Consider the following 57,524-nt stretch of genomic DNA (forward strand, 5'->3'; position numbering starts at 1 on the left):
AGTCGCCCGTGCTGAGTTCGATCACCAGCAAGTGTGGCGGTCCGTGCGATACTTACCCGGTATCCTTCGTCGCCTCGTCGCGGTGATCTCGCAGCGTACCGAAAGTTCCAATGTCCGCAACCGACCACAATCCGTCCGGAGCAAATCCACATATGCCCACCACCGTCACCTCGCCGCAGGTAGCCGTCAACGACATCGGCTCCGCCGAGGATTTCCTCGCCGCCATCGACGCCACGATCAAGTACTTCAACGATGGCGACATCGTCGAGGGAACCATCGTCAAGGTCGATCGTGACGAGGTCCTGCTCGACATCGGTTACAAGACCGAAGGCGTCATCCCCTCCCGTGAACTCTCCATCAAGCACGATGTCGACCCCAACGAGGTCGTTTCCGTGGGCGATGAGGTCGAGGCCCTGGTTCTCACCAAGGAGGACAAGGAAGGCCGCCTGATCCTGTCGAAGAAGCGGGCGCAGTACGAGCGCGCGTGGGGCACGATCGAGGAGCTCAAGGAGAAGGACGAGGCCGTCAAGGGCACCGTCATCGAGGTCGTCAAGGGCGGCCTGATCCTCGACATCGGCCTCCGTGGCTTCCTGCCCGCCTCGCTCGTCGAGATGCGTCGTGTCCGCGACCTCCAGCCGTACGTCGGCAAGGAGATCGAGGCCAAGATCATCGAGCTCGACAAGAACCGCAACAACGTGGTTCTGTCGCGTCGCGCCTGGCTCGAGCAGACCCAGTCCGAGGTCCGCTCCGAGTTCCTGCACCAGCTGCAGAAGGGCCAGGTCCGCAAGGGTGTGGTCTCCTCGATCGTCAACTTCGGTGCCTTCGTGGACCTGGGTGGCGTCGACGGCCTGGTGCACGTCTCCGAGCTGTCCTGGAAGCACATCGACCACCCGTCCGAGGTCGTCGAGGTCGGCAACGAGGTCACCGTCGAGGTTCTCGACGTCGATCTGGACCGCGAGCGCGTCTCCCTGTCGCTCAAGGCGACCCAGGAAGACCCATGGCGTCAGTTCGCCCGGACCCACGCCATCGGCCAGATCGTGCCCGGCAAGGTCACCAAGCTGGTTCCGTTCGGTGCGTTCGTGCGCGTCGAAGAGGGCATCGAGGGCCTGGTCCACATCTCCGAGCTGGCCGAGCGCCACGTCGAGGTCCCGGACCAGGTTGTCGCCGTCGGCGACGACGCGATGGTCAAGGTCATCGACATCGACCTGGAGCGTCGCCGGATCTCGCTGTCGCTGAAGCAGGCGAACGAGGACTACCACGCCGAGTTCGACCCGTCGAAGTACGGCATGGCCGACAGCTACGACGATGCGGGCAACTACATCTTCCCCGAGGGCTTCGATCCCGAGACCAACGAATGGCTCGAGGGCTTCGACAAGCAGCGTGAAGAGTGGGAAGGCCGCTACGCCGAGGCCGAGCGTCGCCACAAGATGCACACCGCTCAGATGGAGAAGATGGCAGCCGACGCTGCCGCCGAGGCCGCCAACGGCGGTCCCGCCTCGGGCAACTACTCCTCCGAGAGTGGCAGCTCGCAGGCCTCCTCCGGCCCGGCCGAGTCCGCCGGCGGTTCGCTCGCCAGCGACGCGCAGCTCGCGGCTCTGCGGGAGAAGCTCTCCGGCAACGCCTGATTCGGGTAGAGCAGTACCGAAGGCCCTGGTCCACACGGACCGGGGCCTTCGGCCTTTTCCCGGGTCCGGTGGAGTAGTGTCGGCGCCGATCGCTCCGTCCCCTCCTCGGGAAAGGCGCTCCATCGACATGAGTTCTGGTCCCTTCTCCGGCCTCAACCGGCGACAGTTCCTGGCCAAGGCGATGGCCGCCGGCGCCGTGGGAACGCTTGCCTCCTGGGCGAATCCGATCATCGACCGTGCCTTCGCCGCCGACCCCGCCGGGCTGGGCGGGCTCGGCGACATCGAGCACTTCGTGCTGCTCATGCAGGAAAACCGGTCCTTCGACCACTATTTCGGCACCCTGTCGGGGGTGCGGGGATTCGGTGAGGCCTCGGCGTCGTGGCGCCAGTACGGCTGGTCGCCCGGAATCGGGCCCACCGCAGACGGTTTCGTCGAACCGTTCCGGCTCGACACCACCCGTGGCGCTACCCTCGACGGCGAATGCATCAACGACCCCGACCACACCTGGCCGGGTATGCACCAAGCGTTCAACCACGGCCGCAACGACGGCTGGATGCCGATGTCGGTGGCTTCGGTCGGCCCGGCCAACGCCCCCGCGGCGATGGGTTACTACCTGCCCGAAGACATTCCGATCCACACCGAGCTGGCGCAGGCGTTCACCCTCTGCGACAACTACCACTGCTCGGTGCTCGGCCCGACCGACCCCAACCGGCTGTACTGGGTCAGCGCCACCATCGATCCCGACGGGCTGGCCGGTGGCCCGCTGGTGGAGACGCCGACGCTCATCCCCAAGAACGTCTACAGCTGGCGCACCTACCCGGAGAACCTGTCCGAGGCGGGCGTGAGCTGGAAGATCTACAGCAACCGCGATGTCGGGCCGGCCTCGTCGATGATCTTGGACGGCATGATGGGCTGCTTCACCCAGGCCGCCGACCCGAACTCCGAGCCGGCCCGGCGTGGCATCGCGCCGGTGTACCCCAACGACTTCCAGGCCGACGTCGCCGATAACACCCTGCCCGCGGTGTCGTGGGTGGTGCCCTCGGTGCTGCACTGTGAGCACCCGGCCCTGCCCGCCGCGTTCGGCGCGCTCGGGATCGTGCAGCTGCTCGACATCCTGACGTCGAATCCGGCGGTGTGGGAGAAGACCGCGCTGATCATCAGCTACGACGAGAACGGCGGCTTCTTCGATCACGTCGTCCCGCCGACGCCGCCCCCGGGCACGGCCGGGGAGTTCCTGACCGTGCCGCTGGACCGGGTGCCCGCCGCCGGGGGTATCGCCGGGCCGATCGGCCTCGGTTACCGAGTACCGTGCCTGGTGGTCTCGCCCTACAGCCGCGGCGGGCTGGTCGCGTCGCAGACCTTCGACCACACCTCGCAACTGCGGCTGCTGGAAACCCGGTTCGGGGTCGACGTGCCGAACCTGACCGCGTGGCGGCGCGGCGTCACCGGGGACATGACCTCGACCTTCGACTTCGCGGCCGCGCCGAACGCGACGAAGCCGGTGCTGCCCGACCCGCGGCCCAAGGCGGACGCGGCGGTCGCGCAGTGCGGGCCGAACATCGCGGCGGGCACCCTCGGTCAGGGCGCGCCCTATCCGGTGCCGCCGAACACGATGCCGACCCAGCAGCCGGGCAGCAGGCGTGCGCCGAGCGGACTGGTCGGAGTGTGACACGGCGCGGGCCCGGCGATGATCGCCGGGCCCGGTGCGCGCTGTCGCGGGAGAGTCAGCTCGCGGCGGCGGGGACCCAGTAGCCGGCGGCGGCCGCCATGCTGGGCCGTTTGCGCATCGCGGCGAAGCTGTGCCGGGCGGGGGAGATCAGGGCGGTGAACCAGGATCGGCGGTATTCGGCGAGAGTCGCTGCGACAGCGGGGTGTTCGATGCAATGCACACCGCCGGGCATTCCCAGGCGGTGGCGAGCCGTCCGGTGGTCTGTGGTGCCCATGATCATCCTTCGGTAGCTGGAGCTGGCCTTCTCGCCAGCGCGAACATTAATCCACGCGACTCGCCCGACCTCGGATTTGCGCCGGTCGGCGCCTGGGCGTGTCGGAAAGAATCCGAGGCCGGGGACCACACGGCGCGGCGTCTGCGAGACTGGGCCCCATGTTGCGGATCGGCCTCACCGGAGGCATGGGAGCGGGTAAATCCACAGTGGCGCGGACCCTGGTCGAGTGCGGGGCGGTGCTGATCGACTCCGACGCGATCGCCCGCGAGGTCGTCGCGCCCGGCACGCCGGGCCTGGCCGCGCTGGTCGAGGCGTTCGGATCGGGCATTCTCGCCGCCGACGGCAGTCTCGACCGGCCCGCGCTGGCCGCGGTCGCCTTCGCCGACGACGAGTCCCGGGGCAAACTCAACGCGATCACGCATCCGCTGGTCGGCGCGCGCACCGCCGAGCTGATCGGCGCGGCGCCGGAGCAGGCCATCGTCGTGCAGGACATTCCGCTGCTCGTCGAGAACGGGCTGGCCCCGCTCATGCAGCTGGTCCTGGTGGTCGGCGCCGAGATCGAGACCCGGCTGCGCAGGCTGGTGGAGCAGCGCGGGGTGGCCGAGGCCGACGCGCGCACCCGGATCGCCGCGCAGGCCACCGACGAGCAGCGGCACGCGGTCGCCGACGTGTGGCTGGACAACAACGGCGCCCCCGAGATCGTCGAGGCCCAGGTGCGCGCGCTGTGGACCGAGCGACTGGTGCCGTTCGAACGCAATCAGCGCGAGGGCGTCCGCGCCGGCGCCCCCTACCGGCTGGTGCCCGCCGATCCGGACTGGGCCGCCCAGGCCCGCCGGATCATCGCCCGGCTGCACCTGGCGTGTGGCGCGTCGGCGGTGCGGATCGACCACATCGGCTCGACCGCGGTGCACGGTCTGCCCGCCAAGGACATCATCGACATCCAGGTGACGGTGGCCGACCTGGCCACCGCCGAGTCGCTGGCCGACGCGCTGGCCGGGGCCGGGTTCCCACTCGCGCCGTCGGTCACCCACGACAACCCGAAGCCCACCCCCGGCGACCCCGATGGCACCGACCTGGCTCGCTGGGGCAAGCGCCTGCACGGCAATGCCGATCCGGCCCGTCCGGCGAATATCCATCTGCGCGTGCAGGATTCGCCCGGCCAGCAGTTCGCGCTCGCGTTGCGGGACTGGCTGCGCCAGGACGAGGACGCGCGTGCGGCGTATCTGGTGATCAAGCGCGAGGCCGAGCAGGCGGCGGCGGGCAAGACCGGGGAGGCGGCGGCGCAGGCGTACTACGCGGTGAAGGAACCGTGGTTCGACGCGGTCTATCCGGTGGTCACCGAGTGGGCTGGGGCGCGCGTCTGACCCGAGACCAATCTGTTAAACATCAATGTTTCAAAAAGTGGCCGAACGGCGTCGCGCGCTGGGTACATTGTGCCGAGTCACCAGCCGGTGACTCGGTTCACAGGGAAGTTGTAGCGCGTATGACAACACATCACCGTCAGTTCGGCCGTGCGGGCTTCGGCATCACCGCACTCGGCGCCGTCGCCGCCAGCGTCGTGCTGGCCGCACCGCAGGCCTCGGCGTGGGTCGGCAACCTCACCGTGGCTGGGTCCGACCACAAAGTCGGATGCAGCTACAAGCTGACCGCCAGCGTCGAGGTCGATCGGCTGACCTCGGTGAAGTTCACCGACAACGGCGTCGACATCCCGGGCAGCCCGGTGTCGCCGTCGCTGCTCTCGGGCACGGTGAGCATCACCTGGAAGCCCACCACGGCGGGACAGCACAAGCTCGAGGCGCGGCAGCTGCTGATCAGCGACTCGATCACCGTCACCGTGGGCGAGGCGGCCGCGACCGGCAGCGCGGGCTGCGGCGGCGGCCTGGCGGATCTGTTCCCGAGCCTGTCGGCCGGCTGATCCTCCCCGAGCGGAAACCGCCCCGATCTCACTACCGGAGGTCGGGGCGGTTTCGTCGTTTCAGCGCCAGGTCAGGGTCATGCCACGGGTGGCCAGCCAGGCCTCGAGCGAGTGCCCGTGCGCGGCCATCCCGTCGATCGCGGCGGTCGCGTGCTCGATCGCGGCCTGGCAGTCCGCCGCGTCGAGCAGGCCGTCGGCGTGCGCGGCCAGCAGCTCGTCGACATCGACCAGCTCGACCTCGCGGCCCGTGCGCACCAGCAGATCCAGGTAGTGATCGACCGACTTCCACAGCGTGGCCGACTCGCGGGTGAACGCCCCGACATCGACGTAGACGTCCTGCCAGCGCTCCACCCCCGGATTGTGGTGGAACTTCGTCGCCCGCAGCGAGAGCTCGGGCAGCACCCACGATTCCAGGTAGTGGAAATTCGGATGGTCGGAGTGCCTGCCCATGTACAGGCCCCACGGTTGCTCCCGGTAGACCTCCACCGGCCGGACGAACCCCTTCGGATCGGTGTTCGTCCGCGCCGCGACGTCGAAGTACTCGATCTTGGGCGGATGCACGTGCACGGTGGAAGCCTGCGTCATGACCGGAAAATCTACCGGTGGCCGGCCGGGCCCGCTCACATCCAGGTCAGGGTGATCTCCCGCGAGCGCAACCACTGCTCGACATCGTGGTCGTTGGCGGCGAGGCCGTCCAGGACGGCCGCGGCCCGGGCGAAGGCGCGATCGGCCTGGGCGGTGTCGACGTGACCCGCGGCGTGGGCGGCCAGCAGCTCGCCCGCACCGCGCAGGGTCGCCGACCGGCCGCGGCGGACCGCGATGTCGAGGAAGTAGTCGGTGGCCTGCCAGCGTTTGGGCCCGACCTGGACGAACTCGACGATGTCGAGGACGTAGTCGTGACTGCGGTGGTGGCCGGGGCGATCGTGCTCGATGGTGGCGCGCACGGCGGGTCCGGGCAGCAGCCAGGACTCCTCGTAGCGGCCGCGCGGCCGGTCGACGGTGCGGGCGAGGTAGACGCCCCACGGCTGCACCTCGTACCGGTCGACGGGCCGGATGTAGCCCTTGGCGTCGGTGCTGGTGAGTTCTGCCACGTCGAAGTACTCGACGCGGGGGCGGCCCGGCGGCGGCGCGGTGGGGGTGGTGACCGGCGGCGGCTGCGGGCCGCGGATCTCCCGTGCGAAGTATCCCGCGAATCCGGTGACCGCCGGAGCCGCGACGAGCAGAGGAAGCAGTGCGCTCATGGCCTTGTCCTTCACCACGTGCCGATGATCAACTCAGGGTACGCCCGGATGTGCGTCACGCGCCGTGTCTGCTGGACCACATCGCTGTGAATATCCTTGGGACATGGGACTTTTCGGACATCGCTGCCGAATGCTCCGAAGTTGCGGTGGCGCGGCTGGATGATCGCGGGCACGGGTCGGACCAGGCGATGTGCTCGCGCGCCTGGGGTCGCCACGATGCTGCGGGCCGCGCGCGGCCCGGCGTCCGCGCAGGTGAGCGGCTTCGCCGCTGAGCAGAAGTTCATCCGAACGACACCGGGCCCACGAGCGCTGCCTCGGCGTGGCGCACGCGTGTCGCCGGATCGGCGCCGGTGTGCGTGCTGTCCGCGCGACTTGTCGGTGGTCGGGCCTAACCTGGTGGGCATGGCATTCGCAACCGAGATCCCGACGGAAGGGTACGAGGAGCGGGGGCACCCGCTGGCTCATTCCGAGCACCGCCCTGTCGGCACCATCGAGCGTGCGGGCGGGCAGTTCGAGGTGGTCAGCGAGCACAAGCCCGCCGGTGACCAACCCGCCGCCATCGCCGAGCTGGAACGGCGGATCACCGCGGGGGAGAAGGACGTCGTCCTGCTCGGTGCCACCGGCACCGGCAAGTCGGCGACCACCGCGTGGCTGATCGAGAAGCTGCAGCGGCCCACGCTGGTGATGGCGCCCAACAAGACCCTCGCCGCCCAGCTGGCCAACGAGCTGCGGGAGATGTTGCCGCACAACGCGGTCGAGTATTTCGTCTCTTACTACGACTACTACCAGCCCGAGGCGTACATCGCCCAGACCGATACCTACATCGAGAAGGACAGCTCGATCAACGACGACGTCGAGCGCCTGCGACACTCGGCGACCTCGAGCCTGCTCTCGCGCCGTGACGTCGTCGTGGTCGCCTCGGTGTCGTGCATCTACGGCCTCGGCACCCCGCAGTCGTACCTGGACCGCTCCGTGCAGCTCGATGTCGGCGGCGAGATCGACCGTGACGCGCTGCTGCGCCTGCTCGTCGACGTGCAGTACACCCGCAACGACATGGCGTTCACCCGCGGCTCGTTCCGGGTGCGCGGTGACACCGTCGAGATCATCCCGTCCTACGAGGAGCTGGCGGTCCGCATCGAGTTCTTCGGTGACGAGATCGAGGCGCTGTACTACCTGCACCCGCTCACCGGTGACGTCGTCCGCCAGGTCGACTCGCTGCGCATCTTCCCCGCCACCCACTACGTCGCGGGTCCGGAGCGGATGGAGCGCGCGGTCGCCGACATCGAGGCCGAACTGGCCGCGCGGCTGGCCGAATTGGAGAAGCAGGGCAAGCTGCTCGAGGCGCAGCGGTTGCGCATGCGCACCGAATACGACCTCGAGATGATCCGCCAGGTCGGGTTCTGCTCCGGCATCGAGAACTACTCGCGCCACATCGACGGCCGTCCGGCCGGGTCGGCGCCGGCCACCCTGCTGGACTACTTCCCCGACGACTTCCTGCTCGTCATCGACGAGTCGCATGTCACCGTGCCGCAGATCGGCGGCATGTTCGAGGGTGACATGTCGCGCAAGCGCAACCTGGTCGAGTTCGGTTTCCGGTTGCCGTCGGCGGTCGACAACCGCCCGCTGACCTGGGAGGAGTTCGCCGATCGGATCGGTCAGGCGGTCTATCTGTCGGCGACACCGGGCCCGTACGAGCTGGGCCAGGTGGGTGGCGAGGTCGTCGAGCAGGTCATCCGCCCGACCGGCCTGGTCGACCCGCAGGTGGTGGTGAAGCCGACCAAGGGCCAGATCGACGATCTGGTGCACGAGATCCGCCAGCGCACCGAGCGCGACGAGCGCGTGCTGGTCACCACCCTCACCAAGAAGATGGCCGAGGACCTCACCGACTACCTGCTCGGCCTCGGCGTGCGGGTGCGCTACCTGCACTCCGAGATCGATACCCTGCGCCGGGTGGAGCTGCTGCGCCAGCTGCGGCTGGGCGAGTACGACGTGCTCGTCGGCATCAACCTGCTGCGCGAGGGCCTCGACCTGCCCGAGGTGTCGCTGGTGGCGATTCTGGACGCCGACAAGGAAGGCTTCCTGCGGTCGAGCACCAGCCTCATCCAGACCATCGGCCGCGCGGCGCGCAACGTCTCCGGTGAAGTGCACATGTACGCGGACAAGATCACCGATTCGATGCGGCACGCGATCGACGAGACCGATCGCCGCCGCGCCAAGCAGGTCGCCTACAACGAGGCCAACGGCATCGACCCGCAGCCGCTGCGCAAGAAGATCGCCGACATCCTGGATCAGGTGTACCTGGAGGCCGACGACGAGGTCGCCGTCGGCGGATCGGGTCGCAATGTCAGCCGCGGCAGGCGCGCCCAGGGCGAGCCCGGCCGGGCCGTCAGCGCGGGCATCTACGCCGAACGCGACGTGAAGTCCATGCCGCGCGCCGAGCTGGCCGACCTGGTCGCCTCCCTCACCGATCAGATGATGAACGCCGCCCGCGAACTGCAATTCGAGCTCGCGGGCCGCCTGCGCGACGAGATCGCCGACCTGAAGAAGGAACTACGCGGCATGGACGCCGCGGGCCTGAGCTGATCATGCCCACCGCGCCACCCCGGCGACGCCGACCGCTAACTCGATTCCGCCATCCAGGCGGCGATGCGGCGGTCGGCTTCCTCCCGCGTCATCTCCTCGATGCGGGTGATCACCGCCCACCGGTGGCCGAACGGGTCGATGACCACGCCGAACCGCTCGCCGTTGACGAAGGTCTGCGGCTGTTCGGCGGTGCGGGCACCGTGGGCGACCGCGCGGGCGATCACGGCATCGACATCGGGGCAGTAGTGCACGATCGAGGTGTGCACCCAGTCCTCGGGTGCGCGAACGTTGTTGTCGGGCATGGGCATACCCAGTTGCAGCGTGGAATCGCCGATCAGCAGTTCGGCGTGCGCGGGCTGCCCGTCGGGCAGATCGGCCCGGCTGAGCACCTTCGCGCCGAAGACCTCGGTGTAGAAGGCGATGGCGGCGTTGCCGTCGGGCACGGCCAGGAAACAGGTGATGGAGTGGTAGCCCTCCGGAACGGGCGCAACGGGATCGGTCATGTCTTCGATCCTGGTCGGCCGGTGGCCGCCGATCTTGTAAGAAAGCGACAGATCCGATGACGCGGCCGGATCCCGCCGATATGAAGGGCATTCTGCATCCGGGGGAGCAGGCCAGGCATCGATCGCTGGACCGGCTGGCGGTCGGGCCCGCGCTGGCCGGGTTCGCCGACCGGTACTGGATCGTGCGCTGGGATCTGCGGGGTAAGCCCGCGTATCGCGCCGAGGTGTTGTCGTTCCCGTGCGTGAACGTCACCTTCGAGCGCAGCACCACGCGCACGGGCGGCTTCGTCAACGGGGTGAGTACCAGGAAATACGTGCGCGAACTCGACGGCGAGGGGGAGACCTTCGGCCTCCGGTTCCGGCCCGGTGGGTTCGGTGCCTTCACCGGCATGGATGTCGGTGCGCTGCGTGATGATTCGGCCCCCCTGGCCGAGGTGTTGCCCGCCGCGGCGGGACTGGCCGACCTCGTGCTGGCGGAGTCCTCCGACGCGGCGCGGGTGGCGATCGTCGAGGACTTCTTCGCCGGGCGGGGTCTCGCCGACGACCCGCACTACGCGCTGGTGTCGCGGATCGTCGCCGCGATGGCGGCCGATCCCGCGCTCACCCGGGTCGACCAGGTGACCGATCGCTTCGCGGTCCCCATCCGGACGTTGCAGCGGCTGTTCCGCCGGTATGTCGGGGCCGGGCCGAAATGGGTGCTGTGCCGATTCCGGTTGCAGGACGCCGCGGATCTGCTCGCGCGCGGCGACAGACCCGATCTGGCGAGTCTGGCCGCCGACCTCGGCTATTTCGATCAGGCCCATTTCAGTAGGGAATTCACCGCCGAGATCGGGATGTCACCGTGGGAATACGCGCGTAAAGCGCAGGCGAGTGCGGTACCCACGCCGGGCTGACGCGCTGTCGAGACCCCAGAAATCGGGTATCTGAAATATTGTCGTTTCGGCGGGGAACGGCGGTGTCCGTGGATAGTCTCAGCGCATTCGCAGCGGTCGCTGCTGCTGGAGAGTGAGGACATCGACGGTGACAACATCTTTCCGCCCGAGCACCCGGCTGGGTCTGGCCGGCTCCGGTCTCGCCACGGTCCTGGCGACGGCCGCGCTGGTCGCGCCGTTCGCGCACGCCGACTCGACCCAGCGCGTCGCGGTCGAGGGCTCCGATCAGCAAGCCGGCTGCTCGTACACGGTCACCGCGGTCAACGTCGTCGGCTACAGCAGTGGCGACTCCGGTGCCGACGTGACGTTCTACGACAACGGCGCGGTGATCGGCACCGTGGAGGTGCCCGCCATCGGCACCACCGCCACGTCCTGGCGGCCCGCCACCGCCGGGCAGCACGAACTGACCGCGAAAGTCGTCGGCATCAGCACTCGGTGGATCGTGCCGACCACGGTGACCGTCGCGCCCTCGACCGGTACCGGAAGCGCCGCCTGCGGACTGCCCAGTTTTTCCGGCTGATGTGAGCAAAGTCCCAGCCGCGCAGGCGCGTTGATTGTGTTGTGATAGGCCACAGTTTCCGCGAGTCGCGGTCTGGTTGTCGCAGGTGAATCTTCGCGACTGTCGCGAAGAGCACCGGCAGGGTGCCGACCGGTGTCAACACTCCCGATGTGATCTGTTGCGATTTGTCGATAAATCGGCCTGTTTTGGCGTTAGGGTCGACCCAATTGCCGCGCTGACGCTCGATTCCCGGGTTTGGTCGGTGCTGGCACCGACCAAGTTGGAGGAGAGATGACCGCCTACCGGACCATTGTCGTCGGTACTGATGGCTCGGATTCGTCGTACGTCGCCGTGGAGAAGGCCGCAGCGCTCGCCGGCGACGCGGACGCGACTCTCGTGCTGGCCTGTGCCTACTTCCCGACCGACGATCGCGACGTCGCCGCCGCGGCCGACGTGCTCAAGGACGAGGCCTACCAGGTGCGTGGCTCGGCGCCGACCAACGAGATCCTGCATGTAGCCCGGGAGAAGGCGGTGGCCGCCGGGGCGAAGAACATCGTCGAGCGCGCCATCGTCGGCGAGCCGGTCGATTCGCTGCTCGACCTGGTCAACGAGACCAAGGCCGATCTGCTGGTCGTCGGCAACCGGGGCCTGAACACCCTGACCGGCCGCCTGCTGGGCTCGGTGCCCTCGGATGTGGCCCGCAAGTCGCGCTCGGACGTGCTGATCGTGCACACCGTTCGCTGATTTCGTTCGATCACGACCTCGAGGGCGCTGCTTCGGCAGCGCCCTCGAGTGTTTTCCGGCGGAGCGGTCAGCGTTCGACCGGCTCCTGCCTTGTGCCGCCACGCAATCCGATCGACACGATGTCGGACGGTTCGTCGAGTTCGATCCGGTGCCAGCGGTGCCGCGGCACCAGGAACGCGGTGCCGGCCGTCAGCCGCACGGCGGTCTCCGGTGCGCCCGGCGACTCGGGGCGCAGATACAGGCGCAGCGCGCCGCGCAGGCAGCACACCGCCTCGTCGCCGGCGGGATGCATCTCCCAGTGATCGGCGTGGACGTCGGCATCGGAGTCGACGTGGAAGGCGGCCAGCTGCCAGCCGCCGTCGTCGGCGGCCATGCGGCGCTCGCCGGCTTCGACGGTGCCGTCGGGCCGCAATCGCAGGGCGCGGTCGAACAGGTCGATGGGGGACATCGGCTTTCCTTTCACTGTGCTGCCGCGGGAAGGTCCTCGCGGACAGTGGTTTTCGTGCGGTCGGGGCCGGGGAGAACGAGGACGGCGATCGCCGCGGCCGCGACGAAGAGCAGGGCGGCGATCCCGAGCGCGAAGGCGTAGCCGCTGTTGAGTGCCGCCGCGTCGGTGCCCGCGCCGGACCTGGCGGCGGCGAAGGTAGCCAGCGCCGCGACGCCGACGCTGCCACCGAGTTGGCGGGCGCTGTTGAACACCCCGGAGGCCATCCCGGCATCGCCCGGCGCGACGGCGGTGACGGCGGCCGCGGCGACCGGGGCCAGGCACAGGCCGAGTCCGAAACCGCCCACGATCGAGGGGCCGAGCACGTCGGCGAGGAAACTGCCGTCGGGACTGATCGCGGCCAACCAGCCGATCCCGGTGGCGGTCAGCAGCGCGCCGCCGATCAGTAGCGGGCGCGGCGATCGGTGGGCGCCGACCCGGGTCGCGACCAGCGTGCCGACGATGACACACAGCGAGAACGGGACGAAGGCCGCGCCGGTGGCGCCCGCGCTCATCCGCAGGACACGCTGCATGTACAGCGACACGAGGTAGAACGCCGAGAACTGGCCCGCGGCGGCGCACAGGACGAACAGGTTGCCGCCGAGTACCCAGCGGTTGCGCAGCAGTCCGAACCGGAGCAGTGGGTGGCGAACCTGCCTTTCCGCGAGGGCGAAGCCGATCAGCAGGGCCGCGGCCACCGCCAGTGTCGCGCCGGTGTCGGCCGAGATCCACCCGTGCCGATCGGTGCGGACGATGCCGGTGATGAGCACGCCGACGCCGCCGGTGGCCAGCGCGGCGCCGATGAGGTCGAGTCGGCCTGCGCCGGTCGACGGCCGGTCGGCGGGCACACCCGCGGCGGTGGCCAGCAGCGCGACCGCGACGATCGGCAGATTGATCAGCATCACCCAGCGCCAGTCGGCGTACTCGGTGAGCACGCCGCCGACGAGGATGCCCAGTGCTCCGCCCGCCGCGTTCACCCCGCCCCACACGCCCAGCGCGCGGACGCGGGCGGGCCCCTCGGGGAACGCCGTGGTGAGCGTGGCCAGGGCGGCGGGCGCCACCGCGGCCGCCGCGATGCCCTGCGCGGCGCGCGCGGCCACCAGCTGCCACGGCGCCTGCGCGAGCCCGCCCGCCAGCGAGGCGATGCCGAAGGCGACCAGCCCCGCCGTGAACAGTCGGCGGCGGCCGTACAGATCGCTCGCCTTGCCGCCGAGCAGGAGGAAGCCGCCGAAGGTCAGGGCGTAGATGTGCACCACCCAGGCCAGGTCCAGTGGGGCGAAGCCGAGCGCGTCCCCGATGGCGGGCAGCGCGACGTTCATCACGGCCATGTCGAGGGCGACCATGAACTGCGCGACGCCCACGGCGGTGAGTACGGCGCGGGGATGCGGCGGCGACGAGTTTTTATACATGTATAAAAACTAACCGCACCGGCGGCCCCGTGTCCATACCCCCGCCGTCGGATGGGTCAAGATGGACCCATGCCGACACCGTCCTCGCAGCCCGCACGTACCGGCAGACCGGCGCGCCTGACCCGTGGCGACATCGTCGCCGCCGCGCACGCGGTGATCGAGACCGACGGCGTCGAGAAACTGACCATGCGCAGGCTCGCCGGTGCGCTGGAGTGCACCCCGATGGCCCTCTACCACCACGTCCGCGACAAGGACGAGCTGCTGCGCCTGCTCCTCGACGACTACGCCGACGGCATCACCTGGCCCGCGCTGCCCGACGATCCCCGGCAGCGGATCCTGGTGGCCGCCACCGCGATGTACGACGCGCTCGCGGCGCACGCCTGGATCGTGGAGGTGCTGGTGAACGGCGATCTGTTCGGCCGCTCGGCCCTGTGGGTACCCGAGACGATCATCGACGCCGCCATCGCCGCGGGGCTGAACATCGACCGCGCGGTGGCCGCCTACCGCGCCATCTGGCACTACACCGCGGGCGATCTGATCGTCACCGGCCGCTCGGCCCGCCGCGCCGCGCAGGGCCCCACCTATCGCGCCGAGGTCTTCGCGAACCTCGACCCCGACGCGATGCCGCGACTGGCCGAAGTCGGTTCCCGCTGGACCGAATTCGACGCCGTGAGCACCTACGCGACCGGGCTGGACGCGCTGGTCACCGGCCTGCTGGCCGAGGCCGATCGCGACTGAGGGGCGCGCCTAGCCGAGCGCGGACAGCACCTCGGGCAGCTTGTCGGCGTGCACGACCGCCAGGCGCTGGGTCGCACGGGTCAGCGCCACGTAGAGGTCGTTGAGCCCGCGCGGCGACTCGTCCAGGATCGCCTGCGGTTCCACCAGATACACCCGGTCGAACTCGAGACCCTTGGCATCGTGCACGGTCAGAACCTGCACCGATTCCCCGGCCAGCGTGGACAGCTCGGGGACGAGCGCGGCCGGCGCGAGGACCGCGCTGGTGCCGGGACCGTGCTCGGCCTCGAGCAGCCGCGCCACCTCGCCGGCCAGCTCGGCGGGCCGAACCCGGTAGGCCCGGGGCGGATTGCCGGTCTCGCGGACCGAACGCGGCACCCGCACGCCGGGGTCGATCGCAGCCAGCACATCGGCGGCCACGGCCATGATCTCGGCGGGGGTGCGGTAGTTGACGGTCAGCTCGGTGAGCTTCCAGCGTTGCGCCACATACGGTTCCAGCACCCGCTGCCACGACGACGCGCCCGCCGGATCGCCGGTCTGGGCGACGTCGCCGACCACGGTGATCCACCGGTTCGGAATGCGCCGCATCACCATGCGCCAGGCCATCTGCGACAGTTCCTGCGCCTCGTCGACGATCACGTGACCGTAGGTCCAGGTGCGGTCGCCCGCCGCGCGCTCGGCGGTGGTCTGCCGGTTGCCGAACTCCTGGCGCTGGGCCAGCTGGGAGGCGTCGATGAGGTCGTAGGCCATGAGGATCTCGGGGTCGAGTTCGTCCTCGATGTCCTGGGGCGCGGAGCCGGTGAGGATGTCGAGGGCGTCCTGCGCCTCGGCCAGCTGGGCGCGCCAGCGGCGGCGGGCGCGTTCGCGTTCCTCGGTGTCGTCCACGCCGAGCAGCTCGGCGAGTTCGTCGAGCAGCGGGGCGTCGGCGGCGCCGAACGTGCCGTCGTCGTTGCGGACCAGCTCGGCCCGGTCCTCGGCGCTGAGAGTCTTGGCGGCGCGGTCGAGCCGGGCCGGGTCGGCCAGCAGGTCGGCCAGCACCTCCTGCGGGGACAGGATCGGCCAGAGCGCGCTGATCGCGGCCTGGACCTGCGGGTCGGCGCGCATCTCGTCGCCGATCTCGGTGAGGTCGGCCGAGCTGAGCAGGCTGGTCCCGCCGGACAGGTCGGCGCCCATCGTCGCGGCCAGCTGATCGGTGAGCGCGTCGATCACCGAGGACGCGAAGATCGGCCTGGCCAGGTTGTGCGGGCGGCGCGAGGACCTGGCCCGGCCCCTGGCCTTGGTCGCGATCTTGCGATCCAGCGTCACCGGATAGCCGTCGAAGGTGAGTCGTACGGGTTCGGCCGGCACCTCCTGGCGATCGCGCACCGCCTGCTTGAGCACCTCGAGCATGTCGAGGGAGCCCTTGATCTCGCCGGCGCGCAGGGTGTCCTCGCGCACGGCCTTCACCCCGGGATACAGGTCGCCGATGGTCGACAGCAGCACGCCGGTCTCACCGAGCGAGGGCAGCACCTGGCCGATGTAGTCGAGGAAGGTCGCGTTCGGGCCGATGATCAGCACGCCGCTCTTGGCCAGCTGCTGCCGGTAGGTGTACAGCAGGTAGGCGGCGCGGTGCAGCGCGACCGCGGTCTTGCCGGTACCCGGCCCGCCCTGGACCACCAGCACACTCTTGTGCTCGGAGCGGATGATCGCGTCCTGCTCGCTCTGGATGGTCTCGACGATGTCGTTCATGTGGCCGGTGCGAGCGGCGTTGAGCGCCGACAGCAGCGCGCTCTCGCCGCCGACCCCGTCGTCGGTGCCGACCGCGCCGTCGCGCTCGGCGGCCCGCAGGTCCAGGTACTCGTCGGTGATCGCGGTGACCGCCCGGTTGCGCGAGCGGATGTGCCTGCGCCGGACCACGTCCTCGGGATTGGCGGTGGTCGCCAGGTAGAACGGGCGGGCCAGGGGAGCGCGCCAGTCCAGCAGCAGCGGCTCGTAGTCGTTGTCCTCGTCGAGGATGCCGAGCCTGCCGATGTAGCGGGCCTCGGGCTCGTCGCCGTCCAGATCGATCCGGCCGAAGCACAGACCGTGCTCGGCGGCGTCGTATTTGGCCAGGTCCTCGCTGTAGAGCTGGGTGAACGACTCGCGCTCACTGCGTGCCTGCGGGGTGCCGCCGGACTCCAGCAGCACGGTCTTGAGCCGGTTCTGCGCGTAGTCGCGCATGCCGTCGAGCCGGTCGTAGAGCACCGAGAGGTACTGCTGTTCCGCGGCGCGATCATCGGCGAGGCGGTCGGGCAAAACAGGACTCCTTTGTCACCGGCGAGAACAGAGTTGTCGAGTCTACTCGGCGAACAGATCGCCACCGACGATCGGCGTGAAGTGCTCGACCACGGGAAACGGGTCGTAGAAGTGGTGCAACAGCGCCCGCCAGCGTTGATATTCCGGCGATCCGCGGAAACCCGCGGTGTGGTCGGTCAGCTGTTCCCAGCGCACCAGCAGCAGATAGCTGTCCGGACGTTCGACGCACCGCGACAGCGACAACCCACCGAAACCCGGCATCGACGCGATGATCGGCGCGGCCTCGGCGAACGCGGCCTCGAAGTCCTCGGCCAGACCTGCGCGAACGGGCAGCACCGCGTGTTCGATGATCACGCCGACCAGTCTGTCAGGAGGCGTGAGTGTTGTTCGATCGACGATTCTGACCGAGACCGAGGTCACGATGACCCGACGGCTTGTCGCGGTACATCGCCAGGTCGGCGTCGTGCAGGACGGCCTCCGGGGTGCGGTGTTCGTGCGGTCCGAGCTCGGTGATGCCGATCGAGGCGCTCACCTCCAGCCGGTGCCCGCGGGCGATGATCGGCTCGGCCATCGTGGTGCGCAACCGCTCGATCAGACCGGGCAGATCGGTGCTGTGCGGATGCCCGGCGAGCAGGACCAGGAACTCGTCGCCGCCGAGCCTGCCCACCAGGTCCTCGGCCCGCAGCGCGCGCTGCAACCGCTGGGCGACGATCTGCAGCACCGTGTCGCCGATCGCATGACCGAGGGTGTCGTTGATCGCCTTGAACCCGTCGAGATCGATGAACAGCACCGTGGTGACCAGGCTGCCGCCCTCGTCGGCCAGCGCGGCCGAGAGCTGGGACAGGATCAGCGAGCGGTTGGCCAGCCCGGTCAGCGCGTCGTGGGTGGCCTGGTACTCGAGCTGGCGCCTGCTGGCCCGGAACTCGGTGATGTCGGCGAAGGAGGACACTCCCGAGGAGTGCGGGGTGTCGGGGTTGAGCAGCCGGCAGTTGCACGACAGCCACACCTGCTGCCCGTCGGTGCGCTCCACGCCGAAGATGAACTGGGTGACGGCCTCGCCGGTCGCCAGGGTGTGCGCCATCGGATGCCGGTTCGTCGGCATCGGCTGCCCGTTGCGGTCGATCAGGCGCAGCGGCAGTTCGTCGATGGCGTGCCCGATCACCGGTGTCGCGTCGTCGATGCCGAGGATCCGCCTGCCCGCCGGATTGATCGACTCGACGCGTCCGCGCGGATCGACGACGAGCACGCCCTCCTCCAGCTGCGAGACCACGGTGGTGAAGTGCGCCTCCGCCCGGCGTGCCGAGGCCTCCGCGGCCCGCTGCGCGGTCAGGTCGTGCACGACCACCTGGTAGGCCAGTGCGTCCTGCCACGCTGTGAGAACCGACACGGTCTGCACCGGCACCGTCCGGCCGTCGAAGCGCACCAGGTCCATCTCGGTGGGCGGGGACGCGGCGCCCTCGGCGGTGAGCTGGTCGATCCGGTCGAGCATCGCCGGGATCGACTCGGGATGCACGAACCGGGTGATGGGCAATCCGAGCAGGTCATCGGGGGTGCGGGCGCCGAGCAGCCGGACCATCGCGGGATTGGCGAAGACCACGATTCCCGCCTCGTGCACGCAGATCGCGTCGGGCGTGTGTTCGACGAGCGAGCGGTATCGCTGGGCGAGCTGTTCGGCGCTCGCCGCGTCGGTATTGGTTTCTCCCACTGCGATACCCCCGATCTCGACCTGGTCTGGCGACGGCGAACAGGACTATTGTGGGGACCCTCGATGAGATCCGCGAGGAGCGATGTGAAACCGGACGTGCGTCCCGGCGGCATGGTCCACCGCCCCGATTCTATGTCGATCGCGGGCATCGGTGTCGTCTCCGCCTTCGGCTGGGGCCGTGAGCAGCTGTGGCAGGGAGTTCTGGGGGGTAAACCGTCGGCCCGGCTGTACCCCGGATACGGTCCCGAGCGGGACCAGCACGCCTGGGTCGGCCGGATTCCCGACGGGGGTGATCTCGCCCACGGAGCCGGTCTGTTCGGGCGCGCCGTGCACGCGGCGGCCGCCGAGGCCGTCGCCGACGCCGAAGCGCGCGGGTGGCGCGCGGCGGGGCGCACGGTCGGTCTCGTGCACGGATTCACCCTCGGTGACGTCGCCGACTGGCGCGAGTTCTATCTCACCGACCACGGCCACCGGCGCTCGCGCGACTACCTGCGGATGCTGCCCTCGACCCCGATCTCGGTGATCATGCAGGAATTCGGTTTCCACGGCCCCGCGATGAACGTCTCGGCGGCCTGCAGCACCGGCGCGGCGGCGCTGCTCACCGCGAAGATGTGGCGCGAGGCCGGCCTGGTCGACGACGTGCTGTGCGTCGCCACCGACCTCTCGGCGACGCCGGAGATGCTCGAACACTTCGTCCGGCTCGGCGCCGCGGTCGGCCACGCCGACCCGTTCACCGCGTGCCGGCCGTTGCAGGAGGGATCGCTCGGTTTCACCATGGCCGAGGCGTCGGTCGCGCTGCTGCTCACCGATGCCGTCGACGCCCCGTACGCCCGGGTCCTCGGCGGCGCGATGACCAACGACGCGTTCCACGTCGTCTCCGTCGACCCCGACCACACCCAGCTGATCGACTGCACCGAGCGCGCGCTGACCGCGTCCGGGGTCACGGCGACCGATGTGGCCTACGTCAACGTCCACGGCACCGGCACCGGCCAGTGTGACGCCGCCGAACGCCACGTGCTGACCTCCGTGTTCGCCGACCGCCCCGCGATCACCGCGCTCAAGCCGCTCACCGGGCACTGCCAGGGCGCGGCCGCCGCCGTCGAGGTCGCCACCATCGCGCTGTCCTACGAACGCGGCATCGCGGCCTCGGCGCCGATCGTGGCGCCCGCGCACCCGCGGCTGCTGGACGGCCCGGCCCCGATGACCGACGGTCCGACGGTGAAACTGTCGATGGGGATGGGCGGCAACAACGCCGCCGTCGTGCTCGGACCGGCCTGAGCGGTCGCGCTCAGTCGCTCTCGCCCGCCTCCGGGCCGCCTGCCAGCGCGTAGCCGCCGGTGGTCGGTGCGTCCTGCGGCAGCGGGACCGCCCAGCGCAGCTGGGTACCCGGCATCTCGGGGTGGTTGCCGTCGGCGTCCGGGCGCTTGGCGGGCCCGATCTCGAAGTGCCCGCTCGCCTCCTGCGCGCGCTGCTCGAGATTGCGCAGCCCGCTGCGGATGACGTGGTTGGGGATGCCCCAGCCGTTGTCGGTGACGGTGATCGTCAGGTCGTCGGCCACGTCGATGACGATCGCGACGGTGTCGGCGCCGGAATGGCGGACCGCGTTGCTCACCGCCTCGCGCACCACCGCCTCGGCGTGATCGGCCAGCTGCGGGTCCAGGACCGACAGTGGACCCGACACCTGGATGGTGGCCCGCAACGCGATGTCGGCGGTCTGGCGCCGGATCGCCACCTCGAGCCGCTGCTGCAGGCCCGCGCTGTGGTCGGGGCCGCTGGCGTGCAGGTCGAAGATGGAGGTCCTGATCTCCTGCACGACTTCCTGCAGGTCCATGATCACCGTCGAAAGACGTTGCCGCACTTCGGGAACCACTGCCTTGGGTAGGGTGGCCTGCACGGTCAGGCCGATGGCGAACAGTCGCTGGATCACGTGGTCGTGCAGGTCGCGGGCGATGCGGTCGCGGTCGGCGACGATGTCGAGTTCGCGCATCCGGCGCTGCGCGTCGGCCAGCCGAACCGCCAGCGCGGCCTGATCGCAGAAGGCCGCGGTCAGTTCCAGCATCTCGTCGGAATAGGGGGCGAAGCCGGGCGGGCGGATCGTCACCAGCACACCGAGCGTGGCATCGGGGGTGCACAGGGGCAGCACGAGTGCCGGTCCGGCGCCGGGCAATTCGGCGCCGGGGAACTCGACGCCCAGGGTCACCGTCGAGACGTCGTCGAAGCGCAGGGGCGTGCGCCTGCTGAACGCGTCGCCCAGGGCGGTGCCGGCGATCGGGACGGTCTGCCAGTCCTGCCCGGCGTCGGGGCCGGTCCACTGGGTGATCACCAATTCCGAGATCTCGCCGGGTAGTTCGTCCGGCACCGGCACCGAGGCCAGGAATGCCTGATGCGAGCCGGTGAGGCCCCGGGCGTGGTCGACGACATGCGCCAGCACGCGGTCGGATTCGGTGCCGGCGAGGAACTCGGTGGCGATGTCGCGGGTCGCTTCGATCCAGGCCTGCCGGGTCCGCGCCTGTTCGTAGAGCCGGGCGTTGTCGACCGCGATGCCCGCCGCGGCCGCCAGCGCCAGCACCAGGACCTCGTCCTCCTCGGTGAACGGCTGGCCGTCGGACTTCTCGGTCAGATAGAGACTGCCGAAGACCTCGTCCCGGATACGCACCGGCACACCGAGAAACGTGTGCATCGGCGGATGACCCGCCGGGAAGCCGATCGAGGAGGAATGTTCGGTGAGATCGTCCAGGCGCAGTGGCGCCTTCTCGGCGAACACCGCGCCGAGCACGCCGTGGCCCGCGGGTAATCGCCCGATCCGGTCCCGGATCTGGTCCGGCATGCCCTCGTCGATGAACTGCGAGACCTGCTGGTCGTGGCCGCGGACCGCGAGCGCGCCGTAGCGGGCGTCGACCAGGTTCATCGCGGTGCGCACGATCGTGCGCAGGGTCTCGTCGAGATCCAGGCCCGCGGTGACCGTCAACATGGCCTCGACCAGGCCGTCCATCCGGTCGCGGGAACCGATCATCACCTCGACGCGATCGGCCACCTCGCCGAGCAGTGCGCGCAATCGCTGCTGGGAGACCGTCCGGCCCACCGAATAGCGGCCACCCCGACCGTCATTCGTCATCGCCGTATCCGTTCGCCGCGCCACCCCAACCGTCGAACGCAAAGTCTAGTCCGCAAGGTGGGGACTTTCGGCCCTTCACCCACAAGGGCCCCCATGGTGGCATAGGGCACCGGGAAAAGGGATCGAGAAGTGGGGCAAGAGATGAATTCGTTGTCGACTACCCAGCACTGGACGACCGCCGCGGACCCGGAGCTCGCGGTGACCACCTGCGGCGAGGTACCACCCCAGGACGTCACCCGCGCTGTCCGCGCCATCACCCGCGTGATGCGCAGGCATCACCTCGACAGTCCGGCCCGCGTGCGCGTCACCGCGCCGCAGGGTTCCGACGAGCCGACGCTGGTGCAGGCCAACATCCGAACCAACGACACGCTCACGCGCGTGCAGGTCACCGGTCCCGGCGGCTTCGCCGTCACCTTCGCCGCCGAGCGGCTGGATCGTCAGCTGGCCCGGCGCGCGGGCAAGGAATCCCGCGGCGCGTGGCCGGATCCGGCCCGGCGCCCGCTGGCTCAGATCACCGAGACCCGTCCGATCATCCGCCGCAAGGACTGTGCGCTGATGACGGGCACGCCGCTGGAAGCCAGCACCGTGCTGGACGCGATGGATTACGACGCCTACCTGTTCACCGACGCCCAGACGGGCGAGGACGCGATCGTCACCTGGGCCGATCCGCACGGCGTCAGCCTGGCCAGGCAGCGGCACACGGCCGCGGCGGGGGAGTCGGCCGAGCTGCCGCTGACCGCCAGCGCCATGCCGGTCCGCGTCGTCCAGGACGCCGCGCCGGTCTACGCCGAGGACGAAGCCTCCGACGTGCTGTGCACCGGCGGCCTACCGTATCTGTTCTTCACCGACAGCCACACCGGCCGCGGCAACCTGCTCTACCGCCGCTACGACGGCGACCTGACGATCGTCGTCCCCTCCTGATTTCTTACGGTTCGCGCAGCTTGGTCGCCAGCACGGCGGCCTGGGTGCGGCGTTCGACGCCGAGCTTGGCCAGCAGCCGGGAGACGTAGTTCTTCACCGTCTTCTCGGCCAGGAACATCCGCGCGGCGATCTGCCGGTTGGTGAGCCCCTCGCCGAGCAGCTCGAGTAATCGGCGTTCCTGCTCGGTGAGCCCGGCCAGCGCGCCGGAGGGCTCGGTGCTGCGGCGCAGCCGGGCGCGCAGGGCGTCGGCCGCGCGGGTGTCGAGCAGCGAGTGGCCGGCGCCGACCTGTTTGATCGCGTCGGCCAGCTTCATCCCGTCGATGTTCTTCACCACATAGCCGCTGGCACCGGCCAGGATCGCGTCGAGCATGGCGTGCTCGTCGGAGAACGAGGTGAGGATCAGGCAGCGCAGGTCCTCGAACTCGGCGAGCAGATTGCGGCACAGCTCGATGCCGTTGCCGTCGGGCAGGCGGACATCGAGCACCGCCACGTCCGGCCGCGCCTCGCGAATGCGCGCCATCGCCTCGGCCACGCCACCGGCCTGCCCGATCACCCTGAGTTCTGGATCACCCTCGAGCAGATCGATCAGCCCGCGCCGGACGATCTCATGGTCGTCGACCAGGAAAACCTCGAGCACGCCGGCTCCTTCATCATGTCGATCGCCCCACCCCTGCCGTCAAACATAATCCGTATGCCGAAATAGTGGGCGCAGACCGGGAACTCGACCACCACGCCCCGACCCCCAGGAGGGGCAGGCCGCGCAGCGGCCGTCGCGGCCGTCCCGCCGATCGGGCGCCGTTGCGCAAGCGACGAAGGAGCAAGCAACGGCGCCCGATCGGCGGGACAGGAGGGGCCGCGACCTCGAGCGCGCCAGCGCTCCAAAGTTTCTGTCGGTGGGTCCGCCTAGCATGGCGAGCGGGGGTTCATGTCCGGTCGGCGGATGACGATGGAGAAGGGATTCACCAGGTGGCGGAACGCCTCACTGTGCGCGGAGCTCGGGAACACAACCTGAAAGGTGTCGACCTCGATCTGCCTCGTGACAGCCTGATCGTGTTCACCGGTCTGTCCGGTTCCGGGAAGTCGAGCTTGGCGTTCGACACGATCTTCGCCGAGGGGCAGCGTCGCTACGTCGAGTCGCTGTCGGCCTACGCGCGGCAGTTCCTCGGACAGATGGACAAGCCCGATGTCGACTTCATCGAAGGCCTCTCGCCCGCGGTGTCGATCGACCAGAAGTCGACCAACCGCAATCCGCGGTCGACGGTCGGCACCATCACCGAGGTCTACGACTACCTGCGCCTGCTCTACGCCCGCGCAGGCACCCCGCACTGCCCGGTGTGTGGCGAGCTGATCGCCAAGCAGACCCCGCAGCAGATCGTCGACCAGGTGCTGGCGATGGAGGAGGGGCTCAAGTTCCAGGTCCTCGCGCCGGTGGTGCGGACCCGCAAGGGCGAGTTCGTCGACCTGTTCGACCAGCTCAAGACCCAGGGCTACTCGCGGGTGCGGGTCGACGGCGTGGTCTATCCGCTGACCGATCCGCCGAAGCTGAAGAAGCAGGAGAAGCACGACGTCGAGGTCGTCGTCGACCGGCTCGCGGTCAAGACCGCGTCCAAGCAGCGCCTCACCGACTCGATCGAGACGGCGCTGCGGCTGGCCGACGGCATCGTGGTGCTCGACTTCGTCGACCGCGACGAGCACGCGCACGACCGGGAGCGCCGCTTCTCCGAGCGTCTGGCCTGCCCGAACGGCCACGCGCTCGACATCGAGGACCTCGAGCCGCGCTCGTTCTCCTTCAACTCGCCCTACGGCGCCTGCCCCGACTGCACCGGCCTGGGCATCCGCAAGGAGGTCGACCCGGAGCTGGTGGTGCCCGATCCGGAGCTGAGTCTGGCCGACGGCGCCATCGCGCCGTGGTCGCGCGGGCAGACCGCCGAGTACTTCAACCGGCTGCTGTCGGGCCTGGCCGAGTCGATCGGCTTCTCGATGGACACCCCGTGGCAGGACCTGCCCGCCAAGGCCCGCAAGGCGGTGCTCGAGGGCAGCTCCGACCAGGTGCACGTGTCCTACGTCAACCGCTACGGCCGCAAGCGCTCCTACTACGCCGACTTCGAAGGCGTGATGCCGTTCCTGCACCGGCGGATGGACAACACCGAGTCCGAGCAGATGAAGGAGCACTACGACGGCTACATGCGCGATGTGCCGTGCCCGGTGTGCCACGGCGCCCGCCTGCGCCCGGAGATCCTGGCCGTCACGCTGGCCGCCGACGGCACCGACAAGTCGATCGCCGATGTCAGCGATCTGTCGATCGGCGAGTGCGCGCACTTCCTGAACTCGCTGACGCTGGGGGAGCGCGAGGCCGCGATCGCCGGTCAGGTGCTCAAGGAGATCCAGGCGCGCCTGGGCTTCCTGCTCGACGTCGGTCTGGAGTACCTCACGCTCTCGCGCGCCGCGGCGACGCTGTCCGGCGGCGAGGCCCAGCGCATCCGCCTGGCCACCCAGATCGGCTCCGGCCTGGTCGGCGTGCTCTACGTGCTCGACGAGCCGTCGATCGGTCTGCACCAGCGCGACAACCGCAGGCTCATCGAGACGCTGCTGCGGCTGAAGAACCTGGGCAACACCCTGATCGTCGTCGAGCACGACGAGGACACGATCCGTGCCTCGGACTGGGTCGTCGACATCGGCCCGCTGGCCGGTGAGCACGGTGGCCGGGTGGTGCACAGCGGTCCCTACACCGAACTGCTCACCGAACCCGAATCACTCACCGGCGCTTACCTTTCCGGCCGGGAGCAGATCGAGGTGCCGATGGTGCGCCGCCCGATCGACAAGAAGCGCAGGCTCACCGTCGTCGGCGCCACCGAGCACAATCTGACCGGGATCGACGTGGCGTTCCCGTTGGGCGTGCTCACCGCGGTCACCGGTGTCTCCGGCTCGGGCAAGTCGACCCTGGTCAACGACATCCTGGCGACGGTACTGGCGAACAAGCTCAACGGCGCCCGCCAGGTGCCCGGCAGGCACACCAGGATCAACGGCCTGGACCACCTGGACAAGCTGGTGCAGGTCGACCAGTCGCCGATCGGGCGCACCCCGCGCTCGAACCCGGCCACCTACACCGGTGTCTTCGACAAGATCCGCACCCTGTTCGCCTCGACCACCGAGGCCAAGGTCCGCGGGTACCAGCCGGGCCGGTTCTCCTTCAATGTCAAGGGCGGCCGCTGCGAGGCGTGCTCGGGCGACGGCACCCTCAAGATCGAGATGAACTTCCTGCCGGACGTCTACGTCCCGTGCGAGGTGTGCCACGGCGCCCGCTACAACCGCGAGACCCTCGAGGTGCACTACAAGGGCAAGACCATCGCCGAGGTGCTGGACATGCCGATCGACGAGGCGGCGGAGTTCTTCGAGCCGGTCACCTCGATCCACCGGTATCTCAAGACTCTGGTCGAGGTCGGGCTCGGGTACGTGCGGCTCGGCCAGAGCGCGCCGACCCTGTCCGGCGGCGAGGCCCAGCGCGTGAAGCTGGCCGCCGAACTGCAGAAGCGCTCGACCGGGCGCACGGTCTACATCCTCGACGAGCCGACCACCGGCCTGCACTTCGAGGACATCCGCAAGCTGCTCAAGGTGATCAACGGGCTGGTCGACAAGGGCAACACGGTGATCGTCATCGAGCACAACCTCGATGTCATCAAGACCTCGGACTGGGTCGTCGACATGGGTCCCGAGGGCGGTTCCGGTGGTGGCACCGTGGTCGCGACGGGCACGCCGGAGGACGTGGCGCAGGTCTCGGGCAGCTACACCGGGCAGTTCCTCAAGGAGGTGCTCGCGGCACCGGCACCGGCCAAGCCCGCGGCGAAGAAGGCGGCGTCCAAGAAGGCGGCTCCCGCCGCGAAGAAGGCCCCCGCCGAGACCGCCGCGGCCAAGCGTCTGGCGCGAAAGGCGGCCGCCCTGCGCTGAGGCCGGATATCCTCGCGCGCGGGGACTTTCCGAAAACGCGACAAAGTGAAACACCTGTGGGTAGCATTCGCCTCACCGTTGCCGGAATACCGGACAGTAACGGTCAGTCGAACCGGCATCCAGTGGTGTCTCGCGCCCGTGGGCGGCGCGATCGCGGGTGTCGTGCAGTACGAAAGGAACGTCCCCATGGATGAAGCCACCACGGCGCTCATCGGCCAGATTCTGTCTTTCCTCAGTGGCGGGTCCTCGCTGGCCTACACGCCCACCAAGCCGACTGCCTGAGTCGGGCGGAATCGAAAGGAACCACTGAGCATGGAAACCGGAAGCGCAGGCCTCGCCAGCATCTTCACCGCTCTCGCCAACGCGATCGCCTCGGGCTCGGCCATCGCCGTGACCCCGGGCACGCCGCCCGCTCCGACCCCCACGGTCTGAGCGCGACCTCGTAAGCCTCTGTAGACGAAGATCCGCCGGCGCACCTGCGCCGGCGGATCTTTTCGTTGCGCTGTTCCCGGACGGCTCAGTACACGGGGCCGGTGTACTTCTCGCCCGGCCCCGCGCCCGGCGCGTCCGGCACCGAGGAGGCCTCGCGGAACGCGCGCTGCAGCGCCTGCAGGCCGTCGCGGATCGGACCGGCGTGCGGGCCGAGGTACTCCACCGACGCGGTGACCAGGCCGGCCAGCGCGGTGATCACCCGGCGGGCCTCGTCGAGATCGACGTGCGCCCCGGAGTCCGGGTCGTCGGCGGCGAGCCCCAGCTTCTCCGCGGCCGAACTCATCAGCATCACGGCGGCCCGGCTGATAACTTCGACGGCGGGGATGTCGGCCAGGTCGCGCACGGGGGGATCGAGCTCGTCAGTCATGCCGACAAGGCTATAGCGGCCCCGGTGGGGCTCGTCCGCGCCAGGCCGATTCGGCGATAGCGGAATGCGATGCTAGACTTTCCGCTGACGACCGCCCCTGGTTGTGTCATGCAGCTCTGGGGCAGATAAGTGGAGCCCGACTCCCACCGTTACCGGCGAGCGATCGTACTGGACAAACGGTCCCGGTCACCCGCCCGATGTGGCGGGTTTCCTGTGTGCCTGGCACGCAGGGGTCGACAGCGAGCTCGTGAGGGCATCGACTGTGGGCGATCGGTCGACATCGGGCCCCGTCGCGGAGAAATACCGCAGCGGGGCTTTCGTGTTGAAACAGGGGTTGCAGTTATTGCATGCGGTCGTTATGACGACACCGCTTGACCTAGGAGGCCCCATCAGCACTGAGACCCGCATCAACGATCGCATCCGTGTTCCCGAGGTTCGACTCATCGGACCCGGCGGCGAACAGGTTGGGATCGTGCGTGTTGAAGATGCACTACGCGTCGCGCTCGAAGCCGATCTCGACCTGGTCGAGGTGGCACCCGATGCCCGTCCGCCGGTCTGCAAGATCATGGACTACGGCAAGTTCAAGTACGAGACGGCGCAGAAGGCGCGCGAGTCCCGGAAGAACCAGGTCCAGACCGTGATCAAGGAGCAGAAGCTCCGCCCGAAGATCGACGACCACGACTACGAGACCAAGAAGCGCAACGTCGTTCGCTTCCTCGAGGCCGGGTCCAAGGTCAAGGTCACGATCATGTTCCGTGGTCGTGAGCAGTCGCGACCCGAGCTCGGTTTCCGGCTGCTTCAGCGTCTGGCCTCCGACGTCGCCGAACTCGGTTTCGTCGAGACCTCGGCCAAGCAGGACGGCCGCAACATGACCATGGTCCTCGCTCCCCACAAGGGCGCGAAGACGCGGGTGAAGGCACAGCAGGAATCGGCTCCGGCAGCGCGTCCGTTGCCGACCGGTCCCGCGAGTGCCGAACCGGCTGCGCTGGTCGACACGCCGGCGCCCGCCGAGCAGGCCGCGCAGGCCGACCCGCAGTAACACCGATTTCAACGACACAGATAGAGGAATCCATGCCGAAGAACAAGACCCACAGCGGCGCCAAGAAGCGATTCAAGGTGACCGGCAGTGGCAAGCTGCTTCGCGAGCAGGCGAACCGTCGCCACCTCCTGGAGCACAAGGCCACCCGCCGGACTCGTCGTCTGGAAGGCACGGAGTCCGTCGCTGCCGTCGACGCCCCCCGCGTGAAGCGGCTGCTCGGTCTCGCCTGATTTCTCAGGCACCACAGACCGTCGCACCCTGACGATTCCGCGGCCGGGATAACCGGACGCCGACAACTACCGAACTCGGGCGCCGCCGCGCCCCCCAGATGATCAAGGACTGAAAAGTGGCACGCGTCAAAAGGGCTGTCAACGCTCAGAAGAAGCGCCGTTCCATCCTCGAGGCCTCCAAGGGCTACCGGGGCCAGCGCTCGCGCCTGTACCGCAAGGCCAAGGAACAGCAGCTCCACTCGCTGACCTACGCCTACCGCGACCGCAAGGCGCGTAAGGGTGACTTCCGCAAGCTGTGGATCGCTCGTATCAACGCCGCCGCGCGTCTGAACGACATCACCTACAACCGCTTCATCCAGGGCCTCAAGGCCGCCGGTGTCGAGGTGGACCGCAAGATCCTGGCCGAGCTCGCCGTCTCCGACGCCGAGGCCTTCGCCGGCCTCGTCGCGGTCGCCAAGGCCGCGCTGCCCGCCGACGTCAACGCCCCGGCCACCGCTGCCTGAGCTTGACGACACACAGCGATCTGTCGGAACGACCCGTGGACGCGCTCTCCGAGCGCAATCCGCGGGTCGTTTCGGCTGTCAAGCTCCAGCGCGCCGCGCAGCGCCGCAAGTCCGGCCAGTTCCTGGCCGAGGGCGCCAATGCCGTGACCGCCGCGCTGGAGACCGGCCGCGTCCGTGAACTGTTCTATTCGGTCGCGGCCGCGAGTCGCGAGACCGCGCTGATCGCCGGTGCCGCCGCCGACGGCGTGCGCACCACCCTGGTCAGCGATCGCGCCGCCGAGCATCTCGGCGAGACCGTCACCGCGCCCGGCCTGGTCGCCGTGTGCGAGCTGGTCGACGTGCCGCTGCCCGACATCCTCGAGCGCGGGCCGCGGATGCTCGCCGTGCCGGTCGAGATCGCCGAACCCGGCAACGCGGGCACCCTGATCCGGGTCGCCGACGCGGTCGGCGCCGACGGTGTGGTGCTGGCGGGCGAGACCGTCGACCCGCACAACGGCAAGTGTGTCCGCGCCAGCGCGGGCAGCCTGTTCCACGTGCCGATCGCGCGCAGCCGCGATGTCGGCGCGACCCTGGACGCCCTCTCCGCGGCGGGCGTGACCATCCTGGCCACCGCCGCGAACGGCGAGGTCGACCTCGATTCCGCCGACGAGATCCTGGCGGGCCCGGTCGCCTGGCTGTTCGGTAACGAGGCCCACGGACTCGACCCCGCCGTCGCGGCGCGGGCCGACCATCGCATCCGGATCCCCATCCACGGCCGTGCCGAAAGCCTGAATCTCGCTGCCGCCGCGGCGATCTGCCTCTACGCGAGCGCGCGCGTCCAGCACGCGCGCTAGCGCCGCCTCAGCAGTGCGGGTCGACGCTGTTGCGCAGGTCGTCGAGGATTTCGGTGGCCCAGGGGAGCGGGATCGCCGCCGCGCCCGCCACCTGCATGGCCGTCATGATCGTCAGCAGCATGCCGCTGGCGACGAAGCGGCGTGATTCCGTCGTATCCGCGCCGGTGAGCTCGCCGACCAGCCGGTAGATCCGGCCGAAGCGTTCCCGCATGTGGTCGCCGATCGCCGGATCGGCGCTCGCGGCGGCGCCGTGCAACAGGTTGAGCGGGAGCTCGCGCTCCGCCAGGAAGACCTCGTAGGCCTTGCCGAGTGCCTGCAGGGCCGCGGCGGTATCGGCGCCGGGCTCGATCTCGGCGCTGCGGAAGACCTGCTCGATGCGGGCGCACACCTCGTGCAGGACCGCGACGAACAGCTGCTGCTTGGTGCCGAACAGCCGGATCACATAGGGTTGGGACACTCCGGCCAGCCGGGCGATCTCATCGGTTTTCGTTGCGGCGTAACCAGATTCGGCAAACGCTTGGACGGCGGCCGCGAGCACCTGGGCACTGCGCTGCGACGCGGTCATGCGCGTTCTGGTCGTGCCGTCCATCCGGTAGTCCACCTCCTGGTCAGCCCCCTTTCACTTGACATGTTATCAGCCGATGCATAACGATGACTGCTAGTTATCAGTGAATAACAACCAAAGGGCTCGGAGATGACGCAGACACTCGATCCAGGTGGTACCTCGACCGCCGAGACGCCGCGCGAGACAGTCGCGAAGGCCAAGCCGCTCGGCGCGGTCATCGCCGCGGTCGCCGTGCCGATGTTCATGGTCACGCTGGACAACCTCGTCGTGACGAACGCGCTGCCGGTGATCAAAGCCGAACTGGGAGCGTCGCTTTCGGACCTGCAATGGTTCGTCAACGCCTACACGCTCTCGTTCGCCTCGCTGCTGCTGACGGCCTCGGCGCTCGGCGATCGGATCGGGCGGCGCCGGGTCTTCCTGGCCGGTATCGCCCTGTTCGTCGTCGCCTCGGCGGCGTGCGCCATGGCCACCGAACCGTGGATGCTCATCGCGGCACGTGCCGTGCAGGGCGCGGGCGGCGCCGCGGTGATGCCGCTGTCGCTGACGCTGCTCGCCGCGGCGGTGCCCGAGCGGATGCGCAGCGCCGCGATCGGCATCTGGGGCGGTATCGCCGGGCTCGGTATCGCGGTCGGTCCGGTGGTCGGCGGCGCGGTCGTCGACGGGCTGAACTGGCAGTGGATCTTCTGGCTGAACGTCCCGGTCGGCCTGCTGGCGCTGCCGTTCGCGGCCCGCATGCTCGGCGAATCCTTCGGTGCCGCCCGCAAACTCGATCTCCTCGGCCTGGTGCTCTCGGCCGGCGGTGTGCTGGCGCTGGTGTGGGGCGTCATCCACGGCGCCGACGACGGCTGGACCGCACCGGCCGTGCTCGCCGCCCTGATCGGTGGCGGCGCGCTGCTGGCCGCCTTCGTGGTCTGGGAGAACCGGACCGCCGACCCGATGCTCCCGCTGCACATGTTCGCCGCCCGTGGTCTGAGTCTGAGCTACCTGATCTCGTTCGCGTTCTCGGCAGGCGTGTTCGGCGCGATCTTCCTGCTGGCGCAGTACTTCCAGGTGGTCCAGGGCTACTCGCCGCTGGAATCGGGCGTGCGCACCATGCCGTGGACGATGGTGCCGATGGTCGTCGCGCCGCTGGCCGGTCTGGTGATCGACCGGGTCGGACCGCGGCTGCTCATCGCCGCCGGGCAGGTCTGCCTGGCGATCTCGCTGGCGTGGATGGCGCTGATCATCACCGTCGACCTGCCCTACGTCAATTTTGTGGCGCCCTTCGTCCTCGGTGGCATCGGCATGGGCCTCACCTTCGCCCCGTCCTCCACGATCGTGATGGACAGCGCCGCCCCGGACGATCAGGGCATGGCCTCCGGCATCAACAGCACCGTGCGCGAAGTCGGCGTCGCCATGGGCATCGCCGTCCTGGCCTCGGTCTTCGCCTCCTACGGCGCCTACACCGACCCCCAGTCCTATGTCGACGGCCTCGTGCCCGCCGTCTGGGTCGGCGCGGGCCTGGTCGCCGTCGCCGCCGTCATCGCGGCCTTCCTGCCCCGGCACACCGCACCGGCGGCCTGATCCCGAAGGCGATGGTCCGCGGGCCGCTCGGTCCGCGGACCATCGCCGTTTCCGCCTGGTCACCGCTGAGCGGCGGCGGCCGACCCGGCCGGCACGGCCACGACCTGCTGTGGATCGTCGTAGACGATGACGCCTCGTCCGTCTCTCCGGTCGCGCTATCGGTGAGCACGGCAGTCTCCACGAATGGAGCGACCGCATGACCCTTCCCACGATGCATTCCGGCGCATACCCGGATCCGGTCGAAGGTGATTTCGGTGCCCCCATCGCACTGTCGGCGCCGTTTTCGATGTCACTCGACACCGCCTGCCTGCCGCTCTACGACAAGCACCGACCTCGTCGGCGACGACCCCGAGGGTCGCGCTGACTGCGCATCGCGGCGTCAATTGATGTCCTCCGGTCGGGGAGTGTCCTGGTCAGGCTCGGTCTTCCGTGGCTCGACCGGTCGATGCGAGCAGGGGCTCGCCGAGCGAGGGAAGGGACGGTGGCGAGGGCCCCGGATGCCAAGGCCGCACAGGGCCAGGCCGCTACCCGGGGCCGTGCGGCGGGTACGAGGGCCCGGGGGCGGCGTCGAATCGCAAGTCTGTTCCGGCATCGAGTCGTCCTGTTCTCGAGTCGAACACGCTGATGTGTTTGAACGGTTGGACGGAACTCACGGCGTTTCGGTTCCCACGAATTCGGGGGTGGCGCCGATCGTGGTCCGCGTGTCGGGAAGACCGGCCTGACCTGGACTTGTCGGTCCGGATCGGGACCTTCCGGCGGGCGCTGGCACGGTCGCCACCGCACCGCCGGTAATCCGGATGAATCGCGGGAAGCCGATCCCATAGGATTTATGCAGCACCGATACGGGTAGGCAATGACGCACCCGTGAACCGATCCCCAGGGGAGAGTCGAACGATCGTGGCCGACGACAACAGTGGAGTCGAGCAGAACGCCTTGCTGACCGAGGAGGCACTCGCGGCAGCGGCAGCGGAGGCCGAGAAGGCGTTCGCCGCTGCGGCTGATCTGGATGCGCTGGCGGTCGCCAAGACCGAGTACATCGGCGGCAAGTCGCCGATCGCGCTGGCTCAGCGCGGGCTGGGCACGCTGCCCAAGGAGGAGAAGGCCGACGCGGGCAAGCGGGTCAACGTCGCCCGCAAGCGCGTGTCCGACGCGTTCGAGGCCCGCCGCGCCGCGCTGCTGGAAGAGCGCGATCAGGCCGTGCTGGTGGCCGAGAAGATCGACGTCACCCTGCCCGCGCGCCGTCAGCCGGTCGGCGCCCGCCACCCCATCACCGTCATCTCCGAGCAGATCGCCGACGTCTTCGTCGGCATGGGCTGGGAGGTCGCCGAGGGGCCCGAGGTCGAGACCGAGCACTTCAACTTCGACGCGCTGAACTTCCTGCCCGACCACCCGGCGCGCACCATGCAGGACACCTTCCACATCGCCCCGGAGGGTTCGCGCCAGGTGCTGCGCACGCACACCTCCCCGGTGCAGGTGCGCTCGATGCTGGAACGCGAGCTGCCGATCTACGTCGTGTGCCCGGGCCGTACCTTCCGCACCGACGAGCTCGACGCCACCCACACCCCGGTGTTCTCCCAGGTGGAGGGACTGGCCATCGACAAGGGCCTGACCATGGCCCACCTGCGCGGCACGCTGGACGCGTTCGCGCGCGCCCTGTTCGGCCCCGACACCCGAACCCGGATGCGCCCCAACTACTTCCCGTTCACCGAGCCCTCGGCCGAGGTCGACGTCTGGTTCCCGGACAAGAAGGGCGGCGCGGGCTGGGTCGAGTGGGGTGGCTGCGGCATGGTCAACCCGAAGGTCCTGATCGCCAGCGGCATCGATCCCGAGGTGTATTCCGGGTTCGCGTTCGGCATGGGTATGGAGCGCACGCTGCAGTTCCGCAACGGCATCCCCGACATGCGCGACATCGTCGAGGGTGACGTGCGGTTCACCCTGCCCTTCGGTATCCGGTCCTGAGAGAGAGCGAAAAGTCACGTGCGAGTAGCGCAGTCCTGGCTGACCGAGATCCTGCAGCGCACCACCCCGGAATGGTCGGTGTCCGCCGAAGAGCTCGATGCCGGTTTCGTCCGCGTCGGCCTGGAGGTCGAGGAGGTCGACAAGCTCGAGCCGATCGGTGGTGACATCGACAAGCCGCTGGTCGTCGGCCGGGTCGCCGAGATCACCGAACTGACCGAGTTCAAGAAGCCGATCCGCTTCTGCAAGGTCGATGTCGGCAACCCCGAGCTGCAGGAGATCGTCTGCGGCGCCCGCAATTTCGCGGTCGGCGACCTCGTGGTGGTCGTGCTGCCCGGTGGCGAGCTGCCCGGCGGGTTCAAGATCTCGTCGCGCAAGACCTACGGGCATACCTCCAACGGCATGATCTGCTCGGTCGCCGAACTCGGCATCGGCAAGGATCACGACGGCATCCTGGTGCTCGAGCCCGGCTCGGCGCAGCCCGGTGACGACGCGAACGTGCTGCTGGGCACCGACGACACGATCATCGAACTCAACATCACCCCCGACCGCGGCTATTGCTTCTCGGTGCGCGGCCTGGCCCGCGAACTGGCCTGCGGCTTCGACCTCGAATACGCCGACCCCGCCGTGCGGACCCTGCCCGACGGCGACGCGGTGGCGTGGCCGGTGCGGCTCGAGGCCGACGCCGAGTGCACCCGCTTCGGCGCGCGGCGGGTCACCGGGATCGATCCGAACGCGGTGAGCCCGCTGTGGCTGCAGCGCAGGCTGATGCTGTCCGGCATGCGCCCGATCTCGCCCGCCGTCGACGTCACCAACTACGTGATGCTCGAGCTGGGCCAGCCGCTGCACGCGTTCGACGCGGCGAAACTCCACGGCGGCTTGGTCGTTCGCTCGGCCAACACCGGCGAGACCCTGCGCACCCTCGACGACACCGAGCGCACGCTCGACGCCGAGGACGTGGTGATCGCCGACGATTCCGGTGTCGTCTCGCTGGCCGGGGTGATGGGCGGCGCGAGCACCGAGGTCGGCCCGGAGACCACCGACGTGGTGCTCGAGGCGGCGACCTGGAACCCGCTGCGGGTGTACCGCACGGCGCGCAGGCACAAGCTGGTCTCGGAAGCGGGCAAGCGCTACGAGCGCGTCGTCGATCCGGAGATCAATATCGTCGCGCTCGACCGGGCGGCGACGCTGCTGGCCGAGATCACCGGCGGCACCATCGAATCCACGCTCACCGACATCCGGGTGCCGCTGGCGCCGGTCGCGCCGATCGCGATGGACATCGACCTGCCCGACCGCGTCGCCGGCGTCACCTACCCGGCGGGTACCGCCGTGCGCAGGCTCGCCCAGATCGGCGCCGGGGTCGAGATCGAGGTCAACGACGCGGGCAAGACCCAGCTGCTGGTGACGCCGCCGAGCTGGCGGCCCGACCTGGCCCAGCCCGCCGACCTGGTCGAGGAGGTGCTGCGCCTGGAGGGTCTCGAGCAGATCCCGTCGGTGCTGCCGTCCGCGCCCGCCGGTCGCGGCCTGACCGCCGCGCAGAAGCGCCGCCGGGCCGTGAGCCGGGCCCTGGCCTTCGCCGGTGGCGTCGAGGTGCCCGCGCCGGTGTTCCTGCCCGCCGGAGTGTTCGACGTGTGGGGTCTGGACGCCGACGATCCGCGCAGGCACACCACCCGGGTGCTGAACCCGCTCGACACCGAGCGTCCCGAGCTGGCGACCACGCTGCTGCCCGGTCTGCTGGAAGTGGCCGCCCGCAACATCTCCCGCGGCGCCCGTGACCTCACGATCTACGGCATCGCCCAGGTCGTGCTGCCCGGCGCCGAGACCCACGGTGTCGAGGCGCTGCCGGTGGATCGTCGTCCCACCGACGAGCAGATCGCCGAGCTCAACGCGTCGCTGCCCGCGCAGCCGGTGCACGTGGCCGCGGTGCTCAGCGGCAAGCGGGACCCGCGCGGACCCTGGGGGCCCGGTCGCCAGGCCGAGGCCGCCGACACCTTCGCCCTGGTCGACGCCGTCGCCGACGCCGCCGGTGTCACCGTCGAGCGCCGGGCCGCGGCGCACCTGCCGTGGCATCCGGGCCGCTGCGCGGAACTGGTCGTCGACGGCGTCGTGGTGGGTTACGCGGGTGAGCTGCACCCGGCCGTGCTCGAGCGCGCCGGCCTGCCGCCGCGCACCTGCGCGCTGGAGCTCGACCTCGACGCGCTGCCGTTGACCGAGGCCCGTCCGGCGCCCACGGTGTCGGCGTTCCCCGCCGTCCTGCAGGACGTGTCGATCAGCGTCGACAAGGCCGTGCCCGCCGCGAGCGTCGAATCGGCGCTGCGCACTGGCGGTGGCGACCTGCTCGAGGACATCGCGCTGTTCGACGTCTACGAGGGCGCCCAGGCCGGTGCGGGCCGCAAGTCCCTCACCTACGCGCTGCGCTTCCGCGCGACCGACCGCACCCTCACCGAGGACGAGGCCAGCGCCGCGCGCGATGCCGCCGTCGCCGCGGCGGGCACCGCGGTCGGCGCCGAACTGCGCGGCTGATTTACCGACCGAAGGCCGCCCGGCATGGTGCCGGGCGGCCTTCGTCGTACCCGCGGTCAGGAGACCAGGTTCTTGCGCAGTTTCATCAGGGTCCAGCCGTCGAGCCCGAGTCCGTCGGTGAGGTATTTGCCGAAGTCGCCGAACTTCTCGTCGATCTGCTGTAGCGCCACGTCGAGATAGGCGTCGCGCACCTCCTGCAGGGGAATCAACAGGTCCGGGTTCTGCATGATGCCCGCCTGCTGCAGCTGAGCCCGCAGGGCGGCATCGGCCGCCGCCCGATACTGGTTCGACAGCAAGTAGTCCTGTCGCGCCACCGACTCCGGCACGCCGACGGCCCGCAGCGTCACGTAGGACAGCCATCCCGTCCGGTCCTTCCCGGCGGTGCAGTGGTACAGGGTGGCGTTCGCGGTGTCCGCGAGATCCCGAACCGACTGGCCGAACTTTCCCAGCGCGTCGGGGGTGAAGAAGTTGAGGTACACGTTCTGCATGATCTGCTCGGCTTTGCCGTCGCCCAGCATGTTCTGCTGCTGCACCGGATCTTTCGACGAGATGGCCTGGAACATCTTCACGAACATGCCGCCGTCGTCGATCGGGCGCGCCACCAGCGCAACCCCCGCGGGCAGCTTGTCCGCGCCCATCGCCTGCACCTCGGCCGGGGTCCGCAAATCGATCACCTTCTGGAGCTTCAGCGCCGCCAGCTTCTGCAGGTCGGCATCGGTCAGCTTGGCGAGCGCGTCGGCCCGAACAAGCTTGCCCGACTTGACCTTCGCTCCGTCGTAGGTGACGTAGCCGCCCAGGTCCCGGACATTGGCGGCGCCCTGCAGATCGATCCGGGTGGGACCGCCCGTGCCGGGGAAGGCCTGGGCGGGGCCCGCCAACCCCGCCGCCACCAAACCCACAGCCAGCAGCGGCACGGACACCAACGACAACAGCGACTTCCGCTTCCGCGAAACAAGTGAATTACTCATCCGCGAGACGCTAGAACCGGGCCGCTGCCCATCCACCGGTTCCCGATCAGCGCACCGCCCACCAGGACTCGCGACCCGGTCACCGGGATCGACTGTTCTACCCTGTGCTGAATACCGTTGCTCCACAGCGTGATCGACCTGCCTCGGATGCAGTGCCACGTTCATGAATACTGCGCCCCGATCGCCGCCCGCCACGCATCCTCGCCGCTGAGCCGCTGAGCCGCTGAGCCGCTGAGCCGCTGAGCCGCTGAGCCGCTGAGCCGCTGAGCCGCTGAGCCGTTGGGCCGTTGGGCCGCAGAGTCGTTGAGTCGTTGGACCGTCTGGCGGTCGAGCTGCTGAGCTGCAGGGGGACTCTCGCTGCTGGGACGTCGAGCGGTCGAGCCGCCGTGTCGCCCAGTGTGCCGAAGGCGCAAGCGACCCTCTCGGCCGACAGCACGCCGTGCGCGATCCAGGTACGCCCCCGGTCATCCCTGGCGAACATCGTCTCGATCGTGCCGCCGCGTCTATCGGCGCCGGGGCGTCACCAGGAGCGTGCTCGGGAAGGTGGCGACCGCGCCGCCGAGCTTTCGAAGGCGTGATCGATCCAGCCGACGGCACGTCGAGAGCGATCGCGGTCGGTACAGCGGGGGCTCCGGCCCGCAGCATCGTCTCGATCGTGCCGACTGCTTCGTCGGCGAGGCGGGCTGCCTTCACCGAGGTGACTCGGTCGATGTCGTCGTGCGTGAGCTGGTCGATGTCGACGGGCGACGTGGCTTGGGCTCGGTGCGCGGGCGGGATAGGTTGGCACGTGTGTCGATGATGAAAGGCGCCAATGTCGCGGTGCCTGCTGCCGCGGTCCGAGTCGAGCTGGGGTGGCAATCAGGCGCGGGGGTGCCCGACGCCGACGCGTCCGCGCTGCTGCTGGCCGGCGCGAAGGTGCGCTCCGATGACGACTTCGTCTTCTACAACCAGTCCGTGCACCCCTCGGGCGCGGTCCGCCACGAGGGAAAGCGGCACGGTCAGATCGTCGTCGACACGTTGTCGGTGGATCTGGTCCGGGTGGAGCCGCAGATCGAGACGATCGTGCTCGCCGCCTCCGCCGACGGGGGCACTTTCGCCCAGTTCCACGGCCTCTACATCCGGGTGCTCGACGCGGCCACCGGCGCCGAGGTCGCCCGCTTCGACAGCACCGGCGCCACCACCGAGACCGCCCTCGTCCTCGGCGAGCTGTATCGCCGCCAGGGCGCGTGGAAGTTCCGCGCGGTCGGTCAGGGCTACGACTCCGGACTCGCCGGCCTGGCCACCGACTTCGGGATCTCCGTCGACGACGCACCCGCCACCCCGTCGCAACTCATCACGCCACCGTCGCAGCCACACCAGCACACCTCGCCCGCATCACAATTCGCGCCGGCACCGCAATCGCCACACTCCTACCCACCGCCACCGACTCGGTCCTCGGCCCCGCACCCGAACCAGCAGGCGTACACGCCGCCCCCTGCGGCGGCCGTTCCCGGCCGGCAGCAGTCCTACCCGCCACCGGCACAGCCGTCTGCTCCGTCCGAGCAGATCCAGCAGCAGCCCTATGCGCCGCCGCCCACTCAGCCTTACGCGCCCGCCGCGCACACGAACCAGCAGGCAAGTGTGCCGTTCACGCAACCAACTCCTCCGGCGGAGCCGAATCAGCAGCAGTCTGCGGCACCGACGCAGCGGTTCGCTTCCGCTGAGCCGCATCAGCAGCGGTTCTACGCGCCGCCACCCACTCCGCCCGGTGGGCAATCTGGCTATCCGCAGCCGTATGGGCCTGTCGGACAGCCGAATCAGCCACAGTCAAACCTCGCGGGTCAGCCGCACCAGCCGCAGCCTTCCTCGCCGACCCCGCCGCAGCAGGGCCAGAATGCGGCCCCGCCCGCCCAACCCCCGGTGAACCCGGCCAAGGTTTCGCTCACCAAGGAGGCCCCCTCGGTCTCGCTCACCAAGCACGGCGCCACCGGGGGCGTCATGCGGGTGAATCTCAACTGGACCTCGATGGCGGCGTCCGGCCGCTTGTTCGGCAAACTGCGTGGCAAGAACATCGACCTCGACCTGTGCTGCTTCTTCGAGCTGGTCAACGGCGCGATCGGGTCGGTGCGGGCGCTGGATCGCCGCTTCGGTGCGCTGTACGAGCCGCCGTTCGTCCACCTCGACCGAGACGACCGCACCGGCGCCGGCGTCACCGGCGAGAACCTGTCGATCAACCTGGACTACACCCAGTCCTTCCGCCGCATCCTGGTGTTCGCCTCGATCTATGACGGCGCGAGCGATTTCCGTGGCGTGCACGCCACCGTCACCCTGCATCCGGTGAACTCGGCCCCGATCGAGATGACCCTCGACGGCTGCACCGACAATTCCCGCGACGCCGTGCTCGCCGTCCTGGAGAACGTCGACGGTGAGCTGGTGGTCCGGCGTGAGGGCACCTTCGTCCGGCCGCCGGCCGGCCGGCCGGGCGGCGGTGTCATCGAGATCGCCCGGCTCTACCACTGGGACTTCGGTTTCCAGGCGGGCCGCGGCAAGTGATCCGTCATCCCGCGACCCGGGTCCTGAACGCGCTGGTCTATCACCCGGACAAGCATGTGGCCCAGACCCCGGCCGCCTTCGGCCTCGACTACCGCGACCTCACGATGCGCACCGCCGACGGCGTCGACCTGCACGGCTGGTTCGTGCGCGCCGAGCGCCCGCGCGGGCACATCCTCTACGCGCACGGCAACGCGGGCACCGTCGGCGACCGGGTGCCGATCATCGCGCTGCTGGTCCAGGCCGGTTTCGACGTGCTCGCCTTCGACTACCGCGGTTTCGGCCACAGCACGGGCAGGCCGGGGGAGCAGGGCACCTATCTCGATGCCCGAGCCGCGCGCACCGCGCTGCTCGACCAGCCCGGCGTCGACGCGCGGCGGGTGCTGTATCTGGGCAAGTCGCTCGGCGGCGGTGTCCTGCTCGAGCTGGCCACCGAGTATCCGCCGGCGGGCATGCTGCTCATGTCGACCTTCAGCAGCATGCGCGCGGCGGCCCGGTCGGTCTATCCGTTCCTGCCCGCACCGCTGATCCCGAACGCCTACCCGAGCCTGCGCCGGATCGCCCGGCTCCGGGTGCCGGTGCTGATGTTCCACGGCGACCGCGACGAGCTGCTCCCGCTGCGCCACGCCGAGCGCCTGTTCGCCGCGGCCGGGGAGCCGAAGGAGTTGGTCGTCGTGCCCGGCGCAGGCCACAACGACGTCATCGACGCGCTGGGTCCGGCCTGGCCGCGGCGCATCGTCGAGTGGACCGACACCTTCCTGCGCTGATCTCCTGGGCCTGTCGGCCCGGTCTGCGTAGCCTGGCGGTATGAGCGAAACGAGCGAGATCCTCGGCCACCTGGCCGCGCTGCCGGACGCCGAACTGGTGTCGGTGCTGCGGGCCGCCGTCGCCGGACGACCCGGCCTCGGTGCCGTCGCCGCCGCGCTCGCCCAGGTCGAGGCCGGTCATGCCGACACCGGTTCGCCTGTGACTCTGGACACGGAGGTCGTGGACGCCGATGTGGTCTCCGTCGCATCCGAGCAGGTCGGAGGCGTCATGCCGGTACCGCCGGTACCGCATGGCCTGTCCGGAACGGCCGCACCCACTGTGACCGGCGGCTATTCCACTTCCGGAGTGCCGACTTTCGACGCGGTTCGCGATAAGGTCGAGCGGCGCTTCGGCACCGCGCAGGGTAGGGATGAGCTCGACCGGCAGACCCCCGCGGGTCGCAGTGCCGACGAACAATGGGAGGCGCGGGAGAAGGCCGCGCGCGAGCGTCTGGACCAGATCCGGAAATCGATGCAGCGCAACGATTCCGGAGCCGACGACAAGTAGCCGCAAGGTCTCCCGTCCGATGCAACGACCGTGATGGGTGGACCCAGATGACGCAGGCGCGCCAGATCGCCGACCGACTACTCGACGCGCAGGTGGAGTTCCTGCTCGCCGAGGTGACCGGCGAACGGTTCGCCGAGGTGATCGCGCGCGACGTGGCCGCGGTGCTCGCCGTCGGCGACACCATCGTCTTCGGTGACGTCGTCTCGCTCGAGCAGGGTGCGGAGACCGTCGCCACGGTCTTCGACCGCATCGGCGGCAGCCCGGTCATCGCCGACACCGTCGGCATCTTCTCCGACGCGATCTACGACCACATCGCCGCCAACACCGAATACACCCTCGGCGACGTCGTCGACCGGGAGCCGGTGGAGGCGCTGCTGGAGAAGATCTTCGGCATGCACCAGGCCCAGGAGCGCATCCTGGACCGGCTCACCGAGAGCCCGCTCGTCGCCACCGTCGCGGCCCGCTTCGTCGACAAGCTGATCGGCGACTTCATGCAGGCCAATCGCGAGCGCGCCGAGAAGATCCCCGGTGTCTCCTCGCTGATGTCGCTGGGTCAGTCGGCCGCCAACCGTGCCAAGAAGGTCGCCGACAGCACCTTTGTCGGCGACCTCGCGGGCAAGGGCGCGCTGTTCGCGCTCAAGCGCACCAACAACGCCATCCGCGACATGCTGCGCGACGCCCCGGTGCACTCGGCGGCCATGGAGTTCTGGGACCTGCACGCCGACGAGCCGGTGGCAGGGCTGCGTGAGTACCTGACCCAGAAGGACCTCAACGAACTGGTCCAGATCTGCTACGAGATCGCCGTGACGACCAGGGAGAAGGAATACTTCGGGATGCTCGTGCGCGAGTGCGTCGAGGTGTTCTACGCCAAGTACGGCAAGCACACGCTCTCGGCCATGCTGCCCGAACTCGGCCTGACCGCCGAGGACATCAGCACCGAGATCCTGCGCTACGGTCCCGCCGTCATCGAGGCGGCCAAGCGCAACGGCGTGCTGGCCGGGCTGATTCGGGAGCGGCTAGAGCCGTTCTTCTACTCCGAGCAGGTGCTCGGCATTCTCGCCGGCGAGTAATCACCGTTCGGTTTCGAATTACCCGAATATCCCGGGAATTCGCGCATCGTCTCGCTATCGTTCATTTCGGATCGGTTGACTCGCGCGCGTTCGCCGGTGTCGCATTCGGAAATCGCGCCGCCGAAAGATTGTGGGCGACGTCACGTCCGCAATTTCTCGCTCTGTGTCGCGCGTTCGACGGATCGGTCACGCAATTGCCGTGGGGGCTGTGAGCTTTCGGACACAGGAAGCCCCGTTGATTTCCGGCATGTTGAGATCAGTGCACGAAACACGTTCTTACGCCGTCCCGGATTGACCGTGCTCGCCGGGCAGTGCAAGTTGGCACCTGACTTTCGCTGGGCCGCCGGGAATTCCACCCGCCGGTGTTTCAAAGGAGCAGGTGGTGCGTTCACATTCCCGTCGGCAGGCCGCGGGCGGCAGGCTGATCCGGCCGCGCACCATCTCCGGTCAGCTCGCCCGGATCCTGGCGGTCTCGCTGGTGCTGGTGCTCGCCCTGCTCGGACTGACGACGGCCGGGCAGATCAGCGCCTACCGGCGCAGTGGCGAGACGGTGGACGCGGTCGCGGTGGCGCTGGCGGCCCAGGATCTGGTGCATCAGGTGCAGCGCGAACGTGGCCTGAGCAACGGCCTGCTCGGCGGCGATCAGCGGCTCGTGCAGCCGGTCACCGACCAGCGGGCCGGCACCGACGCGGCCCTGCGGAACCTGGCGGGCATCGTCGAGGCCGATCCGCCCGGCGCGGGCGAGGTGCGCTCGGCACTGGGACATCTGGCCGGACTGCCCGGCGTCCGCTCGCAGATCGACACCCGCACGGTCTCGCGGCAGGCGGCCTTCCAGTTCTACTCCGACAGCATCGACGCGATGAACCGGCTGGCGCTGGGTCTGGACCAGGCCCGCGATCCGGCGGTGCGCCACGGTCTGCAGGCGCTCTACGCCCTCGGTGACGCGAAGGAGTTCACGGCGCGGGAACGCGGCTTCCTCAACGGGGTGTTCGCCGCCGGGGAGTTCGCGGCGGGGGAGTACGTGCAGTTCCTCGACATCCGCGCGGCCCGCAACGCCGCGCTGACCCAGTTCGACCGCGACGCCACCCCGGCCCAGCGGGATCGGCTCGACGCGGTCCTGGCCGGGGAGAGCGCCACGCGGGCAGCCGAATCGGAGAACGTCGCGATCGCCTCGACGGCGGGTCCGCTGGTCGAGCCTGTCGACCCGGCGGTCTGGTGGTCGCGGATGACCGAGGTGATCGACGCACAGCGCGCCGTGCAGCAGACGGTGGGCGACGATGTGCGCGCCCGCGCCGCGGACCTGCGCCGCGACGCCGCGCTGATCCTCGCCGGGTTCGCGCTGGCCGCGCTGCTGGCGATCGCCGCCGAGGTGGCGCTGGTGTTCGCGAGCATCCGGGCCATCGTCCGGCCGCTGGCCCGGCTCGCCGCCGAGGCCGACGACGTCGCGTCGAGTCGGCTGCCCGAGGTGATCGCCGCCTGGCGCGGTGCCGCCGATAGCCGCCCCGAGCCACCCGCGCCCGTGCGCACGCCGCCGGGCGCCGGCGTCGAGATCGGCGCGGTCGCCGGGGCGCTGGACCGGGTGCAGACCACCGCCTTCGACCTGGCGTCCGAACAGGCCCTGGTGCGGCGCAACACCACCGAGTCGATGGCCAATCTGGCTCGCCGCAATCAGAACCTCGTGCGCAGGCAGCTCGGGCTGATCAGCGAGTTCGAGCGCGAGGAACTCGATCCGAAGGCGCTGTCGAACCTGTTCGAACTCGACCATCTCGCGACCCGCATGCGGCGCAACGCCGAAAGCCTGCTGGTGCTCGTCGGCGAGGCGAGCCCGCGCCGGTGGGCCGAGCCGATCGCGCTCACCGATGTCATCCGGGCCGGCCTGTCGGAGGTCGACGACTATCGCCGCGTGGTGTTGCGCCGGGTCGACGACATCGCCATCGCCGGCGCGGTGGTCAGCGAACTCGCCCACGTGCTGGCCGAACTCATCGAGAACGGGCTGGCCTTCTCCCCGCCCGACCTCGAGGTCGAGGTCTACGGCCGCAAGGTGGCCGGTGGGTATCTGCTCGCGGTCGTCGACCACGGCGTCGGCATGCCCGCCGACCAGCTCGCCGAGGCCAACGCGCGCCTGCGCGGGGAGCAGGACTTCATCGTCGCCTCCACCCGCTACCTCGGTCACTACGTGGTCGGCCGGCTCGCGGGCCGCCTCGGCATCGACGTGGAACTCAACACCTCCCCGGTCAGCGGCATCGTCGCCCGCCTGCTGCTGCCCGCGAGCATTCTCGTCGACGACAGCGCCCGACCGGCCGAACCGGCCGAGGCCAGGAACCGCTCCGCCGCGCCGGAGCCCGCCCGAGCGGCACCCGGCCGCAACGGCGCCGCGGTCGCGCCCGACGTCGCCAGAGCCGTTGTCGTACACGATGATTCCGGAGCACAGTCTATGAGCGGAGCGACGGCGCCGCGGCAGTTCGACGCACCCGGCCGGGCGCGGCACACCCGGGACCCCGAATCCGCTGCGGCCGACGACTCCGTTCCCGCCGCGCCCGGCGATTCGGTCTACGCGCAGTTCCTCAGCAGCACCACCAATGCCATCGCCTACCACGGCTCGCCGAACGATGCGGCCCCGGCGATCTCCGGGGCGGGTGATCACCCTCGCAACGGCGTGGCACCGGCCGACACGAACGGCGCGCGCAACGGCGTGGCACCGCCATCGGCCGGCGCCGACCGCGCGCGCAACGGCCGGGCGCCGGTGCCCGGCGTGCACCCGGTCCGCAACGGCACCCCACCGGGAACACCCACCGTCGACCGCGGCCGAAACGGCGCGGCCCACGGTGATTCCGCGGCGACCGCGCACACCGGGTCGCCGACCGCGCACGATCTGTCGGCCGTCGACCCGACCGGCCCCGCCGCCGTCGAACGCACCCGCAACGGACTGGTGAAGCGCAGCAAGCGCGCCAAGATCACCGGCTCGCCCGACCGTCCGCGCCGCGAACCGGTGACCCGCGAGGACCGGCCGCCGGTCGCCGACCGGACCCCCGACCAGACGCGCAACATGCTGTCGTCGTTCCGCACCGGCCACGAACGCGGTGGCGACACCCGACCCGGCCCCACCCCGCACGATCCGACCCACTGACCGTTCGGACCCGACCACAGGAGCTCCCGGTGACCACCCATCTACCGACCGCCGACCCGCACACCTTCAACTGGCTGCTCGGCAACTTCGTCCGCAACACCGACGGGGTGCGCGACACCGTCGCCGTGTCCTCCGACGGGCTGCTCATCGCCATGTCCGACGGCCTGGACCGCACCGGCGCCGACCGGCTCGCGGCCATGGTGTCGGGCCTGTCCAGCCTCGCCCGCAGTGCTTCGCGCAGTTACGACTTCGACGGCCTGAAGCTGATCATGATCGAGATGAAGCGCGGCTTCCTGCTGGTCTCGGCGCTCGGCGACGGCAGCTGCCTCGGCGTGATCGCCGACGGCGGCTGCGACGTGGGACTGGTCGGCTACGAGATGGCGGTGCTGGCCGAACGCGCGGGCGCGCTGCTCGACCCACGGCTCATCGGTGAACTGCGAGAGACGTTGCGCAGATGAGAGATCCCGATCGTCCCCGGCTGCCCGACCCGCGCATGATCCCGATGAACCGTCCCATCGGCTGGCGCGATCAGTTACCGCCGCCGGTCCCGGTGACGCCCACCGACAGCGACGACGTCGACGACCGCTTCGTCCGTCCGTTCGTGGTCACCGCGGGCCGCACTGTCCCGGTGCTGGACGGGCTGCGCATCGAAACCCTCGTTCAGGCACCGCCGTCCGCGCTGTCGGCACCGCTGCGGTTCGAGGAACGCACCGTCGTGCAGTTGTGCCTGCGACCGCACTCCATCGCCGAAATCGGTGCCGCCCTGCGGGTTCCGGTCGGCATCGCCAAGGTGATCGTCAGCGACCTGGCCGCGGCGGGCCACGTGTCGGTCCGCGACGCCCCGGAACTGTCGACCGCCGCCATCGAGAGGATCAGGGATCTTGTTCGGGCACTCTGAATTCCGCACCGCCGCACCGGCGATGCCGTCGTCGGTGAAGATCGTGGTCAGCGGCGGCTTCGGCGTCGGCAAGACCACCTTCATCGGCGCGATCTCCGAGATCGAGCCGCTGGTCACCGAGGCGTCGATGACCGAGGTGTCGATCGGCGTCGACGACCCGGGCCGTCGCGCCGACAAGACCGCCACCACGGTCGCGCTGGACTTCGGCCGGATCACGCTGGACCAGTCGCTGATCCTCTACCTGTTCGGCACCCCGGGCCAGGACCGTTTCGTGTTCCTGTGGGACGACCTGGTCGACGGTGCGCTCGGCGCGGTCATCGTCGTCGACACCGGCCGCGTCGAGGACTGTTACCCGGTGCTGGACTACTTCGAGGAGCACAACACCCCGTTCGTCGTCGTGGTCAACCGCTTCGACGACGCCACCCATTTCGATCTCGCCGAGGTCCGCGAGGCCCTGGGCCTCGACGACTGGATCCCGGTCCTGGACTGCGACGCCCGCGACCGCGACTCCGTGCGCGACGTCCTGGTGGCCCTGCTCGAACAGGTCCTGCTGCATCGCGTCCAGCCCCGGCACCGGGAGGTGAGCTGAACCCGCCGCCCGGTGCCGCGACATCAGCGTCGATGCAGGGTGAGGTCCCACAGCGCGACGTGGAATCGGCTGTCGGTGACGTCGACCGAGGTGTCGGTGAAGCGATGGCCGCCGAGGGCGTTGCCGACGAACTCGCGCACCGCGACCGGCTGGGCGTCGAGGGTGTCGAGCAGCCGCTGGGGTACCTCGACGGTGCCGTCGAAGACGCGCGGTTGGCCGGTGATGCCGGGCTGCTGCGGGGTCTGACGCAACCCGTCGACGGTATGCAGGACGAGGTCGAGCCCGGTGCCGTCGGCGAAGTCGATGCGCAGGGGAGTGGCGGAGACGGCCTGGTCGAAGGAGCGCACCCGGGCGGTCCAGCCCAGCGCGGACGCGCCCTGATAGTCGTACGGCGACGGCGGTCCCAGTGTCTCCCCGGACCGATTCGCCCGTGAGTTCTGCAGTGCCGCACCGGCGAGTGGCTGATCGGTGGGCACGAAGCTCCACGCGGGATCGCTGAGCATCTTGCGCCAGTAGCCGGTGCGCCCGCCGTCGCGCCCCTCGACCCGCAGCTCGCGGGCGGCCGACCCGGGCGCGGTCCGGTGCACCGAGATGCGGTCGGTGATCTCGCCGGGCACCTTCGGCTGGGCGACCCAGTCCGGTGCGGGCAGCTGGATAGCGGCGTAGCGGCTGTCGACACGTTCGGCCGGCATGTCCGGCGCTTCGGGCAGCCCGCGCTGATCCTGGTAGGAGTAGCGGAAGAACACCTTGTCCGCGCCGGAGATGTCGAAATCGTAGAGGCGCGTGTAGAAGTCGCCGAACCGGTTGACGACAAGCGAGGTCGACGCGCTGGTCGACAGGGCCACCGCCTGGAAGCGCCCGCCCAGTGGCGTGCCCATCTCGTAGCTGTGATCCACCGGCAGCCACGGATCGACGTACTGGATCCGCTGACCACCGTGGGTCAGCGCGAACACGTGCGACACCTTCGCCCCGCCGACCGGATGCTCGTTGCCCGCAGTGTCGGTCCAGACGTGGTCCTCGGTGGGGGACAACACCGACCACGACCAGGTCAGCGTCCCCGGCGGCAGGGTGTTGCCCGGCCCGGTCCACAGTGGCGTGCCGTAGCGGCTGCTCCAATTCCAGTCCCTGGGCGCGCTGAGCGCGTGATCCATGGTGATGAACCGGCCGTCGTGGTCGATCAGCATCACCTCGTCGTCGTCGGCCGAGACGCCGGCGATCGTGCCCGCCAGGCAGCCCGGCAGCGCCACGGTGCGCCAGCCACCCAGGGCTGTGGCCTCTTTCACGTAGACGTTGCCGTCGCGGGTGGCGAAGCTCCAGCGCCGGTTGAACGACTCGGTGGTCGAGCGCAGGTGCACCTGCTCGGGCAGGGCGACCGTCGCGGGGGCGAGATCGGCCAGGCCGGCGGTGGATTCGTCGACCGTCACCTCCGGTGTGCCGACCGTGCCGACCGGCAGACAGCCCGGATCGGCGACCGTCGCCGAGGGGGTCGTCACCCCGGCGAATACCAGTCCGGCCGTCGCGAGCAGCACACCACGCCGGACGGCGCGCCCGCGCCTCACAGCCACCCCGCCGCGCCGAAGGCGATCAGGGCGATCGCGTCGATGCCGAAGATGGTGCCGACCACCAGCGCCTTGGTCCGCACGTTGGGCAGGTCGTACACGGAGAAGCAGACGGCGAAGAACGGCACGTAGCCGATGATCCAGATGAGGAACGGGAAGCCCGGCTGCCACCACGACCAATCCCAGGTGAGCACACCCGCCTTGTTCAGCAGCACCTCGACGCCGACCGCGGCGGCGGAGTTCACCGCGATGAGCACCGGCCGGTTCGGCAGCCCGAAGATCCGGGTCTGCCTGGGCGGCAGCATCTTCGCTGCCGCGACGCCCATGATCGCGAACATGAAGCAGATCTCGATATTGAGCCCGATCAGGATCTGATACGCCGTCGGCCCGCTCGCGCCCCAGACCGGCGCACGGTCGGTGAGGTGGAAGACCAGCGAGTTCCAGATCTCGTTGAACCAGTCCATGCCCCACAGCGCCAGCCCGGCGAACAGTACGTTCCAGTTCCGGCGCTCGACCTCGACCGCGTAGATGTAGATGACCATCAGCAAGAGCGGAATGACATACCACTTGAACTGACCCGCATCGCGGAGTATCTCCAGCGCGGCCCGTGCGTTGTCGGTCACCGGGCACCTCCTGCTCATGAGCGACGAATTCGGCGAGTATGATACAAATCAACATCGAACGTCAATATGTATCGCCGAGTTGGTCGGTGGGCGGAGTGTCGGCGAAGGTCCCTTCGCCGCAAGAGATTTCGCCGGGGTGCGGGTCTCGGCCGCACCCCGGCGGGTGTTCAGCGGCTGCCCAGTGGCGTGCCGAAGAGGGTGGCGAACTTCGCGGCGAGGGTGTCGCCGAGGAAGTCGAGCGCGCCCGGTGTGGCGGCCATGGTGCCCGCGTCGGAGGTGGTACAGCCGGTGGTGGCGGGGATGCCTTCGAGTCGCTCGCGCAGCCACAGCAGCGCTGCGGGGCCGCCGACCACCTCGGCGACGATGTGCTCGCTGGCGTGGTCGCGGGTGTAGGTGACCGAGGCCTTCGGGTCCCGGCAGTACGTGTCGACCAGGGTGTCGGTCGCGCCCAGCGGCAGGATCTCGTCCCACGCGGAGTGCCACAGGAACATCGGCATATCGGGGGTGGACTTGCCCATGCGGGTGGCCTCGAGCATCGTCGCGACCGGCGGGTCGTCCAGCGGGTTGCCGTCGGAGCCGATCATGCCGGTCAGGTTGAGGAACGGCAGCAGCGCCGACTGGTACTGCACGCACAGCGGCGACTTGATCGCGGACAGGCCCCTGCCGAGTGGATCGAGCCGCTGCTCGAGATAGGCGGCGAAGTCCGGGTACTCGCGGGTGAGGCCGAGGACCGCGGCGAAGACCAGGCCCGAGGTGAGCTGGTTGTTCGCCATGCTCAGCGCGGCGCCCAGATCGGCGCCCACCCCGCCCTCGGCCGCGCCCACGATGTTCAGTTCGGGGGCGTAGGTGGCCTTCAGTTCGGCGGCGTGACCGGTCGCGATCGAGCCGCCGGAGTAGCCGTAGAGCCCGACCGGTGCGGTCGGCCCCACCTCGAGCGGTGCGAAGGAGGTCGCCGCGCGAATGCCGTCGAGGGTGATCCGCCCGGCCAGTGGTCCGGCCGCGTACGCCGAATTCGGGCCCTGGTGGTCGGGAACGACGACGGCCCAGCCCTGCGCCAGCGCGGCCTGGGCGAACAGGAACTCGGCGGGCACGACGATCTGGCCCGCCAGTGGGGCCACCGAAAGATGTTGCAGCGCATAGGAGGGCGCGCAGTAGCCCGCGGTCGAGTCCTCGGCGAGCTGCACCGAGAGCAGCTTGCGCGGTTGCGGCGCCTGGCCGCGCGGCTTGATCACGGTGGCGACCGCGGGGATCGCCTCGTCGCGGCTGTTGTTGGAGCGGTAGGACACCTGCCAGGCGTCGACGTCGATCGGCAGCACGCCGAAATCGGCGATGCGCACCTGCCGGGCGGCGATGATCGCGCCCGGCGCCGTGGCCGCCACGACCTCGGCGGGCGGCAGGTAGAAGCCCGGATCCAGTTCGGGCGGGAGCGGAATCACCGGGGCGGGCGCCACGGCGGCCGGTTCGGCCGCGACCGGTCCGGCCACCACGACCGTAGCGGCCGCGAGCACGCCCGTGGCCAGGGCCATCCATCGCAGAGCGAAGGGAGATCTCATCGTGCACAGTCCTCACGTGAATTGAGACGCCTTCGTCTCAATGACGGCTACTATGGCACGGGTGTGGCGTAGATCGCAATCAGCGGTCGGGTGACTAGGCCGCGGTCAAGGCATTGAGCAGCGTGGAGAACACGTCGACGAGCTCGTCCACGGGTGGGCGCGGGTCGTCCAGACTCCACTGATGCACCGCGCCGTTGACGGCGCCGATGAACGCGGCCATCGCGACGCGCCAGCCACCCGGCGGTATCCGCACCCCGTCGCGTCCCTGCGCGATCGCGGCGACCACCTCGCCCCACTGGTCGCGGACCTGCGCGCGATGGGCCTCGATCGCGGGGCTCACCCCGACGATCTCCACGAAAGCCACGGTGACGCAGCGGATATCGTCGGTGATCGCCTTCGTGTAGGCGCGCACGGCGGCGTCGATGAGCGCGCGCAGGTCGTCGGTGTCGGCCGCGGCCAGCGCCGCGGCGACCGCGTCCCTGGCCTTGCCCTGCACCGAGTCGTAGACCGCGACGAGGAGTTCCTCGCGTCCGGCGAACTGCTCGTAGAACTGCCGCCGCGACAGTCCGGCCGCCGCGCACACGTCGGTCAGCGAACTGTTGGCGTACGACTTCTCCGCGAACACGGTCAGCCCCGCCTCGATGAACAGCGCGCGGCGCTCGATCTGCCGCTCGGCGACCGAGGTACCGGTGTAGTTGTGTCGGGTGCGCGCTGTCGTCACGACATCGACCCTACGTTCGCGGCGACGCCGCGGCATCCACGGAGGTCAGTCCTTGCGCCCCGTGAAGGCCAGCGAGGTGCCGAGTCCGATCATCATCAGCCCGCTGGTGCCGCCGACCGCGGCCAGCCGGCGCGGCGTGCGGGCCAGCCAGCCGCGCACGGAATCCGCCGCGAGCGCCCACAGCGTGTCGAAGATCAGCCCGAACAACGGGATGCAGATGCCGAGCACCAGCATCTGCTGCGGGACGCCACCGCGGGCGGTATCGACGAACTGCGGCAGCAGCGCCGCCAGGAAGACGATGGTCTTCGGATTGGCGAAGCCGACGACGAACCCGTCACGCAGCACCGCGACGGTGGAATAGCCGGGCCCGGCCTGGCCGGGCTGTAGCGCCCTGGCCAGGTCGCTCCGGTGCCGGATCGCCTGGATTCCCAGATAGACCAGATACAGCGCGCCGACCAGTTTGACGGCCGTGAACACCGCCACCGAGGTCGCCACGAGCGCGCCGAGCCCGACCGCGACCGCTACGACCTGCACGTACACCCCGGCCGAATTGCCGACCACGGTCAGTATCGCCGCCCGCCTGCCGACCGTGAGGGCCCGGCTGATCGTGAACAGCACACTCGGCCCCGGAACCACGACGAGCAGCAAGGCCAACCCCGCGAAGGACGCGAGATGCGTCATCGACACCATGCTGATCAACGCTAACGATCCGGCTCCCGGCAGGCAATGGCACGACACCGACCGCACCTACACTCGCCGCCATGGGCGAGCAGAAGCAACGGATGCTGAGCGGGCAGTGGTACAAGGACAGCGATCCGGAGCTGGTGGGCGAACGGCACCGGGCGCAGCGGCTGTGCGACGAGTTCAACCGGACCGGACCCGACGAGACCGAGCGCCGCACCCGGTTGCTGGGTGACCTGCTGGGCAAACTGGGCGAGGGATCGTGGATCATGCCCCGGTTCCAGTGCGACTACGGCTATCTCGTCGAGATCGGCTCGAACAGCTTCCTCAACTACGACGCGATCCTGCTCGACTGCGCGCCGATCGTCATCGGCGACGACTGCTCGATCGGGCCGCGCTGTCAGCTGCTGACCGCCCTGCACCCGATGGACGACCACGAAAAACGCAGGCAGCGTTGGGAATCCGCGGCACCGATCCGGATCGGTGACAACGCGTGGTTCGGCGGCGGGGTGATCGTGTGCCCCGGGGTGACCATCGGTGACGACGTCGTGGTCGGCGCGGGCAGCGTGGTCACCCGGGACCTGCCCGACCGGGTGTTCGCGGCGGGCAATCCGGCGCGGGTCATCCGGTCGCTGTAGGGGTGCTGGATACGCTGAACCGCACGCACACGATCCCGGCATCGAAGGAGACACCCATGCGCCACGGAGAAGATCTCGCGCTCACCCACGTCATGCTGCTGGTCGGCGACCAGGACGAGGCCAAGACGTTCTATGAGGACGTGATCGGCCTCGAGGTCCGCACCGATATGCCGTTCGTCGACGACGCGCGCTGGCTGTCGGTGGGTCCGGTCGGCCAGCCCACCATCGAATTCGTCCTCGAGGTTCCGCAGATGGCGCCCGACGAGGCCCGCCGCGCCGCCGCTCGGGCCCGGCTCGACGGCGGGATGCAGTCGACGATCATCTTCGCCACCGACGACGTCGACGCCACCTTCACCCGGATCCGCGACCTCGGCGGCACCGTCGCCCAGCCCCCGGTCGACCAGCAGTACGGCCGCGACTGCGCCTTCGTCGACCCCTGGGGCAACCAGATCCGCTTCACCGGTCGCCGGAAGGGCTGATCGAGGCCGCGTGGTGCTCGGCGCGGCCGAGCACCACGGGCGTCGTGGCCGGGCGGGGCGCGTCGCCGGGTCGCGAGACGGCGACGGCGGCAATACTGTCTTTCCATGGGCGAATCGCGAATCGTGCAGGAGCAGGAAGCCACCCGGCCGCTGCGCGAGGACATCCGGTTTCTCGGCGGCATCCTGGGTGACACCATCCGCGACCACGAAGGGCCGGAGGTGTTCGACCTGATCGAGCGGGTGCGCACCGAGGCGTTCCGGGTGCGTCGCGAGGAGGTCGAACGCAGCGCGGTCGCCGACATGCTCGACGGCACGCCCACCGAGACCGCGATTCCGCTGATCCGGGCATTCAGCTACTTCGTGCTGCTGGCCAATCTCGCCGAGGACATCCAGCGCGACCGGCGCCGCGCCGCGCACGTCTCGGCGGGCGAGCCGCCGCAGGACTCCTCGCTGGCGGCCACCTACGCCAAGCTCGACGCGGCCGCGCTCGACGGCACGACGGTGGCCGAGCTGCTCACCGACGCGCTGGTCTCCCCGGTGATCACCGCGCATCCGACCGAGACCCGCAGGCGCACCGTCTTCGACGTGCAGGCCAAGATCACCGAACTGATGCGGCTGCGGCGCAGGCTCGAACCCGGCGACCCCGGCTTCGACGATTCCGAACTGCGGATCCGTCGCGAAGTCCTCACGCTGTGGCGCACGGCGCTGATCCGCCTGGCGCGCCTGCGAATCCAGGACGAGATCTCGGTCGGCCTGCGCTACTACGACCTGACCCTCTACGACGTCATCCCGGCGATCAACGCGCAGGTGCGTGCCGCGCTGCGCTCGCGCTGGCCCGAGGCCGACCTGCTGCCCCGCCCGATCCTGCGCCCCGGCTCGTGGATCGGCGGCGACCGGGACGGAAACCCGTTCGTGACAGCGGAAGTCGTGCACACCGCGGCCCAGCAGGCCGCCGCCTACGCCTTCGGCCGGTACCTGGACGAGCTGGTCGAACTGGAGAAGACGCTGTCGCTGTCGGCCCGGCTGGTCCAGGTGAGCCCGGCGGTCGCCGCGCTCGCCGAGGCCGGCTACCCCGACCCGGCCGTCTTCGCCGACGAGCCGTACCGCCGTGCGCTGCACGCGATCCGGGCCCGGCTCAGTGCCACCGCCGAGCTGGCGCTGGGCACGCTGCCCGACAACGGTCTGGCCGCGGGTGCCCCGCCGTACGCCACCCCGCAGGCGGTCCTCGACGACCTCGACGCGGTCGACCTCTCGCTGCGCGCCGGCGGTGACGCCCTGCTCGCCGACGACCGCCTCGCCGCGCTGCGCCACGCCGTCGAGACCTTCGGCTTCCATCTGCAAGCCCTGGACCTGCGGCAGAACTCCGAGGTGCACGAGCAGGTCGTCACCGAGCTGCTGGCCTGGTCGGGCGTGCACGCCGACTACCCGAGTCTGTCCGAGGCGCAGCGCGTGGAGCTGCTGTCGAACGAATTGCGCACCCGCCGACCGCTGCTCGGCCCGCACGCGCAGCTGAGCGAGCTCGCCGCCAAGGAACTGGGCGTGCTGCGCGCGGGCAAAGAGGTCATCGATACCTTCGGCGCCGCCGCCATCCCGAACTACATCATCAGCATGTGCACCTCGGTCAGCGACATGCTCGAGGCGGCGCTGCTGCTCAAGGAAGCGGGCATCCTGGATCCGGGCACCGCCGAGGGCACACCGAGCAGCCCGGTCGGCATCGTCCCGCTGTTCGAGACCATCGAGGACCTGGGCGCGGGCGCGGCGACGTTGGCGGCGGTGCTGGACGTTCCGGTGTATCGCGAGCTGGTCGCCGCGGCGGGGATGCGGCAGGAGGTGATGCTCGGGTACTCGGATTCGAACAAGGACGGCGGCTACCTGGCCGCGAACTGGGCGCTGTACCGGGCGGAGCTGGATCTGGTGGAGGTGGCGCGCAAGTCGGGCATCCGCTTGCGGCTGTTCCACGGTCGCGGCGGCACCGTCGGCCGAGGTGGCGGCCGCAGTTACGACGCCATCCTGGCCCAGCCCGCCGGCGCGGTGCAGGGCTCGCTGCGGCTGACCGAACAGGGCGAGGTGATCGCCGCGAAGTACTCCGAACAGGGCGCGGCCCACCGCAATCTGGAGTCGCTGATCGCCGGCACCCTGGAATCGACCCTGCTGGACGTGGAGGGCCTCGGCGAGGACGCCGAGCCTGCCTACGAACTGCTCGACGATCTGGCGGCCCGGGCCCGCGCCGCCTACGGGCGGCTGGTGCACGACACGCCGGGCTTCGTCGAGTACTTCCGGCAGTCCACCCCGGTCGCCGAGGTCGGCGACCTCAATATCGGCAGCCGCCCGGCCTCGCGCAAACCCACCAACTCGGTGGCCGATCTGCGCGCGATCCCGTGGGTGATGGCCTGGAGCCAGGCGCGCGTCATGCTGCCGGGCTGGTACGGCACGGGCACCGCGCTCGCGGACTGGGTCGGCGAGGACCCGCAGCGGCTGGCCCGGCTCACCGATCTCTACCGGCGCTGGCCGTTCTTCCGGACGGTGCTGTCGAACCTGGCGCAGGTGATGGCCAAGAGCGATCTCGACATCGCCGCCCGCTACGCCGACCTGGTCGAGGATCCGGCGCTGCGCGCGCAGATCTTCGGGATGATCCGCGACGAGCACGCCCGCACCATCCGCATGTACCTGGCCGTGACCGGCCACGAGGAACTGCTCAGCGACAACCCGTCACTGGCGGAATCGATCCACAATCGCTTCCCCTACCTGGAACCGCTCAATCAGCTCCAGGTGGATCTGTTGCGCAGGCTGCGCGGCGGTGACGATTCCGAACTGGTGAAGCGGGGCATCCTGCTCACCATGAACGGACTGGCCACCGCCTTGCGCAACTCGGGCTAGCCGCTAGAGGCAGACGGTGACGGTGACCGGGCCGACCGGGATACCGACGCAGACGGCGACCGAGCCGACGACGGGCTCGGCGGCGGCGGCCGAGGCGGTACCAGCGCCGACGGTGATCACGGACAGGGCGAGTGCGGCGACAGCGAGCGGGCGGGCGATCTTGGCGAACATGGCGGATCCTCGGGTAGAACGGGCGGAACAGCCCCCGCAGGGGCCGTCCCATCTCAACACGGGGTGCTGCGTGATGTCGGAGACATCACCGGAAACGCTGTGGCTCAGTCTGTTACGACGGCGATGGCGTCGATCTCGACCAGCATCTCCGCCCGCGGCAAGCCGGTGAAGACGGTGGTCCGCGCCGGCAGCACGTCACCGGTCGTGTGCTTGGTGACGAATTCACCATACGCCTGGTTCATGACGGCGAAATCCTCCCTTCGGGTGAGGTAGACGCGCAGCATCACCACGTCGTCGAAGGTGGCGCCGGAGGCATCGACGATGGCCTTGACGTTCATCAGCGTGCGGGTGGTCTGGGCGGCGACGTCGCCGGGGTGCAGGTACTCGTTGGTCTCCGGGTCGACGGGTCCCTGGCCCGAGACCTGCACGAACGGGCCCTTGCGGACACCCTGGGAGAAGGTGTGCGCGGGCGCGGGGGCGTCGGCGGTGCGCACGGCGATCTTCTCGGACTTGTCGGTACCCATGGCAGTTCAGCCTTTCCTCGCGGTGACGTCTCGGTGGGGGGCCCAGCCGAGTTCGGTGGAGATGGCGTCGGCGGTCGCCCTGACCTGCGGCAACAGCGCCAGCACCTGATCGTGGTCGAGCAGCACGTCGGGTACCGAGACCGACACGGCGGCCACCACCGCGCCGATTCCGTCGCGCACCGGCACGCCGATGCAATTGACGAAGCTCTCGTGTTCCTCGTGGTCCTCGGCATAGCCCTGCGCGGCGACCAGTTCCAGCTCGGCCAGATACTGCTCGGGCGTGCGCAGGGTGCGGGTGGTGAAGGGGTGGTAGTCCAGCCGCGCGGCGACGGCGCGCCACTCGGCCCGGGGCAGGGCCGCGACCAGGACCTTGCCGACCGCCGTGCAGTGCAGCGGCGCGGGTCGGCCGATCCGGGAGTACATCCGGACGGCCTGTTCGGCGTCGACCTTGTCGATGTAGACGGCGTCACCGGATTCGTAGGCGGCCAGGTGGACGGTCTGTCCGGTGGCGGCGCCGAGCGCGCTCAGATGCGGCCGGGCCACGGTGCGGACATCGCGG

The 57,524-nt window shown here is 69.7% G+C and carries 52 protein-coding genes (1 of these 52 cut by a window edge); 30 read left to right on the forward strand and 22 right to left on the reverse strand.

Annotated elements, in window-relative coordinates:
- Window positions 1–152: 152 nt before the first annotated feature.
- Together rpsA and Q7X29_RS11990 are read left to right on the forward strand one after the other, a co-directional pair.
- Entirely contained in the window at window positions 153–1,625 is a 1,473-nt protein-coding gene (rpsA, locus tag Q7X29_RS11985; protein WP_218716677.1) for a 30S ribosomal protein S1, read from the forward strand.
- Between the two features lie 127 nt (window positions 1,626–1,752).
- Window positions 1,753–3,294, forward strand: coding sequence for a phospholipase C (locus Q7X29_RS11990; RefSeq protein ID WP_316574084.1), 1,542 nt, complete (start codon window positions 1,753–1,755; stop codon window positions 3,292–3,294).
- Window positions 3,295–3,349: 55 nt separating this feature from the next.
- Here Q7X29_RS11990 and Q7X29_RS11995 read toward each other — a convergent pair whose 3' ends face one another.
- The gene (locus Q7X29_RS11995) at window positions 3,350–3,568 is read right to left on the reverse strand and encodes a hypothetical protein (protein WP_218716679.1); all 219 of its coding nucleotides are present in this window, start codon (window positions 3,566–3,568) and stop codon (window positions 3,350–3,352) included.
- 158 nt (window positions 3,569–3,726) lie between these two features.
- Here Q7X29_RS11995 and coaE point away from each other — a divergent pair, with 158 nt between their 5' ends.
- Window positions 3,727–4,932, forward strand: a complete 1,206-nt coding sequence (gene coaE / locus Q7X29_RS12000) for a dephospho-CoA kinase (protein WP_316574085.1) — start codon at window positions 3,727–3,729, stop codon at window positions 4,930–4,932.
- 119 nt (window positions 4,933–5,051) lie between these two features.
- Window positions 5,052–5,483 (forward strand): hypothetical protein, encoded by a 432-nt coding sequence (locus tag Q7X29_RS12005; protein WP_218716681.1) that lies wholly within the window; start codon window positions 5,052–5,054, stop codon window positions 5,481–5,483.
- A gap of 60 nt (window positions 5,484–5,543) precedes the next feature.
- Here Q7X29_RS12005 and Q7X29_RS12010 read toward each other — a convergent pair whose 3' ends face one another.
- Window positions 5,544–6,044 (reverse strand): DUF402 domain-containing protein, encoded by a 501-nt coding sequence (locus tag Q7X29_RS12010; RefSeq protein WP_374104827.1) that lies wholly within the window; start codon window positions 6,042–6,044, stop codon window positions 5,544–5,546.
- Between the two features lie 59 nt (window positions 6,045–6,103).
- Entirely contained in the window at window positions 6,104–6,724 is a 621-nt protein-coding gene (locus Q7X29_RS12015) for a DUF402 domain-containing protein (RefSeq protein WP_255587014.1), read from the reverse strand.
- Between the two features lie 402 nt (window positions 6,725–7,126).
- On the opposite strand from Q7X29_RS12015, the gene uvrB reads away from it, so the two are divergent.
- The gene (gene uvrB / locus Q7X29_RS12020) at window positions 7,127–9,307 is read left to right on the forward strand and encodes an excinuclease ABC subunit UvrB (protein ID WP_255587015.1); all 2,181 of its coding nucleotides are present in this window, start codon (window positions 7,127–7,129) and stop codon (window positions 9,305–9,307) included.
- A 35-nt stretch (window positions 9,308–9,342) separates the two neighbouring features.
- Here uvrB and Q7X29_RS12025 read toward each other — a convergent pair whose 3' ends face one another.
- Complete coding sequence (locus Q7X29_RS12025) at window positions 9,343–9,810, reverse strand: VOC family protein (protein WP_218716683.1); 468 nt, start codon at window positions 9,808–9,810, stop codon at window positions 9,343–9,345.
- 56 nt (window positions 9,811–9,866) lie between these two features.
- Here Q7X29_RS12025 and Q7X29_RS12030 point away from each other — a divergent pair, with 56 nt between their 5' ends.
- From Q7X29_RS12030 to Q7X29_RS12040, 3 genes are all read left to right on the forward strand, one after another.
- A complete protein-coding gene (locus Q7X29_RS12030; protein WP_316574086.1) occupies window positions 9,867–10,703 on the forward strand; it encodes a helix-turn-helix domain-containing protein in 837 nt (278 codons plus the stop codon).
- 127 nt (window positions 10,704–10,830) lie between these two features.
- Window positions 10,831–11,262 (forward strand): hypothetical protein, encoded by a 432-nt coding sequence (locus tag Q7X29_RS12035; RefSeq protein ID WP_218716685.1) that lies wholly within the window; start codon window positions 10,831–10,833, stop codon window positions 11,260–11,262.
- Between the two features lie 270 nt (window positions 11,263–11,532).
- Window positions 11,533–11,985 (forward strand): universal stress protein, encoded by a 453-nt coding sequence (locus Q7X29_RS12040; RefSeq protein WP_218716686.1) that lies wholly within the window; start codon window positions 11,533–11,535, stop codon window positions 11,983–11,985.
- A 67-nt stretch (window positions 11,986–12,052) separates the two neighbouring features.
- Here Q7X29_RS12040 and Q7X29_RS12045 read toward each other — a convergent pair whose 3' ends face one another.
- Window positions 12,053–12,433, reverse strand: coding sequence for a cupin domain-containing protein (locus tag Q7X29_RS12045; RefSeq protein WP_218716687.1), 381 nt, complete (start codon window positions 12,431–12,433; stop codon window positions 12,053–12,055).
- Between the two features lie 11 nt (window positions 12,434–12,444).
- A complete protein-coding gene (locus Q7X29_RS12050; protein ID WP_316574087.1) occupies window positions 12,445–13,878 on the reverse strand; it encodes an MFS transporter in 1,434 nt (477 codons plus the stop codon).
- 69 nt (window positions 13,879–13,947) lie between these two features.
- Between Q7X29_RS12050 and Q7X29_RS12055 the strand changes: the two genes are divergently transcribed.
- The gene (locus tag Q7X29_RS12055; protein WP_218716537.1) at window positions 13,948–14,616 is read left to right on the forward strand and encodes a TetR/AcrR family transcriptional regulator; all 669 of its coding nucleotides are present in this window, start codon (window positions 13,948–13,950) and stop codon (window positions 14,614–14,616) included.
- A 9-nt stretch (window positions 14,617–14,625) separates the two neighbouring features.
- Here Q7X29_RS12055 and Q7X29_RS12060 read toward each other — a convergent pair whose 3' ends face one another.
- Genes Q7X29_RS12060 through Q7X29_RS12070 form a run of 3 tightly spaced genes read right to left on the reverse strand, consistent with a single transcriptional unit; the run spans window position 14,626 to window position 18,592 of the window.
- The gene (locus Q7X29_RS12060; RefSeq protein WP_218716538.1) at window positions 14,626–16,887 is read right to left on the reverse strand and encodes a HelD family protein; all 2,262 of its coding nucleotides are present in this window, start codon (window positions 16,885–16,887) and stop codon (window positions 14,626–14,628) included.
- Window positions 16,888–16,929: 42 nt separating this feature from the next.
- Entirely contained in the window at window positions 16,930–17,241 is a 312-nt protein-coding gene (locus Q7X29_RS12065) for an antibiotic biosynthesis monooxygenase family protein (protein ID WP_316574088.1), read from the reverse strand.
- 13 nt (window positions 17,242–17,254) lie between these two features.
- Window positions 17,255–18,592 carry a diguanylate cyclase domain-containing protein gene (locus tag Q7X29_RS12070; protein WP_218716540.1) on the reverse strand — a complete coding sequence of 446 codons (1,338 nt, stop codon included), beginning with the start codon at window positions 18,590–18,592 and terminating at the stop codon, window positions 17,255–17,257.
- Between the two features lie 84 nt (window positions 18,593–18,676).
- Here Q7X29_RS12070 and Q7X29_RS12075 point away from each other — a divergent pair, with 84 nt between their 5' ends.
- Window positions 18,677–19,870 carry a beta-ketoacyl synthase N-terminal-like domain-containing protein gene (locus Q7X29_RS12075; protein ID WP_316574089.1) on the forward strand — a complete coding sequence of 398 codons (1,194 nt, stop codon included), beginning with the start codon at window positions 18,677–18,679 and terminating at the stop codon, window positions 19,868–19,870.
- Window positions 19,871–19,880: 10 nt separating this feature from the next.
- Here Q7X29_RS12075 and Q7X29_RS12080 read toward each other — a convergent pair whose 3' ends face one another.
- A complete protein-coding gene (locus Q7X29_RS12080) occupies window positions 19,881–21,707 on the reverse strand; it encodes a sensor histidine kinase (protein WP_218716541.1) in 1,827 nt (608 codons plus the stop codon).
- Window positions 21,708–21,848: 141 nt separating this feature from the next.
- On the opposite strand from Q7X29_RS12080, the gene Q7X29_RS12085 reads away from it, so the two are divergent.
- Entirely contained in the window at window positions 21,849–22,628 is a 780-nt protein-coding gene (locus Q7X29_RS12085; RefSeq protein ID WP_316574090.1) for a sigma 54 modulation/S30EA ribosomal C-terminal domain-containing protein, read from the forward strand.
- A gap of 4 nt (window positions 22,629–22,632) precedes the next feature.
- On the opposite strand, the gene Q7X29_RS12090 is transcribed toward Q7X29_RS12085, so the two are convergent.
- Entirely contained in the window at window positions 22,633–23,265 is a 633-nt protein-coding gene (locus Q7X29_RS12090; protein ID WP_218716543.1) for a response regulator transcription factor, read from the reverse strand.
- A 329-nt stretch (window positions 23,266–23,594) separates the two neighbouring features.
- Here Q7X29_RS12090 and uvrA point away from each other — a divergent pair, with 329 nt between their 5' ends.
- Window positions 23,595–26,573, forward strand: a complete 2,979-nt coding sequence (uvrA, locus tag Q7X29_RS12095) for an excinuclease ABC subunit UvrA (protein WP_316574091.1) — start codon at window positions 23,595–23,597, stop codon at window positions 26,571–26,573.
- Between the two features lie 517 nt (window positions 26,574–27,090).
- On the opposite strand, the gene Q7X29_RS12100 is transcribed toward uvrA, so the two are convergent.
- Window positions 27,091–27,432, reverse strand: a complete 342-nt coding sequence (locus Q7X29_RS12100; RefSeq protein ID WP_218716545.1) for a DUF1844 domain-containing protein — start codon at window positions 27,430–27,432, stop codon at window positions 27,091–27,093.
- Between the two features lie 358 nt (window positions 27,433–27,790).
- On the opposite strand from Q7X29_RS12100, the gene infC reads away from it, so the two are divergent.
- The 4 genes from infC (at window position 27,791) to Q7X29_RS12120 (ending at window position 30,037) form a co-directional block, all read left to right on the forward strand.
- Window positions 27,791–28,471 carry a translation initiation factor IF-3 gene (gene infC / locus Q7X29_RS12105; RefSeq protein WP_218716554.1) on the forward strand — a complete coding sequence of 227 codons (681 nt, stop codon included), beginning with the start codon at window positions 27,791–27,793 and terminating at the stop codon, window positions 28,469–28,471.
- A gap of 32 nt (window positions 28,472–28,503) precedes the next feature.
- Window positions 28,504–28,701, forward strand: a complete 198-nt coding sequence (gene rpmI / locus Q7X29_RS12110; protein ID WP_218716546.1) for a 50S ribosomal protein L35 — start codon at window positions 28,504–28,506, stop codon at window positions 28,699–28,701.
- Between the two features lie 116 nt (window positions 28,702–28,817).
- Window positions 28,818–29,204: a 50S ribosomal protein L20 gene (gene rplT / locus Q7X29_RS12115; RefSeq protein WP_019046423.1), complete on the forward strand. Its 387-nt coding sequence runs from the start codon at window positions 28,818–28,820 to the stop codon at window positions 29,202–29,204.
- Window positions 29,205–29,239: 35 nt separating this feature from the next.
- Complete coding sequence (locus Q7X29_RS12120; RefSeq protein WP_316574092.1) at window positions 29,240–30,037, forward strand: TrmH family RNA methyltransferase; 798 nt, start codon at window positions 29,240–29,242, stop codon at window positions 30,035–30,037.
- A 7-nt stretch (window positions 30,038–30,044) separates the two neighbouring features.
- On the opposite strand, the gene Q7X29_RS12125 is transcribed toward Q7X29_RS12120, so the two are convergent.
- A complete protein-coding gene (locus Q7X29_RS12125) occupies window positions 30,045–30,602 on the reverse strand; it encodes a TetR/AcrR family transcriptional regulator (RefSeq protein WP_255586939.1) in 558 nt (185 codons plus the stop codon).
- Window positions 30,603–30,731: 129 nt separating this feature from the next.
- Here Q7X29_RS12125 and Q7X29_RS12130 point away from each other — a divergent pair, with 129 nt between their 5' ends.
- The 3 genes from Q7X29_RS12130 (at window position 30,732) to pheT (ending at window position 36,644) form a co-directional block, all read left to right on the forward strand.
- The gene (locus tag Q7X29_RS12130; RefSeq protein ID WP_255586940.1) at window positions 30,732–32,165 is read left to right on the forward strand and encodes an MFS transporter; all 1,434 of its coding nucleotides are present in this window, start codon (window positions 30,732–30,734) and stop codon (window positions 32,163–32,165) included.
- Window positions 32,166–33,062: 897 nt separating this feature from the next.
- Window positions 33,063–34,124, forward strand: coding sequence for a phenylalanine--tRNA ligase subunit alpha (pheS, locus tag Q7X29_RS12135; RefSeq protein ID WP_218716549.1), 1,062 nt, complete (start codon window positions 33,063–33,065; stop codon window positions 34,122–34,124).
- A gap of 18 nt (window positions 34,125–34,142) precedes the next feature.
- Window positions 34,143–36,644: a phenylalanine--tRNA ligase subunit beta gene (pheT, locus tag Q7X29_RS12140; protein WP_316574093.1), complete on the forward strand. Its 2,502-nt coding sequence runs from the start codon at window positions 34,143–34,145 to the stop codon at window positions 36,642–36,644.
- 56 nt (window positions 36,645–36,700) lie between these two features.
- Here the strand turns inward: pheT and Q7X29_RS12145 are convergent, their stop codons facing one another.
- Window positions 36,701–37,612 (reverse strand): tyrosine-protein phosphatase, encoded by a 912-nt coding sequence (locus tag Q7X29_RS12145; protein ID WP_316574094.1) that lies wholly within the window; start codon window positions 37,610–37,612, stop codon window positions 36,701–36,703.
- 795 nt (window positions 37,613–38,407) lie between these two features.
- Between Q7X29_RS12145 and Q7X29_RS12150 the strand changes: the two genes are divergently transcribed.
- The 8 genes from Q7X29_RS12150 to Q7X29_RS12185 all read left to right on the forward strand — a co-directional run bounded on the left by Q7X29_RS12150 (window position 38,408) and on the right by Q7X29_RS12185 (window position 47,139).
- On the forward strand, window positions 38,408–40,144 hold the full coding sequence (locus Q7X29_RS12150) for a TerD family protein (protein WP_316574129.1): 1,737 nt from the start codon (window positions 38,408–38,410) through the stop codon (window positions 40,142–40,144).
- Entirely contained in the window at window positions 40,141–40,908 is a 768-nt protein-coding gene (locus Q7X29_RS12155; RefSeq protein WP_316574095.1) for an alpha/beta hydrolase, read from the forward strand. The genes Q7X29_RS12150 and Q7X29_RS12155 overlap by 4 nt, the downstream gene beginning before the upstream one ends.
- A gap of 40 nt (window positions 40,909–40,948) precedes the next feature.
- On the forward strand, window positions 40,949–41,455 hold the full coding sequence (locus tag Q7X29_RS12160) for a hypothetical protein (protein WP_218716551.1): 507 nt from the start codon (window positions 40,949–40,951) through the stop codon (window positions 41,453–41,455).
- 47 nt (window positions 41,456–41,502) lie between these two features.
- Window positions 41,503–42,525 carry a hypothetical protein gene (locus Q7X29_RS12165; protein WP_218716552.1) on the forward strand — a complete coding sequence of 341 codons (1,023 nt, stop codon included), beginning with the start codon at window positions 41,503–41,505 and terminating at the stop codon, window positions 42,523–42,525.
- Window positions 42,526–42,907: 382 nt separating this feature from the next.
- Window positions 42,908–45,652, forward strand: a complete 2,745-nt coding sequence (locus Q7X29_RS12170) for a sensor histidine kinase (protein WP_316574096.1) — start codon at window positions 42,908–42,910, stop codon at window positions 45,650–45,652.
- 29 nt (window positions 45,653–45,681) lie between these two features.
- Complete coding sequence (locus Q7X29_RS12175) at window positions 45,682–46,110, forward strand: roadblock/LC7 domain-containing protein (RefSeq protein WP_218718194.1); 429 nt, start codon at window positions 45,682–45,684, stop codon at window positions 46,108–46,110.
- Window positions 46,107–46,550, forward strand: a complete 444-nt coding sequence (locus Q7X29_RS12180) for a DUF742 domain-containing protein (RefSeq protein WP_255587641.1) — start codon at window positions 46,107–46,109, stop codon at window positions 46,548–46,550. The genes Q7X29_RS12175 and Q7X29_RS12180 overlap by 4 nt, the downstream gene beginning before the upstream one ends.
- The gene (locus tag Q7X29_RS12185) at window positions 46,531–47,139 is read left to right on the forward strand and encodes a GTP-binding protein (protein WP_449411941.1); all 609 of its coding nucleotides are present in this window, start codon (window positions 46,531–46,533) and stop codon (window positions 47,137–47,139) included. Before Q7X29_RS12180 ends, Q7X29_RS12185 begins: the two co-directional genes overlap by 20 nt.
- Window positions 47,140–47,162: 23 nt before the next feature.
- On the opposite strand, the gene Q7X29_RS12190 is transcribed toward Q7X29_RS12185, so the two are convergent.
- The 5 genes from Q7X29_RS12190 to Q7X29_RS12210 form a co-directional block, all read right to left on the reverse strand.
- Window positions 47,163–48,698: a hypothetical protein gene (locus Q7X29_RS12190; RefSeq protein ID WP_316574097.1), complete on the reverse strand. Its 1,536-nt coding sequence runs from the start codon at window positions 48,696–48,698 to the stop codon at window positions 47,163–47,165.
- Window positions 48,695–49,321, reverse strand: a complete 627-nt coding sequence (locus Q7X29_RS12195; RefSeq protein WP_218718192.1) for a hypothetical protein — start codon at window positions 49,319–49,321, stop codon at window positions 48,695–48,697. The genes Q7X29_RS12190 and Q7X29_RS12195 overlap by 4 nt, the downstream gene beginning before the upstream one ends.
- 167 nt (window positions 49,322–49,488) lie before the next feature.
- Window positions 49,489–50,874 (reverse strand): lipase family protein, encoded by a 1,386-nt coding sequence (locus Q7X29_RS12200; protein ID WP_394358682.1) that lies wholly within the window; start codon window positions 50,872–50,874, stop codon window positions 49,489–49,491.
- A 94-nt stretch (window positions 50,875–50,968) separates the two neighbouring features.
- Window positions 50,969–51,595, reverse strand: a complete 627-nt coding sequence (locus Q7X29_RS12205; RefSeq protein ID WP_218718191.1) for a TetR/AcrR family transcriptional regulator — start codon at window positions 51,593–51,595, stop codon at window positions 50,969–50,971.
- Window positions 51,596–51,640: 45 nt separating this feature from the next.
- Window positions 51,641–52,294, reverse strand: coding sequence for a LysE family translocator (locus Q7X29_RS12210; RefSeq protein ID WP_218718190.1), 654 nt, complete (start codon window positions 52,292–52,294; stop codon window positions 51,641–51,643).
- Between the two features lie 62 nt (window positions 52,295–52,356).
- Between Q7X29_RS12210 and Q7X29_RS12215 the strand changes: the two genes are divergently transcribed.
- From Q7X29_RS12215 to ppc, 3 genes are all read left to right on the forward strand, one after another.
- Window positions 52,357–52,914: a sugar O-acetyltransferase gene (locus tag Q7X29_RS12215; protein WP_316574098.1), complete on the forward strand. Its 558-nt coding sequence runs from the start codon at window positions 52,357–52,359 to the stop codon at window positions 52,912–52,914.
- Between the two features lie 56 nt (window positions 52,915–52,970).
- Window positions 52,971–53,393, forward strand: a complete 423-nt coding sequence (locus tag Q7X29_RS12220) for a VOC family protein (RefSeq protein ID WP_316574099.1) — start codon at window positions 52,971–52,973, stop codon at window positions 53,391–53,393.
- A gap of 105 nt (window positions 53,394–53,498) precedes the next feature.
- Complete coding sequence (gene ppc / locus Q7X29_RS12225; protein WP_316574100.1) at window positions 53,499–56,270, forward strand: phosphoenolpyruvate carboxylase; 2,772 nt, start codon at window positions 53,499–53,501, stop codon at window positions 56,268–56,270.
- A gap of 3 nt (window positions 56,271–56,273) precedes the next feature.
- Here ppc and Q7X29_RS12230 read toward each other — a convergent pair whose 3' ends face one another.
- The 3 genes from Q7X29_RS12230 to Q7X29_RS12240 form a co-directional block, all read right to left on the reverse strand.
- Complete coding sequence (locus tag Q7X29_RS12230) at window positions 56,274–56,441, reverse strand: hypothetical protein (RefSeq protein WP_218718186.1); 168 nt, start codon at window positions 56,439–56,441, stop codon at window positions 56,274–56,276.
- A gap of 104 nt (window positions 56,442–56,545) precedes the next feature.
- Window positions 56,546–56,965 (reverse strand): RidA family protein, encoded by a 420-nt coding sequence (locus tag Q7X29_RS12235; RefSeq protein ID WP_218718185.1) that lies wholly within the window; start codon window positions 56,963–56,965, stop codon window positions 56,546–56,548.
- Window positions 56,966–56,971: 6 nt separating this feature from the next.
- Window positions 56,972–57,524, reverse strand: the 3' portion of a protein-coding gene (locus Q7X29_RS12240; RefSeq protein ID WP_218718184.1) for an IclR family transcriptional regulator. The gene runs 218 nt beyond the window's last position; 553 of the gene's 771 nt are visible here — the last part of the coding sequence; its start codon lies off the right edge, out of view — the gene reads right to left on this strand; its stop codon occupies window positions 56,972–56,974.

Origin of the sequence: Nocardia canadensis, from assembly GCF_032656385.1 — a bacterium.
GTDB lineage: Bacteria > Actinomycetota > Actinomycetes > Mycobacteriales > Mycobacteriaceae > Nocardia > Nocardia canadensis.

Bases quoted from the DNA above. Each gene is read 5' to 3' on its own strand.
- rpsA (WP_218716677.1), top strand. From the start codon at position 153: ATGCCCACCACCGTCACCTCGCCGCAGGTAGCCGTCAACGACATCGGC.
- Q7X29_RS11990 (WP_316574084.1), top strand. From the start codon at position 1,753: ATGAGTTCTGGTCCCTTCTCCGGCCTCAACCGGCGACAGTTCCTGGCC.
- Q7X29_RS11995 (WP_218716679.1), bottom strand. From the start codon at position 3,568: ATGGGCACCACAGACCACCGGACGGCTCGCCACCGCCTGGGAATGCCC.
- coaE (WP_316574085.1), top strand. From the start codon at position 3,727: ATGTTGCGGATCGGCCTCACCGGAGGCATGGGAGCGGGTAAATCCACA.
- Q7X29_RS12005 (WP_218716681.1), top strand. From the start codon at position 5,052: ATGACAACACATCACCGTCAGTTCGGCCGTGCGGGCTTCGGCATCACC.
- Q7X29_RS12015 (WP_255587014.1), bottom strand. From the start codon at position 6,724: ATGAGCGCACTGCTTCCTCTGCTCGTCGCGGCTCCGGCGGTCACCGGA.
- uvrB (WP_255587015.1), top strand. From the start codon at position 7,127: ATGGCATTCGCAACCGAGATCCCGACGGAAGGGTACGAGGAGCGGGGG.
- Q7X29_RS12025 (WP_218716683.1), bottom strand. From the start codon at position 9,810: ATGACCGATCCCGTTGCGCCCGTTCCGGAGGGCTACCACTCCATCACC.
- Q7X29_RS12030 (WP_316574086.1), top strand. From the start codon at position 9,867: ATGACGCGGCCGGATCCCGCCGATATGAAGGGCATTCTGCATCCGGGG.
- Q7X29_RS12040 (WP_218716686.1), top strand. From the start codon at position 11,533: ATGACCGCCTACCGGACCATTGTCGTCGGTACTGATGGCTCGGATTCG.
- Q7X29_RS12045 (WP_218716687.1), bottom strand. From the start codon at position 12,433: ATGTCCCCCATCGACCTGTTCGACCGCGCCCTGCGATTGCGGCCCGAC.
- Q7X29_RS12050 (WP_316574087.1), bottom strand. From the start codon at position 13,878: ATGTATAAAAACTCGTCGCCGCCGCATCCCCGCGCCGTACTCACCGCC.
- Q7X29_RS12055 (WP_218716537.1), top strand. From the start codon at position 13,948: ATGCCGACACCGTCCTCGCAGCCCGCACGTACCGGCAGACCGGCGCGC.
- Q7X29_RS12080 (WP_218716541.1), bottom strand. From the start codon at position 21,707: ATGACGAATGACGGTCGGGGTGGCCGCTATTCGGTGGGCCGGACGGTC.
- Q7X29_RS12085 (WP_316574090.1), top strand. From the start codon at position 21,849: ATGAATTCGTTGTCGACTACCCAGCACTGGACGACCGCCGCGGACCCG.
- Q7X29_RS12100 (WP_218716545.1), bottom strand. From the start codon at position 27,432: ATGACTGACGAGCTCGATCCCCCCGTGCGCGACCTGGCCGACATCCCC.
- infC (WP_218716554.1), top strand. From the start codon at position 27,791: ATGACGACACCGCTTGACCTAGGAGGCCCCATCAGCACTGAGACCCGC.
- rpmI (WP_218716546.1), top strand. From the start codon at position 28,504: ATGCCGAAGAACAAGACCCACAGCGGCGCCAAGAAGCGATTCAAGGTG.
- Q7X29_RS12125 (WP_255586939.1), bottom strand. From the start codon at position 30,602: ATGACCGCGTCGCAGCGCAGTGCCCAGGTGCTCGCGGCCGCCGTCCAA.
- Q7X29_RS12130 (WP_255586940.1), top strand. From the start codon at position 30,732: ATGACGCAGACACTCGATCCAGGTGGTACCTCGACCGCCGAGACGCCG.
- Q7X29_RS12145 (WP_316574094.1), bottom strand. From the start codon at position 37,612: ATGAGTAATTCACTTGTTTCGCGGAAGCGGAAGTCGCTGTTGTCGTTG.
- Q7X29_RS12150 (WP_316574129.1), top strand. From the start codon at position 38,408: ATGATGAAAGGCGCCAATGTCGCGGTGCCTGCTGCCGCGGTCCGAGTC.
- Q7X29_RS12160 (WP_218716551.1), top strand. From the start codon at position 40,949: ATGAGCGAAACGAGCGAGATCCTCGGCCACCTGGCCGCGCTGCCGGAC.
- Q7X29_RS12165 (WP_218716552.1), top strand. From the start codon at position 41,503: ATGACGCAGGCGCGCCAGATCGCCGACCGACTACTCGACGCGCAGGTG.
- Q7X29_RS12180 (WP_255587641.1), top strand. From the start codon at position 46,107: ATGAGAGATCCCGATCGTCCCCGGCTGCCCGACCCGCGCATGATCCCG.
- Q7X29_RS12200 (WP_394358682.1), bottom strand. From the start codon at position 50,874: ATGAGATCTCCCTTCGCTCTGCGATGGATGGCCCTGGCCACGGGCGTG.
- Q7X29_RS12215 (WP_316574098.1), top strand. From the start codon at position 52,357: ATGGGCGAGCAGAAGCAACGGATGCTGAGCGGGCAGTGGTACAAGGAC.
- Q7X29_RS12220 (WP_316574099.1), top strand. From the start codon at position 52,971: ATGCGCCACGGAGAAGATCTCGCGCTCACCCACGTCATGCTGCTGGTC.
- ppc (WP_316574100.1), top strand. From the start codon at position 53,499: ATGGGCGAATCGCGAATCGTGCAGGAGCAGGAAGCCACCCGGCCGCTG.
- Q7X29_RS12230 (WP_218718186.1), bottom strand. From the start codon at position 56,441: ATGTTCGCCAAGATCGCCCGCCCGCTCGCTGTCGCCGCACTCGCCCTG.
- Q7X29_RS12235 (WP_218718185.1), bottom strand. From the start codon at position 56,965: ATGGGTACCGACAAGTCCGAGAAGATCGCCGTGCGCACCGCCGACGCC.